At 66.4% G+C, this 57,671-nt stretch carries 48 protein-coding genes and 2 pseudogenes (2 of these 50 running past the window's edge); 23 read left to right on the top strand and 27 right to left on the bottom strand.

The annotated features are described in order from the left end of the window. The 4 genes from BLU54_RS12150 to BLU54_RS12135 all read left to right on the top strand — a co-directional run. On the top strand, window positions 1–419 hold the 3' portion of the coding sequence (locus BLU54_RS12150) for an ABC transporter ATP-binding protein (protein WP_091908450.1). 400 nt of this gene lie to the left of the window's left edge; the window shows 419 of its 819 coding nt (coding positions 401–819); its start codon lies beyond the left edge, outside the window; the stop codon is at window positions 417–419. 227 nt (window positions 420–646) lie between these two features. Continuing rightward, the gene (locus tag BLU54_RS12145) at window positions 647–1,672 is read left to right on the top strand and encodes a TRAP transporter substrate-binding protein (RefSeq protein WP_091908448.1); all 1,026 of its coding nucleotides are present in this window, start codon (window positions 647–649) and stop codon (window positions 1,670–1,672) included. A gap of 28 nt (window positions 1,673–1,700) precedes the next feature. Next, window positions 1,701–2,702 (top strand): thiamine pyrophosphate-dependent dehydrogenase E1 component subunit alpha, encoded by a 1,002-nt coding sequence (locus BLU54_RS12140; protein WP_235837922.1) that lies wholly within the window; start codon window positions 1,701–1,703, stop codon window positions 2,700–2,702. After that, window positions 2,699–3,757, top strand: a complete 1,059-nt coding sequence (locus BLU54_RS12135) for an alpha-ketoacid dehydrogenase subunit beta (protein WP_091908446.1) — start codon at window positions 2,699–2,701, stop codon at window positions 3,755–3,757. Before BLU54_RS12140 ends, BLU54_RS12135 begins: the two co-directional genes overlap by 4 nt. Before the next feature lie 64 nt (window positions 3,758–3,821). On the opposite strand, the gene BLU54_RS12130 is transcribed toward BLU54_RS12135, so the two are convergent. The 3 genes from BLU54_RS12130 to BLU54_RS12120 form a co-directional block, all read right to left on the bottom strand. Continuing rightward, window positions 3,822–5,033 (bottom strand): aminotransferase-like domain-containing protein, encoded by a 1,212-nt coding sequence (locus BLU54_RS12130; protein ID WP_091908444.1) that lies wholly within the window; start codon window positions 5,031–5,033, stop codon window positions 3,822–3,824. Between the two features lie 24 nt (window positions 5,034–5,057). Beyond that, entirely contained in the window at window positions 5,058–6,557 is a 1,500-nt protein-coding gene (gene amaB, locus BLU54_RS12125; RefSeq protein ID WP_091908442.1) for an L-piperidine-6-carboxylate dehydrogenase, read from the bottom strand. 382 nt (window positions 6,558–6,939) lie between these two features. Further along, window positions 6,940–7,968: a DUF1338 domain-containing protein gene (locus BLU54_RS12120; RefSeq protein WP_091908586.1), complete on the bottom strand. Its 1,029-nt coding sequence runs from the start codon at window positions 7,966–7,968 to the stop codon at window positions 6,940–6,942. 138 nt (window positions 7,969–8,106) lie between these two features. On the opposite strand from BLU54_RS12120, the gene BLU54_RS12115 reads away from it, so the two are divergent. The 5 genes from BLU54_RS12115 (at window position 8,107) to dapA (ending at window position 13,945) form a co-directional block, all read left to right on the top strand. Next, window positions 8,107–9,030 (top strand): LysR family transcriptional regulator, encoded by a 924-nt coding sequence (locus tag BLU54_RS12115; protein WP_091908440.1) that lies wholly within the window; start codon window positions 8,107–8,109, stop codon window positions 9,028–9,030. 175 nt (window positions 9,031–9,205) lie between these two features. Further along, window positions 9,206–10,294 carry an ABC transporter substrate-binding protein gene (locus BLU54_RS12110; RefSeq protein ID WP_091908583.1) on the top strand — a complete coding sequence of 363 codons (1,089 nt, stop codon included), beginning with the start codon at window positions 9,206–9,208 and terminating at the stop codon, window positions 10,292–10,294. Between the two features lie 52 nt (window positions 10,295–10,346). Continuing rightward, on the top strand, window positions 10,347–11,585 hold the full coding sequence (locus tag BLU54_RS12105; protein ID WP_091908438.1) for an alpha-hydroxy acid oxidase: 1,239 nt from the start codon (window positions 10,347–10,349) through the stop codon (window positions 11,583–11,585). Beyond that, on the top strand, window positions 11,582–12,994 hold the full coding sequence (locus BLU54_RS12100) for an FAD-binding oxidoreductase (protein WP_091908436.1): 1,413 nt from the start codon (window positions 11,582–11,584) through the stop codon (window positions 12,992–12,994). Before BLU54_RS12105 ends, BLU54_RS12100 begins: the two co-directional genes overlap by 4 nt. Before the next feature lie 33 nt (window positions 12,995–13,027). Then, window positions 13,028–13,945 carry a 4-hydroxy-tetrahydrodipicolinate synthase gene (gene dapA / locus BLU54_RS12095; RefSeq protein ID WP_091908434.1) on the top strand — a complete coding sequence of 306 codons (918 nt, stop codon included), beginning with the start codon at window positions 13,028–13,030 and terminating at the stop codon, window positions 13,943–13,945. Between the two features lie 206 nt (window positions 13,946–14,151). Here the strand turns inward: dapA and BLU54_RS12090 are convergent, their stop codons facing one another. The 9 genes from BLU54_RS12090 to BLU54_RS12045 form a co-directional block, all read right to left on the bottom strand. Beyond that, window positions 14,152–16,185, bottom strand: coding sequence for a hydantoinase B/oxoprolinase family protein (locus BLU54_RS12090; RefSeq protein WP_091908432.1), 2,034 nt, complete (start codon window positions 16,183–16,185; stop codon window positions 14,152–14,154). A 9-nt stretch (window positions 16,186–16,194) separates the two neighbouring features. Further along, window positions 16,195–18,246: a hydantoinase/oxoprolinase family protein gene (locus BLU54_RS12085; protein WP_091908430.1), complete on the bottom strand. Its 2,052-nt coding sequence runs from the start codon at window positions 18,244–18,246 to the stop codon at window positions 16,195–16,197. Window positions 18,247–18,267: 21 nt separating this feature from the next. Further along, window positions 18,268–19,299, bottom strand: coding sequence for an extracellular solute-binding protein (locus tag BLU54_RS12080; protein ID WP_170845132.1), 1,032 nt, complete (start codon window positions 19,297–19,299; stop codon window positions 18,268–18,270). 38 nt (window positions 19,300–19,337) lie between these two features. Then, entirely contained in the window at window positions 19,338–20,156 is an 819-nt protein-coding gene (locus BLU54_RS12075) for an ABC transporter permease (RefSeq protein WP_091908426.1), read from the bottom strand. After that, on the bottom strand, window positions 20,156–20,971 hold the full coding sequence (locus BLU54_RS12070) for an ABC transporter permease (RefSeq protein ID WP_235837921.1): 816 nt from the start codon (window positions 20,969–20,971) through the stop codon (window positions 20,156–20,158). Before BLU54_RS12070 ends, BLU54_RS12075 begins: the two co-directional genes overlap by 1 nt. A gap of 80 nt (window positions 20,972–21,051) precedes the next feature. Next, entirely contained in the window at window positions 21,052–22,284 is a 1,233-nt protein-coding gene (locus BLU54_RS12065; protein ID WP_211435343.1) for an ABC transporter ATP-binding protein, read from the bottom strand. Between the two features lie 46 nt (window positions 22,285–22,330). Further along, window positions 22,331–22,945 (bottom strand): TetR/AcrR family transcriptional regulator, encoded by a 615-nt coding sequence (locus BLU54_RS12060; RefSeq protein ID WP_091908420.1) that lies wholly within the window; start codon window positions 22,943–22,945, stop codon window positions 22,331–22,333. A gap of 531 nt (window positions 22,946–23,476) precedes the next feature. After that, the gene (locus BLU54_RS12050; RefSeq protein ID WP_091908417.1) at window positions 23,477–24,007 is read right to left on the bottom strand and encodes an ArsR/SmtB family transcription factor; all 531 of its coding nucleotides are present in this window, start codon (window positions 24,005–24,007) and stop codon (window positions 23,477–23,479) included. Next, window positions 24,004–24,801 carry a peroxiredoxin gene (locus BLU54_RS12045; protein WP_235837920.1) on the bottom strand — a complete coding sequence of 266 codons (798 nt, stop codon included), beginning with the start codon at window positions 24,799–24,801 and terminating at the stop codon, window positions 24,004–24,006. Before BLU54_RS12045 ends, BLU54_RS12050 begins: the two co-directional genes overlap by 4 nt. A 218-nt stretch (window positions 24,802–25,019) precedes the next feature. Here BLU54_RS12045 and BLU54_RS12040 point away from each other — a divergent pair, with 218 nt between their 5' ends. From BLU54_RS12040 to BLU54_RS12000, 9 genes are all read left to right on the top strand, one after another. Further along, complete coding sequence (locus tag BLU54_RS12040; protein WP_091908415.1) at window positions 25,020–25,979, top strand: dihydrodipicolinate synthase family protein; 960 nt, start codon at window positions 25,020–25,022, stop codon at window positions 25,977–25,979. 4 nt (window positions 25,980–25,983) lie between these two features. Next, complete coding sequence (locus BLU54_RS12035; protein WP_091908413.1) at window positions 25,984–26,418, top strand: GlcG/HbpS family heme-binding protein; 435 nt, start codon at window positions 25,984–25,986, stop codon at window positions 26,416–26,418. Window positions 26,419–26,560: 142 nt separating this feature from the next. Beyond that, window positions 26,561–27,373, top strand: a complete 813-nt coding sequence (locus BLU54_RS12030) for a class II aldolase/adducin family protein (protein ID WP_091908411.1) — start codon at window positions 26,561–26,563, stop codon at window positions 27,371–27,373. Next, entirely contained in the window at window positions 27,370–28,392 is a 1,023-nt protein-coding gene (locus tag BLU54_RS12025; RefSeq protein WP_091908409.1) for an ABC transporter substrate-binding protein, read from the top strand. The genes BLU54_RS12030 and BLU54_RS12025 overlap by 4 nt, the downstream gene beginning before the upstream one ends. Window positions 28,393–28,429: 37 nt before the next feature. Next, entirely contained in the window at window positions 28,430–29,350 is a 921-nt protein-coding gene (locus BLU54_RS12020) for an ABC transporter permease (protein ID WP_091908407.1), read from the top strand. Beyond that, window positions 29,347–30,216, top strand: a complete 870-nt coding sequence (locus tag BLU54_RS12015; RefSeq protein WP_091908405.1) for an ABC transporter ATP-binding protein — start codon at window positions 29,347–29,349, stop codon at window positions 30,214–30,216. Before BLU54_RS12020 ends, BLU54_RS12015 begins: the two co-directional genes overlap by 4 nt. Continuing rightward, window positions 30,213–31,346 carry an NAD(P)-dependent oxidoreductase gene (locus tag BLU54_RS12010; RefSeq protein ID WP_091908403.1) on the top strand — a complete coding sequence of 378 codons (1,134 nt, stop codon included), beginning with the start codon at window positions 30,213–30,215 and terminating at the stop codon, window positions 31,344–31,346. Before BLU54_RS12015 ends, BLU54_RS12010 begins: the two co-directional genes overlap by 4 nt. 38 nt (window positions 31,347–31,384) lie before the next feature. Continuing rightward, entirely contained in the window at window positions 31,385–32,917 is a 1,533-nt protein-coding gene (locus BLU54_RS12005; RefSeq protein ID WP_091908401.1) for an aldehyde dehydrogenase, read from the top strand. 83 nt (window positions 32,918–33,000) lie between these two features. Then, window positions 33,001–34,620, top strand: coding sequence for a GMC family oxidoreductase (locus tag BLU54_RS12000; RefSeq protein WP_139169663.1), 1,620 nt, complete (start codon window positions 33,001–33,003; stop codon window positions 34,618–34,620). A gap of 182 nt (window positions 34,621–34,802) precedes the next feature. On the opposite strand, the gene BLU54_RS11995 is transcribed toward BLU54_RS12000, so the two are convergent. The 3 genes from BLU54_RS11995 to BLU54_RS11985 form a co-directional block, all read right to left on the bottom strand. Continuing rightward, the gene (locus BLU54_RS11995; RefSeq protein WP_091908397.1) at window positions 34,803–35,978 is read right to left on the bottom strand and encodes a M20 aminoacylase family protein; all 1,176 of its coding nucleotides are present in this window, start codon (window positions 35,976–35,978) and stop codon (window positions 34,803–34,805) included. A 5-nt stretch (window positions 35,979–35,983) separates the two neighbouring features. Next, window positions 35,984–37,246 carry a diaminopropionate ammonia-lyase gene (locus tag BLU54_RS11990; RefSeq protein ID WP_091908395.1) on the bottom strand — a complete coding sequence of 421 codons (1,263 nt, stop codon included), beginning with the start codon at window positions 37,244–37,246 and terminating at the stop codon, window positions 35,984–35,986. Window positions 37,247–37,544: 298 nt separating this feature from the next. Further along, window positions 37,545–38,798 (bottom strand): Zn-dependent hydrolase, encoded by a 1,254-nt coding sequence (locus tag BLU54_RS11985; protein WP_091908394.1) that lies wholly within the window; start codon window positions 38,796–38,798, stop codon window positions 37,545–37,547. Window positions 38,799–38,924: 126 nt separating this feature from the next. On the opposite strand from BLU54_RS11985, the gene BLU54_RS11980 reads away from it, so the two are divergent. Further along, window positions 38,925–39,404: an Lrp/AsnC family transcriptional regulator gene (locus tag BLU54_RS11980; protein ID WP_091908392.1), complete on the top strand. Its 480-nt coding sequence runs from the start codon at window positions 38,925–38,927 to the stop codon at window positions 39,402–39,404. Between the two features lie 574 nt (window positions 39,405–39,978). Here the strand turns inward: BLU54_RS11980 and groL are convergent. The 12 genes from groL to BLU54_RS11920 form a co-directional block, all read right to left on the bottom strand. Then, window positions 39,979–41,619, bottom strand: coding sequence for a chaperonin GroEL (gene groL / locus BLU54_RS11975; protein WP_091908390.1), 1,641 nt, complete (start codon window positions 41,617–41,619; stop codon window positions 39,979–39,981). Between the two features lie 27 nt (window positions 41,620–41,646). Beyond that, the gene (locus BLU54_RS11970; protein ID WP_091908388.1) at window positions 41,647–41,940 is read right to left on the bottom strand and encodes a co-chaperone GroES; all 294 of its coding nucleotides are present in this window, start codon (window positions 41,938–41,940) and stop codon (window positions 41,647–41,649) included. A 410-nt stretch (window positions 41,941–42,350) separates the two neighbouring features. Beyond that, window positions 42,351–43,061, bottom strand: coding sequence for an SDR family oxidoreductase (locus tag BLU54_RS11965; protein ID WP_091908386.1), 711 nt, complete (start codon window positions 43,059–43,061; stop codon window positions 42,351–42,353). A gap of 697 nt (window positions 43,062–43,758) precedes the next feature. Continuing rightward, window positions 43,759–44,646, bottom strand: a complete 888-nt coding sequence (locus BLU54_RS11960) for an ABC transporter ATP-binding protein (protein ID WP_235837919.1) — start codon at window positions 44,644–44,646, stop codon at window positions 43,759–43,761. After that, entirely contained in the window at window positions 44,639–45,427 is a 789-nt protein-coding gene (locus BLU54_RS11955) for an ABC transporter ATP-binding protein (protein ID WP_170845130.1), read from the bottom strand. Before BLU54_RS11955 ends, BLU54_RS11960 begins: the two co-directional genes overlap by 8 nt. After that, window positions 45,417–46,439: a branched-chain amino acid ABC transporter permease gene (locus BLU54_RS11950; RefSeq protein WP_091908383.1), complete on the bottom strand. Its 1,023-nt coding sequence runs from the start codon at window positions 46,437–46,439 to the stop codon at window positions 45,417–45,419. Before BLU54_RS11950 ends, BLU54_RS11955 begins: the two co-directional genes overlap by 11 nt. Window position 46,440: 1 nt before the next feature. Continuing rightward, on the bottom strand, window positions 46,441–47,349 hold the full coding sequence (locus BLU54_RS11945; RefSeq protein WP_091908381.1) for a branched-chain amino acid ABC transporter permease: 909 nt from the start codon (window positions 47,347–47,349) through the stop codon (window positions 46,441–46,443). Between the two features lie 41 nt (window positions 47,350–47,390). After that, window positions 47,391–48,644, bottom strand: a complete 1,254-nt coding sequence (locus BLU54_RS11940) for an ABC transporter substrate-binding protein (RefSeq protein ID WP_235837918.1) — start codon at window positions 48,642–48,644, stop codon at window positions 47,391–47,393. Between the two features lie 60 nt (window positions 48,645–48,704). Continuing rightward, window positions 48,705–49,883, bottom strand: coding sequence for an ABC transporter substrate-binding protein (locus tag BLU54_RS11935; RefSeq protein ID WP_235837917.1), 1,179 nt, complete (start codon window positions 49,881–49,883; stop codon window positions 48,705–48,707). Between the two features lie 73 nt (window positions 49,884–49,956). Beyond that, window positions 49,957–50,658, bottom strand: coding sequence for an enoyl-CoA hydratase/isomerase family protein (locus tag BLU54_RS11930; RefSeq protein ID WP_091908379.1), 702 nt, complete (start codon window positions 50,656–50,658; stop codon window positions 49,957–49,959). Then, a complete protein-coding gene (locus BLU54_RS11925; RefSeq protein ID WP_091908378.1) occupies window positions 50,655–51,977 on the bottom strand; it encodes an LLM class flavin-dependent oxidoreductase in 1,323 nt (440 codons plus the stop codon). The genes BLU54_RS11930 and BLU54_RS11925 overlap by 4 nt, the downstream gene beginning before the upstream one ends. Then, entirely contained in the window at window positions 51,974–53,122 is a 1,149-nt protein-coding gene (locus BLU54_RS11920) for an LLM class flavin-dependent oxidoreductase (RefSeq protein WP_235837916.1), read from the bottom strand. Before BLU54_RS11920 ends, BLU54_RS11925 begins: the two co-directional genes overlap by 4 nt. A 782-nt stretch (window positions 53,123–53,904) precedes the next feature. On the opposite strand from BLU54_RS11920, the gene BLU54_RS11910 reads away from it, so the two are divergent. From BLU54_RS11910 to BLU54_RS11895, 4 genes and pseudogenes are all read left to right on the top strand, one after another. Beyond that, entirely contained in the window at window positions 53,905–54,546 is a 642-nt protein-coding gene (locus BLU54_RS11910; RefSeq protein WP_091908374.1) for a peroxiredoxin, read from the top strand. Window positions 54,547–54,644: 98 nt separating this feature from the next. Then, window positions 54,645–55,328: an NADPH-dependent FMN reductase gene (ssuE, locus tag BLU54_RS11905; RefSeq protein WP_091908372.1), complete on the top strand. Its 684-nt coding sequence runs from the start codon at window positions 54,645–54,647 to the stop codon at window positions 55,326–55,328. 302 nt (window positions 55,329–55,630) lie between these two features. Then, window positions 55,631–56,713, top strand: a pseudogene (locus tag BLU54_RS11900) (tyrosine-type recombinase/integrase); the annotation flags it as partial. A gap of 81 nt (window positions 56,714–56,794) precedes the next feature. After that, window positions 56,795–57,671 (top strand): annotated as a pseudogene (locus tag BLU54_RS11895) (IS3 family transposase); it runs 265 nt beyond the window's last position.

Genomic DNA, 57,671 nt, shown 5'->3' with positions numbered 1-57,671 from the left:
CTGGCGGCATGGCACAACGCGTGGCGATCGCGCGCGGCCTGTTCGCCAACCCGCCCTTCCTGCTGCTCGACGAACCGTTCAGTGCAGTCGATGCAATGACGCGCCTCAAACTGCAGGCGCTGCTCCTGCGGGTCGCGCGCGCGCATCGCTCGGCGGCGATCCTGGTGACTCATGACCTGGACGAAGCCCTCTACCTCTCCGACCGCATCCTGTTGATGGCAACCGCCGCGCCGGATGACCAGATTGGCAGTTCCGGCAGGGTCGCGGGCATCGAAGCGCGCACGCAAGCGTCGGCAGTGGGCGGGTGCATCGCCCAAGAGTGGCGCCTGCCGGCCCATCCGCGCGATCGTTACGACGCGTCGCTTGCGCCGATACGCGAGGCACTGCTCGCCGGTTTGGGACCTGCTTTCGTCGTTTGAAGCCGGCGGCGGCGCACCCGTCCACGTCGCGAGGCCGCGCGCCGCTGTGTACCAACGCATTAGCGCGATAGCGCAATCGACACTAAGCAATGCGGAATTGCTTGGTTGAGGACCCTCCGGCAGCGCTTTACGCTACGCCGTCGTCTGCCTTCCACGCCGCAGCAACCGGCCGGCAGGCTGGCGCATACGGGTCGGCCGGGGGCCGACATTCTCGCGCACGGTCCAACATGTCACTCACTCGCAGACGCTTTCTCACCACCGCCACGGCGGCCGCCAGCGCCGCCGCACTGCCCGCCACCCTGTTGTCGCGTCCGGCGCGCGCCGCCGCACCGTTCCGATACAAACTCTCGAACAATGTCGCCCCGGATCATCCGTTCAACCTGCGTGCCCGCGCCGCCGTCGAGCGTATCCGCGACGAAAGCCGCGGCCAGCTCGACATCCAGATCTTCCCCAACAACCAACTGGGCAGCGACGTCGATGTCCTGAGCCAGACGCGGGCAGGCGCGGTCGAGCTGCAGGCGCTGTCGGCGGTGACGCTCTCGACCCTGGTGCCGGTCTCGTCGATTACCGGCGTGGGCTTTGCGTTCAAGGACTACGACACTGTATGGGCGGCGACCGACGGCAAGCTCGGCGCCCATGTTCGGGAAGAAATCCGCAAGCGCGGCCTCTACGCGTTTTCGCGCGTCTGGGACATCGGCTACCGCCAGATCACGACCAGCGCGCGGCCGGTGCAGACGCCCGCCGACCTGAAGGGATTGAAGATCCGGGTGCCGCCGGGTGCCCTGTGGACCTCGCTGTTCCAGAGCTTTGGCGGCAGTCCGACAACGATCAATTTCAGCGAACTGTACTCGGCGCTGCAGACACGCATCGCCGATGGCGAGGAAAATCCGCTGTCGATCATCGCCACGGCGAAGCTCTTCGAGGTGCAGAAGTTCTGCTCGCTGACGAATCACATGTGGGATGGCCTCTGGCTGCTGGCCAATCCGCGTGCATGGGATCGCCTGCCCGCCGAATTGCGACAGATTGCGGAACGGGCATTCAACGACGCCGCGCTGCTTGAGCGGCAGGACGTCGCCGGGCTCAACCAGTCGCTGCGCGGCGAACTGGCCGGCAAGGGCCTGGTGTTCAACACGCCCGACCCGCAGCCGTTCCGGCAGGCGTTGCGCAGCGCCGGCTTTTACCCGAAGTGGCAGGAGAAGTTCGGCGCCGATGCGTGGGCGTTGCTCGAAGCGTACGCCGGCAAGCTCGTCTGAAGCCCGTCTGCCCCTAGCTCTCATCCTCATGACGACTCTGCTCGATCTCTACCGGACCATGGTCCGCATCCGCGCGTTCGAGGACGCCGCGGAAATCGCCAGCCAGGGCGGCGTTGCCGCCTGGGGACTGGACACGTCCGCTAAACCCGCGCTGATTCGCGGCCCCTTGCATCTGTCCACTGGACAGGAAGCCGTGCCGGCCGGCGTCTGCGCGCACCTGCGGGCGCAGGACCTGCTGACTTCCACGCATCGCGGGCATGGCCACACGCTCGCAAAAGGCGCGGATGTCGGCCGCATGATGGCCGAATTGTTTGGGCGCGCCACCGGCAGCAACAAGGGCAAGGGCGGCTCGATGCACATCGCGGACTTTTCGGTGGGCATGCTGGGCGCCAACGGCGTCGTCGCGGCGGGGCTGCCGATTGCGGTCGGTGCCGCGCACGCGCTGAAGCTCAAAGGCGACGGGCACATTTCCGTCGCCTTCTTCGGCGACGGCGCCATCAACCGCGGCCCGTTTCTCGAAGCGTTGAACTGGGCCGGCGTCTACCACCTGCCCGTCCTGTTCGTCTGCGAGGACAACCGCATCTCGGCCACCACCGCCACCGCACCAATGACCGCCGGCGAGGGCGTGGCCGCACGCGCGCAGTCGCTCGGGATCGTCGCCACGCGCGTCGATGGCAATGACGTCGAAGCCGTGCACCACGTTGCCGGCGAACTGATCGCGGCGATCAGGCAAGGCAGCGGACCACGCCTGCTGCATGCTGTGACCGACAGGCACAAGGGGCACGTCTCGGTGGATCCCGGCACCTATCGCGATCCCGCCGAGGTGGCGGCCGCACTGGAGCGGGACGCACTGAAGCAGACGCGGGCACGACTTGACGCCGCGGGCTTCGGCTCGGCAGCCGACGCCATCGAGCGCGACGCGCAAGCGGAGATCGCCGCCGCGCTTGCCAGCGCGGAAGCCGCACCGTTCCCGCCGAGCACCGACGCATACGAGGATATTGCCGATACTGGCCGAGGAGTTTGGGCATGAGCATCGCAACCGCAACCACAGCCGCAACGCCGCCGACCGCCCTGCAGGCGACGCCGCCCCGAACATTGAACTACGCGCAAGCGGCGGCGCTGGCGCTCGAAGAAGCGATGCGCGACGACCCGAGCGTCGTTGCGCTCGGCGAGGACCTTGGACGCGGCGGCGTGTTCGGACAATACCGGGACAGCGCGGGACTGCCGCTGGCCCGGCGCTTCGGCGGCGAGCGCATCATCGACACGCCGATCTCCGAAGCTGCCATCGTCGGTGCGGCGGTCGGCATGGCGCTGGCCGGATTGCGCCCGGTGGTGGAGCTTCGCGTGATCGACTTCGCATTGTGCGCAATCGACGAGTTGGTCAACCAAGCGGCGAAGAACCGCTTCATGTTCGGCGGCCAAGGGCGCGTGCCGCTGGTGGCGCGCATGCCAATCGGGCTGTGGGGCTGCTCAGCCGCTCAGCATTCGCAGTCCCTGGAGGCGTGGTTCACCCACATTCCAGGCCTCACCGTCGTCGCGCCCAGCACGCCACAGGACAACTACGCGCTGCTGCACGCGGCGCTGAACTCACGGGATCCGGTGGTGTATCTCGAACACAAGGAACTCTGGGGCCTTCGCGGCGAAGTCGCGCTTGCGGGCGCCCACACCGATGCAGCGGAGTTGGGCAAGGCGGCCGTGCGCAGGGAGGGTAGCGACCTGACCGTCGTGACCTGGTCGCGCACTGTGCACGAGGCATTGGCGGCCGCTGAAACCGCCAGCGACGCGGGCATCGACGTGGAAGTGATCGACCTGCGCACGCTATGGCCGTGGGACCGGGACGCGGTATTCGCTTCGGCACGCAAGACCGGGCGCGTACTCGTTGCGCATGAGGCAGTGCAGGTGTCCGGCTTCGGCGCGGAGATTGCCGCAAGTGTGGCCGAGCATACCGAGGCACGTGTCGCGCGGTTGGGCGCGCCTCGCATCCCAGTGGGCTACGGCGTGTTGGAAAGCGAGGCACGGGTGGAGCGCGACAGGATCGGGCAGGCCATCGCTCGACTGGCTGAACGTCCGCGCGGCGTCGACTGAGCCGCGGCCTTTGGACCGTACGCAACGCGCGGCGACCGTGCTGGCGATGCAAGCGGCGCGCCGTTCAGCGCGGCGAAGCCCCGTTCTGGATCGACTGGCGCGCGCGCGCCAGCCGGCTGACGGCTTCGCCGAACTCATCAACCCCAGGTGCCGCGAACGACAAACGGAAGGTGCTGGCATCGACGCGGTCGGCGTAGAAGGCCGTGCCGGGCACGAACAGCACACGCTCGTGTATCGCTTGCGCGAGCAACGCCGACGCATCGATACCATCCATGCGTGCCCACACGAACATGCCGCCCTCGGGGCGCTGGAACTGAACGACGGAGCCCAGTTGGGCATCGAGCGCATCACAGAGCGCCGCGCACTTGCGTTGATAGACGCCGGTGATGCGCGGCAGATGCCGTTGCAGTGCACCCTCGGCCAGATACGCGGCGCCAATCGCCTGCAGCCAGGGCGCGCTGCATAGATCAGCCGTCTGCTTCGCCACCACACACCGCCGCACGATGTCCGAGGGCGCCACCAGCCAGCCGATGCGCAGACCCGGTGCGACGATTTTCGAAAGGCTCCCCAGGTACACGAGCCGTTCGCGTGCCCCGTCCATCTGTTCCGCGAGCGACAGCAGCGAAGGCACGAATTCACCCGCGAAGCGCAAGTCCGCGTACGGTTCGTCCTCGACGATTAGAAAATCAAACCGGATTGCCAGATCGAGCAGCGCCGCGCGACGCTCGCGCGTCAGCGTGGCGCCCGTCGGATTGGCGAAGGTGGGCACCGTATAGAGCAGTTTCGGTCGCCCGGCCGCGCCGCTTTCGAGCATCGCGGTCAGCCGCGCGACGTCCAGCCCATCTTCGTCCACCGGAATCGTCACCACGCGCGCGCGCTGCATGCGCAACGCTTGCAGCGTGGCCGGATACGCCGGCTGTTCCGTGAGCACGACATCGCCGGGCTCGATCATCACGCGCAGGAGCAAGTCGAAGCCCTGCTGCGAGCCCGTCGTGACCATCGTTTCCGTCGACGTCACCGACACGCCGCGCTGCCGCATGATGCGGGCGATCTCGTCTTTGAGTTCGGGCAGACCGTCGGTGGGACCGTATTGCAGGCAGCGCGCCGGCTGCGACCAGGCGTTCGCGGCGGCATGCTGCAAGCCGTCGAGATCGAACAGATCGCTCGCCGGGTAGCCTCCGGCAACCGAGATCATGCCCGGTTCACCGAGATACTTGAACAACTCTCGAATCGGCGAGCCAGTGGGATCGCGAAACGGCTCGCTGAATTGATACATGATGGTGGCTCCGGGGCGCGCTGCTCAGTCGATCGAGAAATCGATACCCTGCGCCAGCGGCAGCGCCGACGAGTAGTTGACCGTATTGGTCGCGCGGCGCATATACGCCTTCCACGCATCGGAGCCGGATTCGCGGCCGCCACCGGTGTCCTTCTCGCCGCCGAACGCGCCGCCGATTTCCGCGCCACTCGGCCCGATATTCACGTTGGCGATGCCGCAATCGCTGCCTGCATCGGACAGGAAGCGCTCCGCCTCGCGCAGATCGGTCGTGAATACGCAGGACGAGAGGCCATGCGCGGCCGCGTTGTTCGCGTCGATCGCTTCGTCGAACGAGCGGTACTTCATCACGTACAGGATCGGCGCGAACGTCTCCGTCAGCATGACCGATGTTTGCGACGGCATCTCGACAATCGCCGGGCGCACGTAGTAGCCGTTCTCGCACCCTGCCACCGCGTGCCGCTCGCCCCCGGTGACGATGCCGCCTTCTGCCTTGGCCTGCGCGAGCGCCGCCTGCATGCGTTCGAACGACTGCGCATCGATCAGAGGCCCCATCAGCGTGCCAGCGGCGAGCGGGTCGCCGATGGCGATCTTGCCGTACAACGTCTTCAGCCGCTCGACGGTGCTGGCGTAAACGCTCTCATGGACGAACAGCCGGCGCAACGTCGTGCAACGCTGGCCGGCGGTGCCCACGGCCGAAAATACAATGCCGCGCAGCGCCAGTTCACCGTCCGCGGTGCCCGTCACGATGCCCGCGTTGTTGCCGCCCAATTCCAGGATCGAGCGGCCGAAGCGCCTGGCTACTTCGACACCGACCGTGCGGCCCATCTCCGTGCTGCCGGTGGCGCTGACGATCGAGGAACGAGGATCGGCGACCAGTTGCGCACCGACCGCTCGGCCCCCGTTGATCACGCAGGCCAGTCCCGGCGGCGCGTCGCCGAACTCCGCCATGGCGTCGGCAAGAATCCGATCGACGGCGAGCGCCGTCAGCGGCGTTTTCTCCGACGGTTTCCAGATCACCGAGTTGCCGCATACCAGCGCGAGCGCCGCGTTCCAGGACCACACCGCGGCCGGGAAATTGAATGCTGAGATCACCGTGCAAACGCCCAGCGGGTGCCAGCTTTCCGACATGCGATGGCCCGGCCGCTCCGACGCGATCGTCAGCCCGTACAGCTGTCGCGACAGCCCGACCGCGAAGTCGCATATGTCGATCATCTCCTGCACTTCCCCCATGCCCTCCTGCAGGATCTTGCCCGTTTCCAGCGTGATCATGTGCCCCAGCGCCGTCTTCTTCTCGCGCAGCTTGTTGCCGAGCAAACGCACGAGCTCGCCGCGCCGCGGCGCCGGCACGTCGCGCCAGCGTCGGTGCGCCGCGGTCGCGGCTGCCAGCGCCGCATCGACCTCGGCGGTCGAATGACTTCTGACCCGCGCGACGATGGCACCGTCGATCGGCGAACTGACGACGATGTCACCGTCGTCGGCCTGGGTCGATAAGCCCAACTCGGACAGGATGGCGGATGCTTTCATGTTCGGTTATCTCCAGTGGGACCGGCGAGCTTGTGCGAGCAGCAAGGTCCCGGTTCAAATAAATCAATCGCAGTACCTGATGCGGGGCCCGCAGCGTCGATGCGGCCACACGCGTCTGCCGGCCGCGGCGATCCGCCAAGCGGTAGGGCTGCACGACGATCGGCGCTCGGATGAAACGCGCGTGGGACGGACGCCATCCGCGCCGTCCGGCGCGGCGGCCGCAACCGCGCTCGCGCGCAGCGCGAGCCGGTCGTCGGAACGGCTCGCTGATGACGGCGCCGTCGCGACGCAGCATCGCACATCGACGCGCGGCATGATGGCAGGGCGGGTATTCAGTATTCCCGCCCGGGCCGTCAGCGCGGCAAACGACGTTGCCACCACGTCAATTCGGCGCGCCTGCCGTCATTTTGAAGATGCCTTGCGCGTTGCCGGCATCGAAACGCAAATCGGTGATCCAGCGTCGGCTCGCCGGGTCGAATTCTCGCTTGCGCGTGATGAATTCGTAGAACGACCCCGGCACCTCGCGTGCGGTCAGGTTGCCGTCCGGGTCGCGCAGCGTGCGCTGCACGATGTCGGCACGATATGCGGTCTGGAAGACGCGGCCCGAGCGCGAGCGCTCAACCTCGGGCTTCATCGGACGGCCCTTGGCCTTCTCGTCATCCGACAGTTGAAACACGTCGTCGACCCGGTCGGTCGCATGGTTGAACGCGTTGCCCTCGGTCGCGATCCACGCCATTTCGGCCGATTCAGCGAGCAGCGTCTCGTAATCGGCGACGCCCGGCGCATCGTGCTGGCGCTCGAAAGCGCCGACGATCACCGGCAACAGCGCGTGGGCAGCGTCGAGCGGCAGCCAGCCGTCGCGCTCCAGTTCGGACAGTTGCGAGACGGCGAGCGGCGTGAGCGGATCGCGCGAGGCCCCGATCACATTCGTGACTGCCTGCTGAAACGTGGTGGAAAAGCGCTCGGGGTGAAGCTCGCTGAGGAAGAACTGTGCTATTTCCTCGGGAGCATCGTCGTGCACGTAGGCCCGGCCGGTCATGCCCAGCTTGTCGAGCGGGTAGCGTCCGTTCAACCTGAAGCCCAACGGCCGCAGGATGCGCGTAAAGGCGGCCTCGCCCGGCGGCAACGCACCGCTATGCGGCCAGCGGACGGTGCGCAGCGCGCCATGATCGAAGTACACCGTCCGGCCGTTCGCGACCGCCTCGTCGGTGTAGGTACGCCCGTTTGGCGAGCGCGCCAGCAAGCCCTCGAAGAGCGCCATGTTCATCGCCTGGGCGAGCTCCGCGCGAGTGACGGTGCCAGTCTCCCAATCGCCTAGAATCGCCGGCGCGTTCAGCGTGTCGAACAGGAAATCGCTTTTCCGCGCTCCGAGCATGCGCACCAGCAGGGCTTCGATATTGGGATTTCGCATCAAGATCTCCAATGTCCGGGCGACCCGGACGCGGCGCTTCTACCGCGCAAATGACTCGTCAGCCCACTATTATTTTCGCCGGTGGCGCCGCCGGTAAAGCGAGATAAAATCGCAACTTGATGAGTGTTTGGAATCAAGATGCGCAAATTCAAGATACCGAACATGGGCGCGCTGCTCGCGTTCGAGGCCGCCGCTCGCCACGAGAGCTTCACGCACGCGGCCAAGGAACTGTTCCTGACCGAGAGCGCGATCTCGCGTCAGATCGCCACGCTCGAATCGAACCTGGGGGTGCGCTTGTTCGTTCGAGCGAAGCAACGGGTGGTGCTGACTCGCGCGGGTCGCATCTACGGCACCCAGGTAAGACGCTCGTTGGAACATCTCGATCGCGATACCCTGTCGATCATCGCGCACGGGAGCGGCGGCGGCTATCTGGAGCTGGCAGTGCTGCCGACCTTTGCGTCGCAATGGCTGATACCGCGCATCGGTCGTTTCTATGCCGAGACGCCTGACGTACGCGTCAACATGGGCGTGCGTACCGACGCGTTTTCGTTCGCCGATTCGCATTTCGAGGCAGCGATTCATTACGGCAAGCCGACATGGCCCGGTACCTCGGCCGATTACCTGTTCGGCGAGGACGTGGTCCCCGTGTGCAAAGCGTCGCTGCTGGCGCGGCCGATCGAGCGAGCACACGAACTGCTGGCGTATCCGCTGCTGCACTCGACCACGCGGCCGGACGGCTGGAGACAATGGTTCGCCAGCCTCGGCGTCGAGGATGCAAGCACCATGCACGGCGTGCGCTACGAACTGCACACGATGGCGATCAGCGCCGCTGCCGCCGGTCTTGGCGTGGCGCTGGTGCCAAAATTCTTCGTCGACGGGCAGCTTCGGCATTTCGGCCTCGTTGTGCCGTTCGAGGCCAAGTTCAGCGCGGATTCGGCCTACTACCTCGTTTACCCCACCGAACTGAGCCACGGCCGGCCATTCGAACGGTTTCGCGACTGGCTCCTGGCGGAGGCGGGCGCTTACCGGGCTGCCGAGGCGGCCGCGCAGACCGAGGTTTGATGACTAACGCGCATCACATCGTGCTTTTATCTCTCTTGGCGTCAAGCCACGACTGACCGACCATCGACGTCGACTCCGCGAGGCGCGCCCCAGGACGCGCTGAACCGGCACCTGGTCATTCCGCGCTCGCGTGCCAGTGCACGACGCGACGCTCTGCTCGCAGACGGGAACATCGATGCCACACGACACGAACCAACGCAACGCCTCGCGCCGCGACTTCCTTCGACTCGGCGTGGCCGGCGCCGCCGGCATCGCGATGCCGGCCATCTGGACGTCCGCCAAAGCCGCGACCAAACGCCTGGTGGTGCGTGATTCGGGCGGTGTCTATACCGACGTCTACACCCGCACACTCTACAAGCCTTTCCAGCAAGCGACCGGTATCGAGGTGGTCGGGGTGGCGTCGGCAGCCGAGCCGACCGCCCAGATCAAAAGTATCGTCGAGACCGGCGCCAAGACGTGGGACATGGCCGAGCTCAGCTTCCCGGCCGTCTATCTTCTGTCGCGCAACGGCAAGGCGTATCTCGAACCGATCAAGCTGGACGGCAATGGCGCCGTTGCCAAGATCGCGCCGCACTTCGTCGACCCGTATGCGGTCGGCCACAACGTCTACACCACGGTATTGACCTATCGTCGCGATGCCTTCAAGGGCACGACGCCGCCGACATCCTGGGCCGATTTGTGGGACGCCAAGAAATTTCCAGGCCGCCGCGCGCTGCGGAAATACCCGTTCGACACGATCGAGGAGGCGCTGATGGCGGCCGGCACGCCGACGAGCAGCGTCTATCCTTGCAATCTCGACAAGGCCTTCGCGAGCCTCGATCGGGTCAAGCCGAACATCGACATCTGGTGGACCACTGGCGCGCAGTGCGAACAGATGCTGAAATCCGGCGAGGTGGCGATGGCATCGAGCTGGCTGGCCCGCGTGTTACCGGCAATCGACGCCGGTGAACCACTCGCTGTGTCGTGGAACGGGCATATCTACGGACCGCAGGGCTTCGGCATCTTGAAAGGCGGCAACAACGTCGAGGCATGCCGGCAGTTCGTTGCGTTCTGCGCGGACCCCAAGCGCCAGGCCGAGGTGGCCAGTGCGCTGGCGGTGGGCCCGACCCACCCTGACGCGTTCCAGTTCATCGACGAGAAACGGGCGAGGAATCTGCCCACCTTCCCCGACAATCTGCGCCGCGGCGTCCGGATCGACCCTGGCTACTGGCCGGCACACCAGGAAGCCGCGCTCGAACGCTTCAACGAATGGGTGCTTCGCTGAGCAGCGCAACGCATTCCATGGCACCGTTCCGGCAGCCCGGCTTCCGCTCACCATGAGCCTGTTCTTTTCATCGACGCGCGGTTTCGCGAATGTTGCGGACTACCGCGAGGCGGCGCGGCGGCGATTGGCGAAAATCGCGTTCGACTATCTCGACGGGGGCGCCGAGGACGGCAACACCCTGGCGCGCAATCGCGCCGCATTCGCCAACCTCCGCTTCGCGCCCCGCACGATGCTCGACGTGTCATCGGTTTCGCCCGCCACCCGCCTGTTCGACTATCCCGCCAGCGCGCCATTCGTGGTGGGTCCAACCGGTCTGAACAGCCTTTTCTGGCCGAAAGCCGACGAGACGCTCGCGGCCGCCGCCGCTGCGCGCGGCGTGCCGTTCGCGCTATCGAGCGCCTCCACCTCGCTGTTGGAAGACGTCCGCGCGGCCGCGCCCGGCGGCGAACTGTGGATGCAGATCTACGTGCAGAAAGACCGACGCATCGCGGAAAGCATCATGCGCCGCGCGTCGGCAGCCGGCTTCAGCACACTGCTCGTGACCGTCGACACGCCGGTGCATGGCCGGCGCGACCACGACGTCCACAATGACTACCGACTGCCGCTGCGGGTCACGCCGAAACTGCTCGCCGACCTGTTGCGCCATCCGCACTGGGCATGGCAGATCGCCCGCCACGGCACACCGCAGCTCGTCAATCTGGCCCGCAGCCTGGGCGAGACGCCAAACCTGCAACGTCACGCCGCTGCGCTTGCGAGGCAGATGGATCTGTCGCTCGGATGGTCGGACATCGCCTGGCTGCGCAAACATTGGCAAGGTCCGCTCTTGATCAAGGGCGTGATGACCGTCGAGGACGCGCGCCTTGCGCACCGGCACGGCGCCGATGGCATCGTGCTCTCGAATCACGGCGGCCGCCAGCTCGAAGGCGCGCATGCACCGATCGAAGTCCTTCCCGCCGTGGCGGACGCGCTCGGCGGCGCGCTGCACCTTTACCTCGACTCCGGCGTGAGGCGCGGCGCGGATGTGGTCAAGGCAGTCGCGCTCGGTGCGCGCGGCGTGCTGCTCGGCCGGGCGCCGCTGTACGGCCTCGCGGCGCGTGGCGCACCCGGGGTCGCGCACGTTCTTTCGCTCCTGTACGAGGAAATCGTCACGACCATGACGCTGCTCGGCAGTGCCGACATCGAGACGCTGCCGGCGCGCCTTGCCGGCGACAGCCCGGGCACGTCACGATCGGCATCGCCATTGAGCGGCCGGCCGCCGCTCGCCCCGATCCCTCATGCCATACAATCATGAACCTGCTTGAATCGCTGTTGGAGGTTGTTGGTCCGAAGGGCCTCGTTGGGGCTGACGACGCCGAGCCCTTGCTGACGGACTGGCGCGGCCGCTACCATGGCGCCGCCCGGGCGATCGTTCGTCCGGCCGACACCGCGCAACTGGCCGGCGTGATGAAGCTGTGCGCGGCGCACGGCATCAGCGTCGTGCCGCAGGGCGGCAACACCGGTTTGGTCGGCGGTGCGACCCCGTCCGAGGCGGGCGATGCCATCCTTCTCAGCCTCGCGCGCATGGTCCGCGTGCGCGAAGTCGATACCCGCAACGACACCATCACCGTCGAGGCCGGCTGCACGCTGCAGCAGATCCAAACCCTGGCGGCATCGGTCGATCGCCTTTTCCCGTTATCCCTGGCCAGCGAGGGCTCGTGCCAAATTGGTGGCAACATCTCGACCAATGCCGGCGGCACCGCAGTGCTGCGCTACGGCAATATGCGCGCACTGGTGCTAGGGCTTGAAGTGGTGCTGCCGGACGGACGTATCTGGGACGGTCTGCGAGGTCTGCGCAAGGACAATACCGGCTATGACATGAAGCAACTCTTCATCGGCGCCGAAGGTACGCTCGGCGTCGTGACGGCAGCGGTATTGAAGCTGTTTCCCGCGCTGCGTTCACGCGCGACGGCCTGGGTGGCGCTGGCGTCGGCCGACGCCGCGATCGATCTGCTGGCGCGCTGTCGCGCGGCGTGCGGCGACGCGCTCACCTCGTTCGAATTGATGTCGCGCAGCCAGCTGGACATCGTGTATCAGCAGGTTGCCGACACGCGCGACCCGCTCGACGGCACCTCGCCCTGGGCGCTGCTGATCGAACTTGCCGACTCGTCACACGATGCACCGCTGCAGGCAATGCTTGAAGACGTGATCGGCGCGGCGCTCGAGGACGGCACCGCGCTCGATGCCGCCTTGCCCGCCAATGAAACGCAGGCCGCAGCGTTGTGGCACATCCGGCACATCGTCTCGGAAGCCAATGTCCGTTTCGGAACCAGCGTCACGCACGACATTTCGCTGCCGATCTCGCAAATCCCGGGCTGCTTGGCGCAGACGGAGCGCCGGCTGAGCGAAGCGGGCCTGATCGAGGGCGCGCAATGCCTGTATGTGGGGCACGTTGGCGACGGCAACATACACTCGATCGTGATCTTCCCGCACCATGTGTGGGCACGCGTCGAGGACCGCGACGCGCGGGCCGCGAAGATCGGCACGATCGTCAACGACACGGCAGTGCAGTTCGGCGGCAGCATCAGCGCCGAGCACGGCATCGGCCAGGCGCATCGCGGAGAACTCGAACACTACAAGAGCGACGTAGAGCTGGACATCATGCGCGCGGTCAAGCATGCGCTCGATCCAGACCGCCGGATGAACCCTGGCAAGCTGCTCTGAGCGCGCAGCGAAGCACATTGGAGAGAGGCATCGATGCAGATTGACCAGTCCGCGCTTGCAGGCATCTTTCCCGCGTTCCCGACGCCCTTCGACGCGCGTGGCGAGATCGACTTGAAGCGGCTCGATACCCTCGTCGACGCGCTGATTGCCGGCGACGCCGCCGGCGTCGTCCCGGTCGGCGGCACCGGCGAGTACACCGCACTCTCGCCGGCGGAACGAACGCGGGTGGTGAGCGCCACCGTCGATGCCGCACGTGGCCGCGTACCAGTCATCGCGGGCGTCGTCTCACCCGGCTATGCCGAAGCCCTTGAGACCGGCAAGCGCTTCGCCGATGCGGGCGCCGACGCGCTGCTGCTGGTCACGCCGTTCTATGTCACGCCGACCGACGCCGGCGTCCGCGCCTACTTCGAGCGCTACCGCGCCGCGCTAGATATTCCGCTGCTGCTGTACGACATCCCGGCGCGTACCCGCTATGCGACCGCGCCGGCGACCATTGCCGCGATGGCCAAGGACGACGGTTCGATCGTCGGCATGAAGGCCTGCAATACCGACCTCAACGCGTTCGCGCGGACGGTGGCGCTGGCCGGCGCGCACATGGCGATCCTGAGCGGCGACGACCAACTCTATGTGCATCATGTGCTGCTTGGCGCCACCGGCGGGATCCTGACAGCGGCCAGCCTGCTGCCGCGGGTCTGGTCGCGCATTCACACCATTGCCGCCAATGGCGACGCCGCCATCGCGCTGCGCGAGCACGCGTGGCTCGCCCCGCTGCTCGACGCGCTCTTCAGTGAAAGCAATCCCGGCCCGGCCAAGAAGGCGTTCGAGCTGCTCGGCGATGGACTCGGCCCGGTGCGGTTGCCGCTCGTCGCGCCGGCCCCGCTGACGGTCGAACGCATCCGGGCAGCCTTGCATCTACTTCCGCCCGACTGGCTGCCCGGCGCAGCGCGCTGATTGCCGGCATCACCGCACGATTCACCCCGGCCGTACCGGTGAACCCGTGCCCTGTCCAGCAATGACCGCCGCAAGCGCGGCGTAGATCCGCCCCGCGGCGACACACGTCGCCGCCTGCCACACGGCAGCCCGCCGACGACCGCGCGACCCGTCCGTTCGCAGCGGATAGCCCGCTATCCCGCTATCCCGCGAGTCGCCGGTCCCGCTCAAGCCGCTTGCCGCGCCGCGCCGTGCCGCTGCGCAACGAGGGCGGGATACTCGATCAGCAGTTCATCGAACATAGACTGCACGAGCGCCGCATCGTCGCAAGCCGCCCCGCTCACCAGCCGAGCCGCCATGCGTTCGAACATTTGATGCTTGAGGAAAAAGCGCCAATCGATGGACACGGCATCCAAACACGCACACAGCACGGCATACCGTTCTCGCGTCCACACCGCCTCGTGCGCACGACGATTCGGGCCGTAGTCGAAAAAGCCGTCATCGCGTGCCGCTGCAACGCCCCTGTTGGCATCGATCTCACTACGCAGCGCTGCGGTAGCGGCCATCTCCGGCGCGCCCTCGGAGAACACAACGCCGTACAGGTCCCGCGCCTGCTGTTCGGAGACGTAACCACGCCGCACGTCGCGCGACACCGCATCGACCGGCCGCAGTGTCGGCGCACCGTAGCCGCCGCCACCATTGCCCTCCAGCCGGATCACATCGCCTGGCTCGCAGGCAACGAGGTCGGTGTTGCCAAGGACCTGCTCTCGCGGCGTGCGGGGATTGCGCTTGAACACCGAGGTGCGCCCCGCCATGCCGCCACGGATGCCCCACGAACCGAACAGGGTACGGTCGCGATTGCGCGCGGTGATCAGCGTATTGGGCGCGAAAACCTTGAATTCCATTGCGATGGCAAGGCCGCCACGATATTGGCCGGCACCGCCGCTATCACGCACCAGCCCGTATGCCAGAATGCGGATGGGCACTTCCGCTTCATTGATCTCGACCGGCGTATTGCGCAGAAACGCCATATTGGCCCCCGACGCGTCCGAGCCGTCGCCTGCCGACGCACCGCCCGCGCCACCCATCACCGGCCCGAGCGATGCCATGATCGTGCGGCCGGATCGGTCGGTGGTCTTGACGTTGAGCAGACACACGCTTGAGGCCGGGCAAGCCGGCATCCGTTCCGGCAGCGCCTGAGCGAAAGCACCGAAGACAGCCGCCTGCACGATCACGCAGGTGAGCGTACGCATGCCGACCGCAGCCGGCGCCACCGGATTCAACACGCTGCCAACCGGCATCTCGCATGTGGCAATCCGCAGCATGCCCGCGTTGAGCAGGATGTCGGGATTGAGCGAGTACAGCACATAGTTCAGCGCCACGAGCAGCAGCGCATGGCGCGGATGACCGCCGGTCGGCACGTTCATCGACGACGTCAACTGCGGATCGCTGCCGGAAAAGTCGAAGCGCAGCAAGCCATCGTCAACGCTCAAGGTCAATGCGATCCGCATCGGCTTGCCACCGACCGCGTCCTCGTCGACATAATCGGCGAAGAAGTACCGGCCATCCGGGATCGTGCGCGCCACAGCCCGCGCCTGCGTTTCCGAATAGTCGAGCAACTGCCCGATGCCAGCCTTGAACGCCGCCACGCCGAAGCGTTCGACGATTTCGAGTACACGACGCTCACCGGTAAGCAGGCAGGCAATCTGGGCCTTCAAATCGCCGATATTCTGCTCGGGTGCGCGAACGTTCACCATCATCCACGCCAACAACGTCTCGTTCAGCACGCCGCCCTCGACCACCTTGGTCGGCGGGAATCGCATCCCTTCCTGATGAATTTCGGTGAGCGTGCGCGAGAGCGACGCCGGCACCGCGCCGCCCATGTCGGTGTTGTGAATGTGGCCCGAGACGAAGCAAACGATTTCGCCTTCATGGAACACCGGCTTCCACATCACGACGTCGGGCGTGTGCGTTGCCACGAAGCCGCTGTAGGGATCATTGGTCATGCACACATCGCCCGGCGCGTAATCGTCGATCGAGCGGATCACCGGACCATAATCGAGACCGACATACCACGTCGCTCCGAACGTGCGGGGCGACGCAAACGTCAGTCCGTCGACACTTGCGAGGGCGCAGGAAAAGTCTTCCGTCTCCTTCACAAAGGTCGAATGCGCGGTACGCACGAGCGTATAGGCCATGCTCTCGGCAGCCGCCACGCAGTAGTTCGCAAAGATCTGCAACTCGGACTTGTCAAATTCCATGATCGGTCTTCAATGTTGGGTGGCGCGGTTGGTCATCAACAGATTCCCAAACGGATCGACGCGGACCGAGAAGCCCGGCAGCACGCAGGTCGTCGCGTCGTCTTGCGAGACCACGGCGGGCCCTTCGAACTCCTGGCCGGCACGCAGGTCCGCACGTCGATAAAGCGGCGTGCGGTGAAACGCGTCGTCCATCCAGACGTCGATTTCGCGCACCGGCACCGGTGCTGCGCTACCCGGTGCCAGGCGTTCCAGTTCGGGCTTCGGCGTTGGCGCGGCGACGACCAGCCGAAGCGCCACCAGCTGGATTCCAGCTTGGTCATCGCTGTGCCCATACAACCGGCGATGTTCCCGATGAAAAGCGTCGCGAACCGAGGCGAGTTCACCGGATCGAATCGCCTGCGCACTGAGCGGCGTCTCGATTTCGAACGATTGCCCGCGATATCGCATGTCGGCGGTCAGGGTCAGCGACACGTCGTCGGCATGGCCGATCTGCTCGACCATCCAGGCCAGGGCGTCGGCTTCCAGCTGCGCGGCATCCTTCGCAAGCAGCGCAAGCGTCGCTTCATTCAACTCGTAGTAGGTGGTCTTCACGAAGTCGTTCTTGATGTCGGCGATCAGGCCGCCAAGTGCGCTCAGCACCCCGGGCGTCACCGGCACCATCACGTGCGGCATCTTCAGTGCGCGTGCCAGGTAACACGCGAGCATCGGCCCCGCGCCACCGAACGGCAGCAAAGTGAAGGTGCGCGGATCGATGCCGAAACGCGACACCAGGCGACTGGTTCCGGCGTACATGCTCGAAGTAGACACACGGATGATCGCCTCGGCAGTCTGCTCGACGTTCTTGCCCAGCCGCTCGGCGAGGCTGCCGATCGCGCGACGCGCAGCCTCGCGATCGAGCGATACCGAGCTGTAGCCGAGATCGGACTGGCCGAGTACGCCCATCACCGCAAAAGCGTCGGTGATGGTCGGCCGGTCTCCGCCGCGGCTGTAACACACCGGTCCCGGGTTCGACCCCGCGCTGTGCGGGCCGACTTTCAGGACACCGAAATCGTCTACCCATGCGATCGAGCCGCCGCCGTCGCCGATCGACGAAACCGACACCGACGGAATGTGGATCTGGAAGTCGCCAATATATTCACCGGTCGCATACTGCGGCTGCCCGTCGACGATCAGCGCGACGTCGGCCGTCGTGCCCCCGATATCCAGACTCATGCAGTTCTTGATGCCGCATTGCTCTGCGATGTAGGCGGCGCCGATCACCCCTGAAGCGGTACCCGACAGGATCATCTGCACGCAGTTGCTCTTGCCGTTCTCCGCGCTCATCACGCCGCCGTTCGATTTGGTCACCTTCAGCTCCGCCGGCACGCCCGCTTCGCCGAGTGCCGCCTGCAAGCGGGTCAGGTAATCGGCGACCTTCGGTTGCACGTAGCCGCCGATGATTGCAGTGGAGGTACGTTCGTACTCGCGGATGATCGGCCACACTTCGTGCGAGCACGATACGAACAGACCTGGGCAATGCGTCGCGATGAGTGCCTTGACGGCTGCCTCGTGCACCGGATTGCGGTAGGCGTGCAGCAGCGACACCACTACGCCCTCACATTCCGCGCGGCGAATGCCCTCGAGCGCGGCAAGCACACTGGCCTCGTCGATCGGCGTCTCCACTTGGCCGTCCGCGGTAAGGCGACCGCCCACACCGAACACGCGATCGCGAGGAATAAGCGGCTCGGGACGGCGCGACAGGAGGTGGTACATGTCCGGAATCTTCAGGCGCGCAATCTCCAGCACATCCTCGAACTTCTCGGTGGTGATGAGCGCGAGGCGCAGGCCCTTGCGCTGCACCACCGCGTTCACGCCGACAGTCGTGCCGTGGGTGAAATAGGCGACCTCGCGCGCATCGATGCCGTACCGTTCGACCAGTCCCGCCATGCCGACCAGCACTTCGCTGCCCGGGCTGTCGGGACGCGAGAAGACCTTCAAGGTGCGGATGCTGCGGGTCTCGTCGTCCAGCACGGCGAAGTCGGTGAACGAGCCACCGATGTCCACTCCGATTCTCAGACTCATGGGTGCCATTCTCCGTTGCGGTCAGCGACCGATCTGCTTGTTCCACATCTCGACCCATTGCGGCGTCTTCTTCGAGATGACGTCGAACGGCAGCCACATCGATTCGCCGTCCTGCGGCACGCGTGCCGCCACGCGGTCCGAATACTTCACATGCGCGTTCGACGCCGAGTACTGGATCAGATTGGCGAAACAGCTCTGCCCTTCGGCCGATGCGATCACGTTCATGAACTGCAGGCCGAGCGGCGAACCATTCTTCACCTTTTGAACCATGGTCGGGAAGGCCACCGCACCCGGCTTCGGATTGAGATAGCCGATGTCCGGGTTGTTCGCATCATGTTCGGCCCACGCCCGGCCGTCGAAATACATCGCGATATCGACGTCGTTCGACTTGAGTGCGACCAACGGTGAATTCGGCTCGCTATAGAAGGTCACGTTGCCGCTCTTCTGCATCCTCTTGATTTGATCCAGACCAGGCTGCACATTGTCCAGACTGCCGCCGTAGACCATCGCAAACAGGCCGATCAGGCCCTGCGCGGTTCCGACGTAGGCAATGCCCGGTAGTGCGGCATGCCACTTGCCGGCATTGGTGCCGTCGACGAACTCCTTCCAGGTCTTCGGCGGATTCGGTACCGATTTCTTGCTGTACATCAGACCGAAATCGCCGAATGCGATCGGGAAGCCATAGCCCTTGCCGTAGGCGCGCATCTGCGGTTTGATGTCTTTCAGATTCGGAATCTTGCTTTCGTCGATAGGCTCGACCAGACCACGCTGACGTGCGATCTCGCCACTGTCGACCAGACCGATCATCACGTCGATCGGAGGATGGGTGGGGTTGGCCGCGATCTGGTTGATCCATTGCATCGGGCTGCCGAGAATCACGTCGACCGACTTCCCGGTGCTCTTCTCGAACGGCTGTACGAAGCATTTTCGATACGCCTGCTCCCAGGCACCCCCGTAGGCGGTGACGGTCAGATCGGCCGCCAGCACCGCCGGCGCTGCCGCAGTCAGCGAGAGCGCGACGCAGGCGGCGCGCACAGCATACGAGACTTTCATCGAGGCTCCGTACAATGATGGATGAGATGGTAACGACTTCATTGCGTCGTCAGCGCGCGCAAGCCGTAGGTTTTCTCGACGATCAGCAGTAGCAGGATGGTGATGCCCATCTGCACCGTGCTGATCGCGGCGATCGCGGGGTCGAACTGGTTCTGCAGATACGACAGCATGACCACGGGCAATGTCGTCACGTTGGCCGTGCCGAAGAAATAGGAGACGCCAAGGTTATCGAGCGAGATCAGTATCGAGAACAGCGCACCGGCGAAAATGCCCGGCGCAATCAATGGCAATGTGACGTGCCGGAAGGTTTGCCATCGGTCGGCGCCAAGCACCGATGCCGCCTCGAGGTAGGAGGCGCGTGTGTTCTTGTAGGTGGCCAAGGTGGTACGCATGACGTACGGCACCGAGACCACGGTATGCGCGATGAGCAGCGCGGCGAACGAGACGCCGATGCCGAGGTTGGAAAGGAAGTACAGCAGAGACAGGCCGATGACCAGTGCCGGAATCGCGATCGGTGCGAGCAGGAAGGTGGTCAGCGCATTGGCGATCCGGCCGGAACTGCGGCCCACTCCGACGGCTGCCGGCACCGCGATCAGAATCGCGATGAGCGACGAACTCAGCGCCAGATACAGACTGGTCAGCAGCGAGTCGGCGAACGGGCGATATTCCCACAATCGCCGGTACCATCGCAGCGACATCGCGCCGACCGGCACTGCCAGCGACTGATCCGGTGAGAACGAGACCAGTACGACCACCACGATCGGCGCGGTCAGTGCGATGAAGAACAGTATCGTGAATAACGAGAAGGTTATCGCGCCGACGTGGGCGGCTATTCTGTCGAGCGTCCCGGCGCGCATCACGCGTCTCCCCCGCGACGACCTGTGACGCGTAGCTGCACGTAAAGGCACATCAGCACGATCAGCAGCAGCAGATTACCCATCGCGCTCGCGAAGCCCAGGTCCTGCGTCAACGAGAACTGCTGGAAGATCAGCAGCGGCAGCGTGACCACGCTGCCGTCTCCCAGCAGTAGTTGGGTCACGAAGCTCCCGCTGCTCAGCATGAAGACGAGTACGCAGCCGGTGAGAATGCCTTCGGCCGCGAGCGGGACGGTGACGCGCACGAAGGTGCGCACGGCGCCAGCACCCAGAATGCGTGCCGACTCCTCGAGCCGACGGTCGACGCCGCGCAGCACCGGGACGATCGACAGCACCATGAAGGGCACCATCACATGCACCATGCCGATATACACGCCAAGCGGTCCGCCGAGCACGCGCACCGGACGATCGATCACATGCAGCCAGCCCAGCAACTCATTGAAAGGCCCATGCCTTGCGAAGATGACGCGCCAACCGAAAGTGCGCATGATGATCGAGGTGAGCAGCGGTGCGATCAATAGAAACAGCATGGGCATCGCCATGCGGCCCGCGCGCCGCACCATGAAGTGCGCAATCGGATAGCCGAGCACCAGACACAGCAACGTCGAGACGAAGCTCACCTTGATGGTTTCGGCGATGACCGCGCGGTAGTACGGATCGAAGAACAGCTTCTGGTAATTTGCCAGGGGGCCGGCAGATGACGACGGTGCGTCCGACACGAGACTGCGCAGCGCGTTGCCGATCAGCGGGAACGCGAAGAAGACCAGCAGCAGGACGAGCGCCGGAGCACACAGCATGGCGATGCGCCATGACGCTGCGCGCGCGTGACGTCGCGCCACGAGCGCGCCGGTGGATGGGGTTGCGACGGGACTTTGCATCACCGGGCCCCCTCGCCTGCCAGCGGCGCCCGCTGCGTCGCGAACGCCTCACTGGCGTGCGGCGCGGCGGGGGGGGCGTCATCGGCTTCGAGGACGACCACGTCGTTGGGTGAGAACGAGACCGTCACCGCCTCGCCGCGCGAATGACCGACGTGTTCACTGGATGACGCCTGTTGGTACGCGTACACGCGCGGCCCGAGGCCGGGCACGTCGATCTCGTACGAGTGCTGAGCGCCCCGGAACACGTGCTGCACGATGCGGCCGCGCAATTGCACATGGCCGGGCCTGGGTGCATCGATCGCAACCTTTTCCGGGCGCAGCGCGACTTGCAATACGCCCGGCAGTTCGCCGTCGAAGTCAGACCCGATGCCAAGCGTCATTGCGGTAGGCGCGTCCGCGGTGGACAACGCGGCGACACTGACCGACCGCTCATCGCGGGCGGTGACGCGACAGTCGATGACGTTGGCCGTGCCGAGGAATTCCGCGACGAAGCGATTGCGCGGCCGGTCGTAAACCTCGCGCGGCGCGCCACTTTGCAGGATGCGACCGTGACTGATCACCACGACGCGGTCGCTCATCGTCATTGCCTCTTCCTGATCGTGGGTGACCATGACGCTGGTGATCCCCAGGTCCTGCTGCATGCGACGAATCTCGAACTGCATGCCTTCGCGAAGGTTTTTGTCGAGTGCGCCAAGCGGCTCGTCGAGCAGCAGCACCGACGGATCGTTGACGATGGCGCGGGCCAGCGCCACGCGTTGCTGCTGCCCGCCAGACAATTGTTCGATGCGGCGGTCGCAATACCCGGGCAAGCGGATCAGATCCAGCATGCGCTTGACCTGAACCGCGATATCGCCGCGCTTCACGCCCGCCATGCGCAGGCCGAAGCCGATGTTCTCACCGACCGTCAGGTGCGGAAACAGACTGTAGTTCTGGAACACCATGCCGAGTCCGCGCTTGTTCGGGGGCAGTGCCGAAACGTCGTTGCCGCCGATGCGCACGCTGCCGGCATCGGGAAACTCGAAGCCCGCAATCAGTCTTAGTGTCGTGGTCTTGCCGCAACCGGACGGCCCCAGTAGCGACACGAGTTCGCCAGGCTCGACAGCCAGCGTCAGCGCATCGAGCGCAAGCACATTGCCGTAGCGCTTGCTGACGCCATCGAGCAGCAGGCGCTTGGCATCTGCGCGCGCGCCGCCGACTGTCGAACCGGCACTGGTCTGCATAGGGTGATTCATCCGAACTCCCGAGTGACTGTCCGGCCTGCAAAAGTCAGATCGCCGGCTAGATCGACCGCATTTCCCGATCGAGCGCGTGGATCAGCCGTTCCAACTGCCGGTCGAGCCACTCGGCTTCGTGACCGGCGAAAAAGGTGTCGAGAAAGATGCCGCGCATGGATGACAACAGGAACGGCAGCAGCTCCGCGAGCGCGCGCTTCGTATCGTCCTTCAACGACTCGTTCGCGGCGATCACGCGCCGCATCTGCTCCCGGGTGCGCATGCGGTGCTCGATCAGCGCGTCGTGAAGCGTGCGATCGGGGCGCAAGCCGATGTTGATCTCCCACACTGCCCAATAGCGGTTGCTGCCGTACAGCGCCCACAGCGACGTCACGATGCCGCGAGCGGCACCGTCACCCGAACTGTCGAGGTCGTGCAGCTGACGGAACAGCATCAGCGCTTCCTCGGTCAGTTCGTCGAGCACCGCGAACAGCAAGCTTTCCTTGGTGGGAAAGTGATGGTGCAATGCGCCCGTCGTGACGCCCGCATGCTCTGCGATCGCCGATGTCGTCGCGCGGGCGAAACCAAGGTCGCTGAGGATCGCGATCGCCGCGCTGACCAGTGCCGCACGCGAGTGCGCGGTTCGATCGGCTTGCGTACGCTTCCTCACGGCAGTGCTCACGGCGTTTCCCGGGTTTCAGATCAGATACCACCTGATCGGTATGTAAAACACGGCGGTTTGCCGTCAGAACCTTCTGTTTGCCCGCTCGATGGGCTGCGTTAGACACCCAGCGACCTCTCGTTTGTCAGATTCTGTCGATGAAACCGCACGCCGGGCAGTGAGAAATAATCAAGACGTCGTGCACCGTGCACATCAACTCGGCCGGCCGCAGGGTCCAGCGTTCTCACCGCCCGCCGAAGCGAAGATGACGTGATCGAGCATGGCCGGCCCCCGCCGGCATGACATACGGCGCGGGCAGAAGCCGGCGGCGCAGACGAGCGGCAAGGCTTGGCGCCGCACATCGCAGGCTATGGAAGCGCTTTGGACCCGAAGCGGCCGACGCTGCGCGCACGGCTCGGATGGCGCCGTCGAGGCGGTCGGACGCGGTGCTGGCCTGACGGCGGCACGACCGCCTCGCGCGCAGTCCGACGATGCCGTAGCGTGCCGTGCCGTGCGGATCGGTCCAGCCGTGGTCCAGCCGTGGTCCAGCCGTTAAACGGCCCGACCTGGCACGATGTGCGCGAACACCGAAGCGTCATCGGCTTCCTGCGACGCGCTCCGCGTGTTCGCGCCCGGCGCAATGGCTGGCGCAGCAATGGGTGTCGGCGCGGCAGCAGCCAAGCCATAGATGTGCGCGAGCGCGGTGACGAGTTCGCGCTGCGGGCCGTCCGCGAGCGTATAGACCACGGACTTCGCGTGCCGCGCGGCGGTCAGCAGGCGCGCGTCGCGCAGCAAGCCGAGATGCTGGGAGAGATTCGGTTGTCGCAAGCCGAGCCGCGACTCGATCGTCGACACGGCGGTAGGTCCTTCCAGCAACAGCACGGCGATTGCCATGCGGCTCGGGTGACCGAGGATGCGAAGCGCCTGCGCCGCCTCCCCGAGCGACCCGCCGCGCCCTTCGGCCGAGACCAGCGTGTCGGGCGGCAGCCGATACGGGGCAACGCGCGGCGCACTTTGTGAGGCATTGTACTCGACCGCCTCCGTCTGCTGCGGCGGCTCTTGCCGCCGACGTGCATCGCTCATTTGCCCTCCCGATGGCGGCCGCGAGCGCCTGTCCGGGCGGCCGCGGCGTGTCCGCCGACAGCGGTGGCGTCCGCCGGCGCGATCCGCGTTGGCCGGGTCTGGTAATACCAGTCCGCGGCGCCGTCCTCGTCCTTGCGCTGGGTCGCGTCCGCGATCGTTTTCGGTGGCGCAACCACACCCGGCGCGCCCGGCTGCCAATCCGCCGGCGCGTAAAGCGCCTCCTGGTAGGTCATCGACACCGCCTGAACCAGCCGCAACGCCTCCTCCACCGATCGCCCGGTGGAAATCGGATACCAGGTAATGGCCTTGACGATACCCTCCGGATCGATCAGGAACATGCCCCGCACCGTGCTGGACGACACGGCCCGCGGCGGCAGCATGCCGTAGGCGCGGGCGATGGCCATCGACGGGTCTTCGACGACCGGGAACGGAATGTCGATATCGAAGTTCGCCTTGATGCTATGCAGCCATGCCAAGTGTGAATAGAGACCGTCGATCGACAGCGCGAGCAGTGCGCAATTCAACGCTTCGAAGCGTGGCGCGGCCTTCGCAAACGCGATCAGCTCACTGGTGCAGACCGGTGTGAAATCCGCCGGATGCGAAAAGAACAGGAGCCACCGGCCACGATAGTCGCGCGAAGCGACCGGACCCATGGTCGAACGCGCCTCGAAATCGGGCGCGGGTTCATAAAGAAATGGCGCCGCCCGCGTTACTTGTTCGTCGCTCTCACGATGATCGGAACCGGCGCCTGTGACGCCGTGCTGCAGTGTTGCCCGTGTCGGTCGCTCGCTCAAGCGCAACTCCTCGTCTGACCGGCCGGGCCCTTGTTCATGCCCATCCGCTCGATAAGTTTAGGAAATTTACTTCGTTTGATTTCGAAAGTCCGAAACCAATAATGCGGGTTTTGACGATTTCGCCGCCTCTGACCCACGTTTGCCGCGGTGGACGCGTCTACCGCACAGCGAATCTAGCAACACTTTCAATTTTTTGCAACTGAGGAGACGCGTTTCCCATGAGTCACCCGATTCTGGTCGTGCCGCCGCTGACGCCGTTCGAGGCGGACGGGACGCTGCATGTCGGCGCCATCGCGGGGCACGTCGACTACGTGCTCGAATCGTGCCGCCCCGACTTCGTGGTCGCCGCCGGCGTCGAGGCACAGGAGTACGCGTATCTGTCTTTCGAAGCACGCCAGACCTTGTTGCGCACCACGATTGAAGCGGTCGACGGTCGCGCCCCGGTCATCGCCGGCATCTCGCATCCGTCTTTTCACACCGCCATCTCGCTGGCCAATTTCGCCGCTGAACACGGCGCGAAAGTCCTGCAGGTGCTCGCGCCGCTGCGTCCCTTCGGCGGCGCGCCGACGCCCGACGAAGTGCTCGCCTACATCGAACTGATCCTGCGCGAGACGGACCTGCCGCTGATGCTGTACCTGAACGCGGGACCGGGCGCGGACTTGTCGGTCGACGCGACACTCGCGATCGCGCGGCTGCCGCGTGTGCAATACATCAAGGAGAGTTCGCGCGACCTGACGCGCGTCGGACGCCTGATCGAAGAAATCGACCACGCGGGCCACGCGCACTATTTGACCACGACCCAGATGCTGCTGCCGTCCCTGCTGCTGGGCGGCTCGGGCGCAACCATGCCGCCGCCGCTGGCAGCGCTCGGTGCGCGGGTGCTCGCGGCGTACCGGAAAGGCGACATCGCCGAGGCGGCGCGGGTGCAGCGTCAGTTCTCCCTGTTCCCGGCCAAGTGGATGCACCGCGGTCTCGCGCCGACCATGAAGGCGGCGCTGCGCTATCTCGGCCAGAACATCGGCGACCCGCACCTGCCGTTCGGCGTGCTCCGCGAAGACGAACGCGCCGCGCTCCATGCATTCCTTGACGGTACCGATCTCAAGTCCGGCGCGCCGCTGTCCGCCGCCGACACGCCGACCGCCGTCCAGTCCGCTCCCGTCAACGCTCGCAACCGCTAACACCATGCTGCAAATCCAACGTCTCTCCAACGAAGAAGCCGCGATCCTGCTCGAAGGCGCCCGCCGCAAGTCGCTCGAAATCGGCGTGCCGATGTGCACCGCCGTCACCGACGAGTCCGGCCACCTGATTCAGTTCGACCGCATGGACGGTGGCAAGGTCAGCAGCATCAGCATCGCGATCGACAAGGCGTTCACCGGCGCGGTCGCTCGCAAGGGAACACACGTGTACAACCAGTTGTGCGTGCCCGGCAAGGGAACGTTCGGCATCCACATCACCAACGGCGGGCATTTCAGCATCATCGGTGGCGGCTTGCCGGTGACAGTCGGCGGCGTGGTCGTCGGCGGCATCGGCGTCAGCTCGGGTACGTCCGACGAAGACCTCGTCGTCGCCGAGGCGGCGGTCGCGTACTTCCGGGAACGCACCGGGCTGGCCGAGTAGTCCGGCAGCCGCTGCCTCGCGTGTTGAGACGCAGCACCGTCCCCATTATTCTCGACACCGCTGGCTTGGTCCGGCGGTCCTCCCCGGCAGCAGACCGACCACCGAGCAGGACTGCCGCCGCTGCGCCCGCTTCCAGTCCAACATGAGCGCCGACACACTCGCCCCCGTTCTCTCGCCCGTCGTCTCACGCGACCACGATCACCGTCCCGCGCACATCAGTACCGCCGAATGGCAGGCACGGGTGGCGCTGGCGGCCAGCTACCGCTTGATGGCGGCGGCCGGCGTCAACGACCTGACCTACAACCATCTGTCGGCACGCGTGCCTGGCGAACCCGATCGCTATCTGATCAAGGGCGAACGGCAGCTGTTCGAGCAGGTCACTGCATCGTCGCTGCTCAAGTACGATCTGGACGGCAACAAGCTGAGCGATTCGTCAGACGGCGTGAGCCGGGGCGGACAGGTGATCCACGCCGGCGTGTTCGCCGCGCGGCCTGACATCCATGCCGTGTTCCACACGCATACGACCGCGAATCTCGCCGTGTCGATGCAAAAGATCGGGCTGCTGCCGCTCAACCAGCACGCATTGCGTGTCTACAGCCGGGTCGGCTACCACCCGTTCAGCGGTTTCGAATTCGACCTGGCGAGCCGCAAGGCATTGGCCGACAGCCTGGCGGACAAGTACTTCCTGGTGATGCGCAACCACGGCGCGCTGATCTGCGGCCGGACCATTCCGGAGGCGTACGTCGAGCATCACAACTTCGAGTTCGCCTGCCGTGCGCAGGTCGCCGCGTTGACGGCGGGCGGCATCGAGCAATTGATCGTGCCGACGGACGAGGTGATCGCGCACGCGACCGCGCAGGTCGAACGCTTTCTGAGCGTGATCGACGAGAACGGCCGCGACTGGGGCGCACTGCTGGCGCAAGCCTATGCGCTTGACGCGGATTTCGCACGATGAGTGCCGCCCTTGCCCTGCCGGCCGCGTTGCTGCGGCTGCGCGCCAGCTTGGCGCGCCGTCGCGGGCGTGCGCTGCGCACGCTGGCGTTGGCGTTGCCGCTGGCCATGTCCGGCGTCGCGCACGCGGTCGAGACGGTCAATTATGGCTATATCGCGCCGGTCGCTTATTACTGGGACGTGTTCGCCGCCAAGGCGCTGGGCTTCGATCGCGAAGCCGGCGTCGACATTCGGCCAATGCGCATCGACAGCGCCAGCCAATCCGTGCAGACATTGCTGGCCGGCGCGGTCGACATTCTGTCCACGCCCGCCGAGCTGGCAATCTCCGCCCGCGAGAAGGGCGCCGACGTGACGATGATCGGCGCGGAAACCGCGCGCCCGTCCTTCACCCTGGTAGCGCGTCCGGAGATCAAGAACTATGCCGATCTCCGCGGCAAGATCATCGGCGTCACGCAGATCAACGAGGCGGTCTCGACGATGATCGGTCTGCTGCTCGAGCGGCACGGTCTGCGCCGCGGTGACTACCAGTTGCTGGCGCTGGGCGGCGGTCCGACGCGCTACGCCGCGCTGCTGCGTGGCGCGGTCGCGGCCACCGCACTGAGCCAGCCGCAGGACTTCAAGGCCGTCGGTGCAGGCATGCATGCGCTGGGCTCGACCGCCGACGTGTTCGAGAGTCCGTACATCGTCTTCGCAACCCGCGGCGCCTGGGCGAATCAGCACCGGCCGGCAACAGTCGGCTTCCTGCGCGCCGTTGCCCGCGCGTCGCGCTGGCTGCGCGATCCGAACAACCGCGAGCGCGCGCTGAGCATCCTGCAGCAGGCAATCCAGGCAAGCCCCGAGGACGCCAGCAAGACCTACGCGCTTTACCTGGGCAAGACACCGTTGCTCGCGCCGGACCTGCGCCTGGGGACGCGGGACGTGACCCGCTATCTGACGTTGCGTGGCAGCCAGGCCGCGCCCGAGCCATTCGTCTCGCCGGCCTTCCTGGACGAGGCGCTGGCAGGCCTGCCAGCGGCGCCGTAACGCGCGGCCGCCCTTCACCGGCCCTGTTCCGACAGCGATGAAAACCGTGCCCCGACATGCAACACAGCACGCTTCACAGCATGCATCACAGCGCGTGCCACCAGCGGAGTCCGTAGCGGCGCTGGCACCCGGCCGGCCCCGCGCAGCCGACACCCACCGCGTCAGTCGCGGCGGCGCGCGCGCGCGGCCGCCGGCCTGGCGCGCTCCGATCGCCACGGCGCTGTCGGTCTTGATCGGCCTGCTTGCCTGGGAGGTCGCAGGTCGCTGGCTGGTGAGCAATCCGATTCTGTTCGCGCCGTTCTCGCGCGTGCTGGCCGCTGGCTTCAGCCAGTGGCAGCAAGGGCGTCTCGCGCACGATGTCGCCATCAGCCTGCTTGAGTTCGCGCTGGGCTTCACGCTGGCATCCGTGCTGGGCGTAGCAGGCGGTCTGGCGCTCGGCCTGAGTCGCGGCACGCGATTGATCTTCGAACCGTGGGCCAAGATCTTGTATGCCAGCCCGCTGGTCGCGCTGATGCCGTTCTTCATCCTGGTCTTCGGCATCGGCATCGCCTCGAAGGTGGCCATCGTCGCCACGGTCGCGGTGATGCCGATCCTTTTCAACACGGCGAGCGGCGTGCGTTCGGTGGACAGCGCATGGCACGACGTGGCGCACGCTTTCGAGTGCTCGCGCCTGCAGACGCTGGTGCACGTGGTGCTGCCGGCGGCACTGCCGACCATCCTGGTCGGCATGCGTCTCGCCGTCGGTCGCGGCCTCACCGGCGTGGCGGTCGGCGAGTTGTTCGCGGCGCAAGCCGGCCTCGGCTACCTGATCACGACAGCCGGGCAGAGTTTCGACACCCCCACGCTGCTGTTCGGGGTCGCGTGCTTCTCGGTGCTGGGTGTGTTGCTGATGGCGGCGCTCGACGCGCTGGAGCGCGTCGCGCGGCGCGGTCGCGAGCCCGCTGGAGAAATGCGATGAGCCGCGCCTTCGCGGCGCTCGGCAGTGCCGCTCAAACTGCCGAAATTGCCAGCGGCGACGATGACGCCGTGGCGCGCGCGGCGACGGCCGTTGGCGGCGTCAGCGTCCGTGGCCTGACGAAATACTTCGTGGCGCCGGATGGCGCGCGGCACGCGGTCATCGACCGGCTGTCGTTCGACGTGCCGCCCGGCCAGTTCGTGTGCGTGCTCGGCGCGAGCGGCAGCGGCAAGACCACGCTGCTGCGCCTGCTGGGCGGACTGGCCAGCCCGGATGCCGGACGGGTCGACTTCGCGGCGCCGAGCAGTCGCGGTTTCGTGTTCCAGCAGGACGCATTGCTGCCATGGCGCAGCGTCCTCGACAACGTGGCTTTCGGCCTCGCGATGCGCGGCGTCGCACGCGCCGAGCGCCGGCGCCGGGCCCTCGCGCTGCTCGACACGGTCGGCCTTGGCGGGCTTCACGACCAGCTTCCGAATCGCCTCTCCGGCGGCATGCGCCAGCGCGTCAACCTGGCACGTGCGCTCGCCGTCGAGCCGACTGTACTGCTGATGGACGAGCCGTTCTCCGCGCTCGACGTTCGCACGCGGTCTCGTCTCCAGGGCGAACTGCGCGACATCTGGCGCGCGCGCCGCAGCACCGTGATCTTCGTGACGCACCAGATCGACGAAGCATTGCAGCTGGGCCAGCGTGTAATGGTTCTTGGCGCGGGCGGTGCCGGCATCCTCGCGGACCTGGCGGTGCCCGCGTCGGAGGCGGCACGCGCCGCGCTCGCAACGCGGATCCACGCGCTGATCGACGGCGCCTCGCAGCCGGTAGCCGCCGCCTCGGCCGTGGACGGGCACGTCCAATCGCCGGAGCATCAACGGTGACGCAAAATCCGAAGGTGGCGGGCATGAAGGTCGCGCTGTGCGACGATCCGGTGCTGACCGGCTTGTTCGACGCACTCGCCGACGCGCTGAGCGCACGCGGCGTGATCGTGCAGCGCGGTGGCCTGCCGACTCGCGCGCGCGCCGGCTCCGCTGACGCCGGGCGCGACAGCGACGCGAGTGCCGAGGTCGGCCCCGAAACGGTCGATGTCGCCGTCGTTTCTTCGCGGGCACGGTGTCCGGCTGAATGGATGGCCCGCGCAAGCCGGCTGCGCGCGATCGTCGCGCCGACCATCGGCACCGAAACCATCGACATCGCGGCGGCCACCGCGCACGGCGTGCTCGTCGCCAATGGCGCGACCGAAGCCAATGTCGTATCGATGGCCGAGGCGACGGTAATGCTGATCCTGATGAGCCTGTACCACCCCGAACGCGCCGAAGCCGTGATGCGTGGCGAACGGCCACGCCCGGGCGGCCTGGGCGGCGGCAGTCTCCCTTCGCAGTCGCAGCCGCAGTTGCACCCACACCCGCACCCGTACTGGGCGCGCACGTTGGCGGGCCGCAGCGTCGGCCTGATCGGCTTCGGTCGCATCGGCCAGGCGGTCGCGGCACGCCTTGCACCGTTTGGCATCCGTCTGCTGGTCGCGGCGCATCGGCGGGTCCGCGCCGATCACCTGCCGACCGGCGCCGAAATCGTGCCAGTCGACAGCTTGCTGGCGGAGAGCGACGTGATCTCGCTGCACGCCCGGGCGGAAGCGGGCCAGGCGCCGTTGCTGGACGCGGCAGCGTTTGCACGCATCAAGCCTGGCGCGGTGTTGATCAACACCGCGCGCGGCACGCTCGTCGACGAGACCGCCTTGCATGCGGCGCTTCTCGAAGGGCGTCTGGCGCACGCCGCGCTCGACACATTCGTGAACGAGCCGTTGCCGGCCGACAGCCCGCTGCGTGGGCTCGACAACGTCCTGCTCACGCCGCATCTGGTTGGTCATACCCAGCAGATGTTCGCGTCGTTCCTGCCTACCGCCCTCGACAACATCCTGGCTGCGCTGGCCGGCGTGGCGCCACCGCACTGCTGCAACCCTGCGGTATTGCCCGACTGGCGCCAGCGCTTCGGCAGCGATGCCGACACCTGACAGCGTCCCGATCTCCCGTTCGACCGTCCCACCCCACCATGTCCGAACACACTCCCGACACGCCGCCGCACCGTCCCGCAGACCTCACCGCCGCCGACCGCAACGCGCCCGCCGTTCACCGGTTGTATATCGATGGGCAGTTCGTGTCGGCCAGCGACGGCGCCACCTTCGACAGTCTCAACCCGTACACCGGTGAAGTATGGGCGCGCGCCGCCGCGGCCACCGATGCCGACGTGGATGCGGCGGTGGCCGCGGCGCGGCGCGCGTTTGACGACGGTCCATGGGGCCGAAGCACGCCGCAGCAGCGCGCCGCGGTGCTGCGCAAGCTGGCGGATCTGGTGGCGCGCGAGGCCGAGCACTTCGCGCGCCTCGAAAGCACCGACAACGGCAAGCTTTATCGCGAAATGGTCGGGCAGTGGCGCTACCTGCCGGAATGGTTCCACTACTACGCCGGGCTGGCCACCTCCGCGGTTGGTGCGGTCCTGCCCAGCGACAAGCCCAATTTCGTCGCGCACACGCGGCGCGACCCGGTCGGCGTGGTGGCGGCGATCACACCCTGGAACTCGCCTGGCCTGCTGATGATCTGGAAGCTGGCGCCTGCGCTGGCCGCCGGTTGCACCTTCGTGGTCAAGCCGTCGGAACACACACCTGTCTCGACCGCCGCGTTCGCACAGTTGGCGCACGAGGCCGGACTGCCCGCCGGGGTCTTTAATGTAGTGACCGGCGACGGCCGCGTCGGCGAACGGCTGGTCGCGCACCCCGACGTCGACAAGGTCGCCTTCACCGGGTCCGACGCGGTCGGCCGCCGCATTGCACAGGCCGCGAGCGGCCACTTTGCACGCGTGTCGCTCGAACTGGGCGGCAAATCCGCGCAAGTCGTGTTCGACGACGCAGAGCCGGAGCACGCGGCAAACGGCGTCATCTCGGGCATCTTCGCGGCAACCGGGCAAACCTGCATGGCCGGCTCGCGCCTGCTGGTGCAACGCGGCATCGCCGATGCCGTGGTCGGCGCGATCGTCGCGCGAGCGCGACGCATCAAACTGGGCGATCCGTCCGACCCGGCCACCGAAATGGGCCCCGCCGCGACCCGCGCGCAATACGACAAGATTCTCGCGATGATCGCCGATGCCCGCGCCGAGGGCGCGACAGTCGCCTTCGGCGGCGGTCCAGGCGAACCCGGCGGCCTGTTCGTGGCGCCGACGGTTCTCACTGGCGTGCGCAGCGACATGCGCATCGTCCGCGACGAAGTGTTCGGCCCTGTGCTGTGCGTGCAGACCTTCGACGACGAGGCCGAGGCCGTGCGGCTTGCCAATGACACCCGCTACGGGCTCGCGGCTGGTATCTGGACCACCGACGTGCGCCGCGCGAACCGGGTCGCCCTGCGACTGCGCGCCGGCAGCATCTGGATCAACGCCTACCGGACGGTCGGACCGTTCGCGCCGTTCGGCGGTTTCGGCCACAGCGGCATCGGTCGGGAGAACGGACCGGAAGGGCTGGCCGAGTTCCAGGAGACGAAGACCATCTGGACCGAACTCGAAGGCGTTCGCCGAGATCCCTTCCTGCTGGGTTGAGCATCGATACCTTCGGCCGCCAAGGCCATTCGGCGGTTCGGCCGCGCGGCCGAGCGAATCCGTTCCGCAGTCCTCTTTTTCCGATGCGTACCGAATACGACTATGTCATCGTCGGCGCCGGCAGTGCCGGCTGTGTGCTCGCCGACCGCCTGAGTGCCGACGGTCGACACACCGTGCTGTTGCTGGAAGCCGGTCCGCCCGATCGCCTGCCACTGCTGCACGTGCCGGCCGGCTTCAACTCGGTCGCCTTCGACCCGCGCGTGATCTATGACTACAAGACCACGCCCGAGGTCACATTGAATGGCCGCGTGATCGACTACGTGCGTGGCCGCGTGCTGGGCGGCTCGGGTAGCGTCAACGCAATGGTCTATGTGCGCGGGCATGCCGCCGACTACGAAGGGTGGGCCGCCGCCGGCTGCACCGGTTGGGATTGGCGGGGCGTGCTGCCCTATTTCCGTCGCGCCGAGACGCATCCGGACGGGGCCTCAGCGCACCACGGCGGCGATGGCCCGCTGAAACTCTCCCGCACGCAGCGCCACCCGCTGTCCGACGCCTTCATCGGCGCGATGGCCGAGGCCGGCGTGCCGCGCAACGACGACTTCGACGGCGAACGGCAGGAAGGCGCGGGCTATTTCTTCCAGTCGGTGCACCGCGGCCGTCGGCAGAGTACCGCCCGAGCCTATCTCTCGCGTGCGCGGCGACGCGCCAACCTGACGATCCGCGCGAATGCCCGCGTCGCCCGCCTGACGTTCGAGGGTCTGCGCGCGAGCGGCGTGGTGCTGCACGGCACGTCGCAGACGCCGGAGGGCGCGGTCGTGCTGGCGCGCCGCGAGGTCTTGGTCTGCGCCGGCACGGTCGGCAGCGCGCTGCTTCTCGAGCGCGCCGGCATCGGCGATGCGGACCGTCTGAGAAACCTTGGCATCGAGGTCCGCATACACCGTCCGAGTGTCGGCGAACACGTGCAGGACCACTATCAGGCGCCGGTCGTGATGCGCGTTGGGCACGGCAGCACGCTCAACCGCTACCGAGGCAGGCTGGCGCTGGTCGCGCAGGTGCTGCGCTACGCGCTGCGTCGGGACGGCCTGCTGGCCTACAACGCCATGCAGGCCGGCGGCTTCCTGCGCTCGACACCCGACCTCGCGCGCCCTGACCTGCAAGTGCTGTTCGCCCCGGGCGCGCTCGACCCGGCCAGCCACCCTCGACGTTTCACGCGGGAGCCGGGCGTGACCGCGATCGTCTACCCGCTGCAGCCCCGTTCGCTCGGCAGCGTCCACTTGCGCGCACCCGACATCGCCGCGCCGCCCGAGATCGTGGGCAATTATCTGTCGGACCGCTACGATCAGGACGTGTTGATCGCCGGACTCGGCCATTTGCGCCGGATATTCGCCGCTTCCGCGCTGGCGCCGTACGCCATCGCCGAATACGCACCCGGCCCGGGCGTCGTCGAACGCGACGCGCTACTCGATTACTGTCGGCGCAAGGGCGACTCGGTGCATCATCCGGTCGGATCGTGTCGGATGGGCAGCGATGACGGCGCAGTCGTCGACCCGACCCTGCGGGTACGCGGCGTGGACGGACTACGCGTGGTCGATGCGTCGGTCATGCCGCGCATACCATCGGCGAACACGCAGGCGGCCACCATCATGATCGCGGAGAAAGGCGCGGACTTGATCCTGAACCGGACGCCGGCGGAAGCGGCCTAGCCGGCGCCGAGCCAGTGCGTCCAACAGCGCATCGACGGCTTGCGTCGACCGGCAGACGTCCGCGTGTTTCATCAACTGGCCAGGCCGCGCCAGACCTCGCGCCAGACCTGCCCCATGCATGGCACTGGCGGCACTGGTAGCACTGGTAGCAATGGCAGCGCCTCGCGTCGACCGCGCCGCGCCTATCGCGTTGCGCTCGGCAGCCGTTGCCGCACCAGTTCGGCGAAGTAGTGCGCGCCGGTGGCCAGGATGGCGTCATTGAAGTCGTAAGCGCTGTTGTGCAAGGGCACGCCACCGGGACGGTCGGCGGCCCCATTGCCGATGAAGACGAAAGCGCCGGGCATCACGTTCAGGAAGGCGCCGAAGTCCTCGGAGATCATCATCGGCCTGACATTGGCATCCACCTTATCGACGCCGACCACTGCCTGCGCCGCGCGCACCGCGGCGTCCGCACACGCCGCCGTGTTGACCGTGGGTACGAACTCATGCGTGTAGTCGACTTCGCAGCGTACGCCGTGCGCGGCAGCGATGCCGTTGCAGATCTCGCGTATGCGCCGCTCCAGCAGGGCCTGAACGGCCGGCGCGTAGCTGCGTGTGTCGCCCCGGATCTCGACATTGGACGGAATCGCATTGCGAATGCCGTCGGTATGGATTTCCGTGCACGAGAGGACCGCGGGGTCCGACGGATCGACGTTGCGCGCAACGACAGTCTGCAACGCCAGGATGATCTCGGCCGCGCTGACCAGGGGATCGGCCGCCATCTGCGGCCGCGCGGCGTGGCCGCCCCTGCCGTGCACGCGAATCACGAAGTTGTCCTCGCTCGCCATGATGCCGCCGGCGCGCGTCGCGATATGTCCGGCCGGCATGCCGGGAATATTGTGCGCGCCGTAGATTTCATCGATCGGAAACCGTTCCAGCAGACCATCTCGCAGCATTGCGGCGGCGCCGCGGCCATGCTCCTCTGCCGGCTGAAAGATGAAGCGTACGGTACCGTCGAAGTCGGGCGTTGTCGCGAGCAGGCGCGCGGCACCGAGAACCATCGCCATGTGGCCGTCGTGACCGCAGGCGTGCATGCAGCCCGCGTGTCGCGACGCATGCGGGCGCGCGGTGTCGACTTCGGTGATCGCCAGCGCATCCATGTCGGCGCGCACCCCGATGACGCCCGGCCCGCGCCCGGCGCGCAAGGTGGCAACGATGCCGGTGCCACCGATCCCGCGCTGCACGTCAAGTCCGAGCATACGCAAGGCTTCGGACACGTAGTCCGAGGTGCGATGCTCGTTGAAGCCGGTTTCGGGGAAGCGATGCAGATGGTGACGCCACCGCACCAGTTGCCCGTTGAAATCGTCGATCGGATCCATCTCGGTCAGTCTCCCGCGCGGGACGTTTGCAGAGCCGCCAACGGCGGCACCTGGCGCCATCCGCCACTGCGCACCAGCCATTGTGCTTGTCGTTGCAACACTGCGTCGGCGGGAATGCCGACCAGCTTCTGATAGACGGCCGGCGCGGTGGCGCCCTCCGAGTTGACCAGAAGCACGCGAGATTGCCCGTTCAGCCCCGCCGCCGCCCAGCCGGCGCTGTCGTCACGCAGCGCGTACAGTCCGGCGAGGCCCGCGGCCCCGGATTCGCCGGCGACGATGGGCACGTCGCCGCCTTGTCCGCCGGCCAGCGCGCACATCGCCTCGACTGCCTGCGCGTCGTCGACCGTGACGAAGCAGTCCACGCTGGTTTCGAGAAATCGCCAGGCGAGCGGCGAGGTCTCGCCGCATGCCAGGCCCGCCATGATCGAATCGACACTGCCAGTCGCCTTCGCAGCGCAGCCATGGATCGCGCTCTGCAGCAGACAGTCGGCCTGCCGAGGCTCGACGACGATGAAGCACGGCCGCCGCTCGCCATGACGCTCCCACAGGTAGCTGATCACGCCAGCCGCCAGACCGCCAACGCCGCCTTGCAGAATCACGTGCGTGTAGCGTTCGCTCGGCCGCGCCGCTTCGATTTCGGCTGCAATTACCCCATAGCCTTGCATCACGTCGCGCGGGATCGACTCGTAACCTTCGTACGAGGTGTCGGAAACGACCTGCCAGCCGTTGCTGGCCGCCAGCCGCGCGGCCTCTTCGACCGACGCATCGTAGTTGCCCGCCACGCGTACGATCTGCGCGCCTTGCGCCGCGATCGCTGACTCGCGTTCGCCGCTCACCTGCGCATGCAGCACGATCACGCAACGGCAGCCGGCCGATCGCGCGGCCGCAGCCAAGGCGCGCCCGTGATTGCCGTCGGTCGCGCTGATCACGGTGAAATCGCGCAGCGTGTCAGCGTAGCCTCCGCGCAGCACATCGGTCGGCTCCAACGCCGGGTGGCGGCGCAGCACTTCGCGCACCAGCGCGATCGGCGCGCCCAGCGCCTTGAAGCTGCCGAGGGACGAGCGTACGGACTCGTCCTTGACGTCGAGCCGGGCGATGCCCAGCGCAGCGGCAAGGGCGGTCAATGTGTGCAGCGGGGTCGCGTGCGGCGCGATGCCATCCCATCGGGCGAGCCACCGCGCGTCTTCGTCTGCCGTCGCGACGTTCAGCAGCGATTTCAATTGGTCGGGGTAGGCGGTGCGCAGCGCACGCGGATTGGCGAAGAACATCGGATGTCATCCAAGTGTGAGAGCGAAACCGGAGTGGCTGCGCGATTGCGGTTTGAACAAGCCGAACTAGCTGACCAATCTGGACAGGCTGAACAGGCTGAAAAGGCGACGGGGCGCCCGACGCGCCGGCCTGAGCGCCGTCGGCCTGGCCCAAAGACAAGCACGGGCCGCCGCCGCGAACGGCGCGCGTGTTGCGCTGCGAGGGTCCGCGAGTCGTGGGAGCCGCGACGGGCTGGCGCCTGCCTTGCCGCTCGCACCGCAGTCGCACACGTCAAAGCCGGGGCCTTGCTGGAAGCGCTCAGCAGCCGCCCAAGCGACGCCGGACCACGTCGAGCAGGACCCGAGCGCCCTCGATCAGTTGGTCGTCGTCGGTATGCTCACGAGGGTTATGACTGATCCCGTCCCGGCTGGGCACGAAGATCATCGCCGCCGGCGCGATGCGCGCGATCATCTGCGCGTCGTGACCTGCGCCCGACGTCATGCGCAGGTGCGACAGGCCGAGCCGCTGCGCCGACGCTTCGATTTCGCCGACCAGGGCTCCATCGAACCGCACCGGCTCGAAACGCGCGAGGCGTTCGGTCTCGATCACCACCCCTTCGCGCTCGGCGAGCTCCGCCAGGAAAGCCTGTAGCCGGGCTTCCGCCGCGCGCAAGCGCGGTTCGTCCGGGTCGCGCAAGTCGACCGTGAAGACCGCCTTGCGCGGAATCACGTTGATCACGTCCGGCTCGAAACGCAGCGAGCCCGTGGTGGCCAACGTCGAGGCGGGCGCGGCCGCCACCACCTGCTCGCGTAGAAAGGCAACGACCGCCGCGGCCGCATAGCCGGCATCGTGGCGCAGTCGGGTCGGTGTGGTGCCCGCATGATTGGCTGTACCGGTAATCGTGATGCGCTGCCAGGAAATCCCCTGCAGGCTTTCCACCACGCCGATCCGCAGTCCCTCCGCTTCGAGCACGGGCCCTTGTTCGATATGCAGTTCGAGATAGTCGGCCGGCACGAGCGCGCCCGGCGCCAGCTTGCCCGCATAGCCGATGCGCGCCAGCTCATCGCCCAGTCGGCTGCCATCCGTTCCGACCGCGTCGAGCGCCGTCTGCAGCGACAGTCCACCGGCATACACCAAGGAACCCATCATGTCGGGTTGATGGCGAGCGCCCTCTTCGTTCGTGAACGCGGCGACCACCAGTGCACGCGTCGGCACGACGCCCGCGTCTCGAAAAGCGCGTGCGACCGCCAGACCGGCCAGCACACCGTAGCAGCCGTCGAGGGCGCCGGCATGTCGCACTGTGTCGATGTGCGAGCCGATCATCAATCCGCCTTGACCGCTGGCGGTGGCGGCGCCAGGGAGGATGCCGAGGATGTTGCCGATGCGGTCGATCCTGACTGACAGCCCCGCTTCCCGCATCCACGCGACCAGCAGGTCGCGGCCCGCCTTGTCGGCGTCGGTCAACGCGATGCGCGTCCGCCCCCCGCCCACGGCGTCCTGACCGACCGCGCCGAGCTGGCGCAGTTGTTCTAGCAGGCGGGCGGTATCGAGATGCAGATCGGGCAGGGACACGGCGACTCCAGCGGACGGGCGGTTGGCTGAAATAATATCCGCTGCCGTGCGGTAAAATTCGCGAAATTGCCCCGCTCCGATGCAACGTTTTATCGGATCCGCCCACCCTGTCTTCCGGTCACCGCCATGCCCGCCAAGCTCGACCGCTACGACCGCTTGCTGTTGGCCGCCGTGCAGGAGGACGCGCGCGTCTCCCAGAGTAAGCTTGGGCAGCGCGTGAATCTGTCGACGGCCGCGGTCAACCGACGGCTCAAGTCACTGGCCGACGCGGGCGCCATCGAGCGATATGCAGCATGTGTGAATCCGAACGCGGTCGGATATGGATTGACCATCGTGGTCGAGGTGATGGTCGAGAGCGAACGCGCCGATCTGCTCGACGCAATGCGGCAGAGCTTCAACGCATGCGAGCAGGTGCAACAGTGCTACTACGTTGCTGGCGAATGCGACTTCGTGCTGATCTTCGTGGTGCGCGACATGGCGCAATACGTGGAACTGACGCGCCGCCTGTTCCAGGACAACAATAATGTGAAGGCGTTCAAGACCTTGGTCGCAATGGACCGCATCAAGACCGGTATGCATGTGCCGATCGACGACGAAACGTCTTGAAGGGCAGCGAACGGCGTCGTGTGCCAGTCCTGCCATTCGCCTTGGCATGGCGGATGCGGTAGCGAAGCCCGCCGCGTCGATGCTTCCAGGAAAGTGGCGAGACCACAGCGGTGCAGTCGCCCATGATGCTCGCCGTCGGAGCCAGCTTCCATAGACGATGAGCGCGTGGCGCGTCGGCACGGATGCCGATATCGCCGTGTCGCGTGAAACGACGTGAGCCGCGCGGATCCGTCGAGAACACCCCGCCCGAGCATTCGGGACGGCCACGCGAGTCGAAGCCGGGCGACCTCGGCAATCTCGCGAACGGACACGGCGTGGCGCTGGCCCGCGTGTCGGGCGCGCAGCAAGGAGCGAGGGACGCGAGAAGCGCGAGAAGCCCCGAGAAGCGCTTGACTGGCGCTGGCCAAGTCCAGCGGCTCCGACATAGACGGGGGGCCAGCGGAAACTCGCCGCAGTCGCCCACCGCAGTCGCCCGCAGTCAGTCGCCGGCAGTCTCGCGACAACGGTCCGGTGGGCACGGATTGCACCGGCCCTGCGGTGCAGGGCCCCTCGCAGCAGTGTCGGCGCGCCCTGATCAGAAGTCGAAACCGCCGCCCGCCGCGCCCGGCCCGCCCGGCGCCGAGGGCGTGGCGGAGTCCTTCGATGCCTCGTGGACGGTCGCATCGGTGGTGAGCAACAGGCCGGCGACCGACGCGGCGTTCTGCAATGCCGTGCGCGTCACCTTGGTCGGATCGAGCACGCCGGATTCGACCAGGTCGCCATACTCGCCGGTCGCCGCGTTGTAACCGAAGTTGCCGCTGCCTTCGGCAACTCTGCCGACCACGACACTGGCTTCCTCGCCGGCGTTCGCCACGATCTGACGCAGCGGCTCCTCCAATGCGCGCAACACGATCTTGATACCGGCATCCTGGTCCGGCGTAGCGCCCTTGAGATCGGCAATCGCCTGCTTCACGCGAATCAGCGCGACACCGCCGCCGGGCACAATGCCCTCCTCTACCGCCGCGCGCGTCGCGTGCAGCGCGTCGTCGACCCGGTCCTTCTTTTCCTTGACTTCGATCTCGGTCGCGCCTCCCACCTTGATGACTGCGACGCCGCCGGCGAGCTTGGCCACGCGTTCCTGAAGCTTCTCCCGATCGTAGTCGGATGACGCCTCCTCGATCTGCGCGCGAATCTGCCTGACCCGCGCTTCGATATTGGCGCTGTCGCCCGCGCCGTCGATGACGGTCGTGTTCTCCTTGCCCACCTCCACGCGCTTGGCCTGTCCCAATTCCGCCAGTGTGGCCTTTTCCAGGCTGAGACCGGTTTCTTCCGAGATCACCTGCCCGCCGGTCAGGATCGCGATGTCTTCGAGCAGGGCCTTGCGACGATCGCCAAAACCGGGGGCCTTGACGGCCACCGTTTTAAGAATGCCGCGGATGTTGTTTACCACCAGGGTGGCGAGCGCTTCGCCCTCAACGTCCTCGGCGATGATCAGCAAGGGCCGGCCGGCTTTTGCGACCTGCTCCAAGACCGGCAGCAGGTCGCGGATGTTCGAGACCTTCTTGTCGTGGAGCAGGATATACGGATCGTCTACCGCGGCCACCTGCCGTTCCTGATTGTTGATGAAGTAAGGCGACAGATAGCCGCGATCGAACTGCAGTCCCTCCACCACGTCCAGTTCGTCGGCGAGCGACTTGCCATCTTCCACCGTGATGACGCCTTCCTTGCCGACGCGGTCGATCGCTTCCGCGATGCGTTGGCCGATCGACTCCTCGCCGTTCGCGGAAATCGTCGCGACCTGCGCGATTTCCTTGCTGGTCGTGGTCGGCCTGCTGATCTGCTGCAACGCCTCGACCGCGGCGACCACCGCCTTGTCGATGCCGCGCTTCAGGTCCAACGGATTCAGGCCCGCGGCAACGTACTTGTTGCCCTCCCGCACGATGGCCTGTGCCAATACGGTTGCAGTCGTCGTACCGTCACCGGCAAGGTCGCTGGTCTTCGACGCCACTTCCTTGACCAACTGCGCACCGATGTTCTGAAGCTTGTCGGCAAGCTCCACCTCCTTCGCAACGGACACGCCGTCCTTGGTGACGGCAGGCGCGCCGAAGCTACGTTCGAGCACGACATTTCGTCCTTTCGGCCCGAGCGTGACCTTCACTGCGTTGGCGAGAATGTTCACGCCTTCGATCAGTTTCGCGCGAGCGCTATCCGAGAAAATGATTTCCTTTGCTGCCATCTGTCCAACTCCTATTTTCCAGACGCCTTATCGCGCATCCAACACTGCGACGATGTCTTCTTCGCGCAGCACGAGCAGTTCATCGCCATTGACCTTGACGGCCTGGCCCGAGTATTTGCCGAACAAGACGCGATCGCCGACCGCGACATCGGGCGCGACGCGTTTTCCTTCGCTGTCGCGACGACCCGGCCCGACAGCGACGATCTCGCCCTGATCGGGTTTCTCCGCGGCACTGTCGGGGATCACGAGACCGGACGCGGTGCGCGTCTCCTGATCGAGTCGTTTCACGATCACGCGGTCGTGCAAGGGACGCAAACTCATTGAATACTTTCTCCCGGAGGCTTGACTGGATTGGCACTCTCGACCGGAGAGCGCTGATTCAACGGCGAGTATAGGAGCCGTTCCGAGCGGGCCAAATCTGCATTTTTCGAATCGTTAGCAGACGCCTCTCGCAAATCAAATTCGCGCCAGCGCAAATGCAAGTCGGGAGGAGAGGCGGGGCACATGCCCGCGGCAGCCTCGGCATTGGCATCGGCAGCGCAGCGACCCGCCCCCCTCGTGCGCCATGCGCCCCGCGACTTCGACCCCGCGCTCATCGACGCCGCCTGCTCACGCCTCCCGCGACTGCGCGCTTGGCCGGTGACCGGATGGGGGCGAAGTAATGGTCGACGCACTGCGGAAGGACACGCCGTGCCGCTGGCGCGGGGCGCGTCCTGCGAGGTGCCTCGCGCTCAGGCGATCGCACCGCCGCCGTCGACATAGACCGTGGTGCCGGTCATGTACGGATTGGTCATGAAGGCGACCGCCTGCGTGGCCACATGCTCGGGCGTGCCGATCTGTCCGACCGGCAGCTTCTGAGCCGCGCCGTCGAACATCGCCCGGCGTCGGTCGCCGTCAAGCGTTTGGTACATCTCGGTCATGATCAGGCCTGGCGAAACGCAGTTGACCCGGACTGGCGCGAACTCCAGCGCGAGGCCGCGCGTCAACCCTTCCAGCCCCGCATTGATCGCTCCCTGGATGGCAGCGCCTGCTCGCGGTCTGATCGAGAGAAAGCCGGAAGTCAGCGTCAGCGAGCCCCTATCGGCAATCTTCGCGGCGCGCGCCAGGCGATAGGCGCCCCAGAACTTCGAGTCGAAGGACGCGTAGGCGTCCTGTAACGGCAACTCGCGCACCGCGGCAACCTTGGTGCGGGCAGCCGAGCAGAACACATGATCAAACGGCGCCTGTTCGGCAAAGAAGCGCTCCAGCGCGGTCGCATCGCCCGTGTCGAGCGTCGTCCCTTTCGCCGTGCCGCCAAGCCGGGCACGCGCAGCGTCGACATGCTCGGCCGAACGCGACGCAATCGTGACCGACGCACCCAAGGCCTGGACGGCATGGGCCACGCCAAAGCCAATGCCAGACGAACCGCCGAGCACCAGTACGGTCTTGCCTTGCAGATCCATTTCATTGCTCCTCAGTCGTATCGATGGGCGCCGATCGCCCGCGCGTCGCAGTCGCGCCGTCGTCGTAATGCATCGGCGCAGGCGAATGTTCAAAGGCGCTCGGCGAGACGACGAGACGGGGCACGGGCGGATGGCGCATTGAACGTCCAGAACAAGCAATCTCCTGGCCCGCCTGCCCTGGGTCGATCCGCGGTCAGCACGCTGCGTGGCAGCCGGCGTACGCTCCGGGAGCGCATCGATGAGCTCGACGCGGTTCGGGCATGAGCTGGCGCTCGCCCGCCCGACCACGTCGTTTGCTTGCACAGTTGTCGGTTTTTGCGGGGCGAAGCGTGCGTTGTCTCAAGGGTAGCGTCACAGGCTAGCCTATTCCTCGACGCGCCTGTCGGGTGCCGCCGCGGGCTACGCTTCTACAACCGGTAGCGGCAGCATCTACGGCGAAATCCGGTCGTTGCTTTGTCATATCCAAAAGGATCTGGCAGCAACCGGTGATCGGCTGGTCGGCGGCGCCCCGCAGTTCCGGCGACGCTCACGTGTCGCTTTCGACGTCCGTCGCAACGAAGCGCAACACATGCGCTGACGCCGGTTAGCGACGGCATGCGACGTTCGATGCGCGGTCGGCTGGGGACGGAGAGCAGCGCACGAACCGTACGCCGACACATTCGCGGCGCCGGCCCAGCACGGCGGAATCATTGGAAGATCACGCAGCCAGCTGACGACCGTGCTTGTAGCCGGTGATGATGCGCGCGCGCTCCGTCGCAACGCGCGGGTCGCCGCTTTCGACCAACTCGCCGTGATGCAGGACCACGGCGCGCGATGCCTCGTTCAAAACCAGTTCGAGATCGTGTTCGATCCACAGCACCGACAGGCCCGCCTGCGCCCGCGCCAGGCGTACCATCTCGCCGATCAACGGCCGTTCGTCGTGGCTCAGGCCGGACGCCGGCTCGTCGAGCAGCAGCAGCCGCGGTTGCCCGATCAGGGCGCGCGCCAGATCGACGCGCCGAAGTACGCCCAACGGCAGGTCGCCGACGGGCCGCGCCAGGACGTCGTCGAGACGACACTGCGCGGCAATCGTTTCGACTGCCTCCCGCGCCGCGCGCTCGCGGCGCCACTGCGACAACGGCCTGAGCAGTGCCCGTGCGGCACCCACGCCATCGCGCGCGGCCAGACCAAGCAGGATGTTGTCCCGCACCGAGAGGCCCGCTGCAAGGTGCAGTCCCTGGAACGTGCGCGCCACGCCAGCGGCCGCGACGCGGTGCGCGCCGAGGGTGTCGATGCGCTGCCCGTCGAGCAGGATCCGGCTCTCCCGCTGCGGTCGGTAGACCCCGCTCACACAGTTGAGCAAGGCCGACTTGCCGGCACCGTTCGGCCCGATCAGCGCCACGACTTCGGAACGCCCGACCTGGAGGTTGACGTCGTGCAACACCCGCAAACCGCCGAAGCGCAGCGACAAGGCCTGCAACTCGAGCAAGGGCCGCGTGGCGGCATGCTCGCCGCTCGCACCGCTTGCGCCTCCCGCGCCACCCGTTGCACCCGCCGCGCGATGCGGTGCGGAGATCGGCATCGCCAACGGCTCGATTTCAGACATGGCCCACCTCATCCGATAGCGGCGACGCGGTCGCGCCGATGCCCAGCAATATGTCGTGAATCGCATCGAGCTGGGCTGCGTCGAGCCGTCCGACGCGATGCACCAGCGCACCCCGATCGATGATCAACGCGCGCTGCGCAAGCCGCGGCAGCCACTGCGAATCGGATTCCGCCACCAGCAGTGTCAAGCCGAGCGCATCGCGCAGCGCGGCCAGGCGCTCGCAAACCTCCTCGATCACTGGCACGGCCAGTCCCAGGGTCGGCTCGTCGAGCAGCAGCACCCGCGGTGCGCGCATCAACCCCATGCCGATGCCGAGCATCTGTTGCTCGCCGCCAGACAGATTTCCTGCAAGCGTGCGACGCCGTTCCCGCAGACGCGGAAACCACCCGTACACATCGTCGCTCGTAAGCCGCGCGCCGGCCAGGCCGGCGCCACGCGCCACGCGCAGATTCTCCTCGACCGTCAGCAGGCCGAACACCTTGCCACGCTCGGGCACGAGTGCAATCGCCGGGTCCGGCGCCCTTCTGCGGCCGGCCAGGTCATGAGCTCGGCCGTCGAGCGTCACGCGTCCGCTCAGTGCCGCACCGGGCGGTACGACGCCGGCCAGCGCGGTCAGCAAGGAAGTCTTGCCGGCGCCATTGGCACCCGCGAGCGCGACGCTCTCGCCGCGCGCCAGTTGCAAGTCGACCGCGCGCACGGCGATCTGCCGACCGTATCGCACGTTCAGTTGCTCGGCGTGCAGCAGCGCCGGGGCGTCGACCGTTTCGCGTTCAATTTGCACCACGACCACCTCGCAGCGTTTGCAGGCGCGCCAGCAGCGCGGTCCGGGCACGCAGCAGCGACGCCACCAGCAACAGACCGAGCACGATGTTCTCAAGACCGGCGGCACGCGAACTGGCATCGACGCCAGCGACGCGCAGCAATGCGGAAAGCGCGACAGGCAGCAGCACGATCGCGTACGAGGCCGCGATCGCGCCGCCCAGCCGGCCGGGACCGCCGAGGGCGGCGATGGTCAGGTAGGCAACGGCGAGATGGATCGTATAGGTGCCGGCCTGCACGTTGCCGAGGTAATAGGCGCCGACCGCGCCGGCCGCGCCGATCAATGCGGACGACAGCGCAAAAACGCCAAGCCGACTGCGGGCGGCCGGAATGCCGAGCGCCACTGCCGCGCCCGGATGATCGCGCAGCAGCTGCCACGCACGCCCCGGCGCGCCGCGCACCAGATAGGCCAGCAACGCGTGGACGGCGATCAGCAGTACGACCGTCAACGCCCACCAGCGCAGCGGCGTGTCGATCGCGATGCCGGCCACCACCGGCGCGTCCAGCAGGAATCCCGCGGCCCCGGTCATCTTGATGTCGATGTCGGTCGCGACAAGTCCGATCACATGCTGCAGCGCCAGCGTGCCGACCGCGAGATACAGGCCCGACACGCGCAGTGTCAGCAGCGCGATCAAGGCCCCGACCAGTGCGCCCGCGGCGGCCCCGACGCCGATCGCCGGCACCAGCCCCCACTGCCCGTGCGTGGCCAGGATGCCCGCGCCGAATCCGCCGATGCCGAGGAACGCGGCCGTGCCCAGCGACGGCAGGCCGGCGGTGCCGGACAGCACGGTCAGGGCCATCGCGGAAAGCGCCATCAGTCCGCCACTCACGGCCAGGTGCAGCGCATAGTCGCCGAGCGTCACGGGAACCGCGACGGCGACCAGCAACGCCAGCCAGACCAAGGCCCGACGCGTGGCGCCGGCCGGCGCCTGCGCGGCCGGCAAGCCCGGACGAGAAACGAGAGGAAGCTTCATGTCAGGTTCGCACGATATGTTCGACGCGTGCGCTCAGCCCGGAGGGCCGCAAGGCCAGCATCGCGAGCAACGCAAGTACCGGGACCGCGACGCTGTAACGGGCGTCGAAGTAAAGGCTGGTCAGGTTTTCGCCAACGGCGAGCAGCAGCGCACCGACCAGTGCGCCGCCCGGGCTCGTCAGACCGCCGAGGATCGCCGCCACGATGCCGGAGAATCCGACCGCAGCGCCGTCGATCGACACGGCGGACAGTGTCGCCGACGCCGTGCCGGCGAGGCCGCTCAGCGCCGCGCTGCCCAGCCACACGGTCAGCAGGCGGCGCTGCACCGGTACGCCGCGCAGCAACGCCAGCCGACGGTCGCTGGCCAGCGCCTGCATCTCGATCCCCACGCGACTGCCGCGCAGCAGTGCCAGGCAAGCCGCCACCAGAATGCCGCCAAGCACTGCAACGGCCACCGCCAGCGTCGAAGCGGATTGGCCGCCGACGCGGAAGCTGCGATCCGGCAGCGGCAGTCGTGCGATCTCGCCCTGCCAGAGCGTGGTCATCAGGCCGAGCAAGGCAATGCTGAAGGCGATCGTCACGGCGGTGCCGACGAAAGGACTCGCGATCCGGTCGAGACGTCCAAGACAGAGATAGAGGACGAAGCCGACCGCCGCGCTCGCCAGCAGTGCAGCGAGCAGGCCCAGCGCGAAACCCTGCCACAGCGGTGTGCTGGCGGTGGGCAGGCCGCCGGCCTCGCCGGCCAGCCATGCCCAGGTATGCAGCAGCGTATAGGCCGCGATCATGCCGATCTCGCCGATGCAGAACAGCAGCACGCGGCTGCTGCGGTACACCAGCACGACCGCCAGCGCAAACAGCGCGTAGACCGCGCCGCTGGCGAGCGTGTTGCAGACAAAGGAGAGTACGTTCATCGTCGGCGAGCCCTTTCCTAGAACGGTGACATCCGGCGCGCTCAGCCGCCGATGCGGCCGGCGCTCGAAATGCGCAGCCAGTCGCCGACCGGCGCAAACGCGCGGGTGCGATTGTCGAAGCGATACAGGCGGTATGCGCTCGGCCCGTAATGATCCTGCTGGGTGAGTTGGATGCGCGTACCGGTCAGCCCGCCGGCGTCGATGTCGACGTGTTCGAGTGCCTTCTGGAAGTCGGCCGGTCCGCATTCGCCCGTGCAGCGGCCGAGCGCGTCGGCCACCACGCGCCCGAGCGTCCAGCCGCCTGCCCAGCTCGACGTGAGCTCGGGTACCTTCGCCGCCTTCAGCGCGTCGCGCAGCGCGGCCACTTGCGCGCCGCTGCCGTCGTCGCCGCTGATGAAGCGCCCATAGCTGTACACCGTCAGCTTCGATTGCGCGGGCGTGGCATCGCGCAGCGTCGCATTGTCCACGCCGGTGTCCATCGACAGGAAGATGCCGCCGTAGGCCGACGTCGCGAGTACCGGCAACAGCGCGGCCACGTGGCCCTGGCCCAGGCAGTCGGTCACCACGTCGGGGCGCTCCGCGACGATCTTGTCGACGATGGCGCGGAAGTCACGCTGCGTGATCGGCACCGTCAGGATCGTGGCTTTCTCGAAACCAAGCGCCTTGGCCTGCTGGTTGATCCGCTCGCATGACAGGATCGAGCCCGGCACCTCGAACGCGACGCACACGGTCGACTTGCCCTTTGGACTGACCTGACGCGCGAAGTGGCCGCCGATCGTACCGGCCAGGCTCAACTCCTGGCCGACGCCGAATGCCCCGGGACGCGCCGGTGGCAACACCAGCGGAATGTTCACCGGATAGCCGGCCAGCACCGGCAGATTGGCCCGCCGCGCAGCCGTGTACACACTCGCGTGCGTGTTGGTGGCGGCCAGGCCCAGCAGACCGATGACCTTTTCACGCGACAGTTCCTGCACCGCATCGAGCGAGCGCTGCGTATCGCTGCGCACGTCCCGCGACAGGATCTCGACCTGTCTGCCGTTGACGCCGCCGCGCTTGTTCAGCGCGTCGATGTAGACCCGGAATGCATCGTAGGCCGGCTTGATGGTGGTTTGCTGCGGGCCGGAACCGTCGACGAGATAACCAAGCCGGTAAGGCGCAGCAGCCTCCGCGGCCGACGCGACCGTGCTGAAGCCGCCAAGCGCGCAGGCGGCGGCAAGGGCTGAACCGACAAGCGCGGCCCGGCGCGCCACGGCAGCCAGGGGTGTGGTACGAAGACGGGAAAGCATGCGTTGCATAGTGAGTCGCGTGGAAAGTTCGTTGAAGGGGCGCGCCGCCGGCCGCGCGCCCGGTGGCAGTCACGGCAGCAGATGCCCGTCGCTGCCGATGCGGATCCAGTCACCGACCGCGGCAAACGTGCGCGTGTCGGCGTCGAATCGGTACAGCCGGTAGGCGGTCGGGCCGTAATGGTCGCCATGCGTGAAACGGACCCGTTGCGCGGTCAGACCGCCGGTATCGACATCGACGCTTTCGAGCGCGGCATTGAGTTGCGGACCGTCGCAATCGCCTGGGCAGCGCTGCAGCGCGTCTCGCAGCACCAGACCCATCACCCAGCCTGCGGCATGGCTGGCGTCCGGCGCAGCGATGCCTGCCGCAGCGGCCGCCTCGCGCAGCGCCCGGACCTGTTCGCCATCGCCGTCGTTGCCGCTGACGTAGCGACCGTAGCTGTAGACCGTGACCTTGCTGCCGCGCGGCGTGCCGTCGCGCAACACCTGCTCGCCGATCGCCGAGTCCATCGACAGGAACACACCCTGATACGGCGAGGCGGTCAGCGCCGGCAGCAACGCCATCACCTGCGCGCGGCCAAGGCAGTCGGTCACGACGTCTGGCTTGAGCGCGTTGATGCGATCGACGATCACGCGGAAATCGGCATGGCCGACCGGCACGGTGAGCGTGTCGACCTGCGTGAAACCTGCCGCGCGCGCGGAGCGTCCGACAGTGTCGCAAGCCTGCACCGAGCCGCTGGACTCGAAGGCCACGCAGACCAGTCGCTTGCCGTCGGGGCTGACGGTGCGGGCCAACCGCCCGCCAACCACGCCGGTGACGTTGAAGGCCAGGCCGACGCCGAAGGCATTCGGCCGCGCCGGCGGCAACACGAACGGCGTATTCGCCGGGAATGCCGCGATGACCGGCAGGGCGACCTTCTGCGCCGCTGCGTAGACCGCGCCGTGCGTGCTTGAAATGCCGAGCCCGGCGATGCCCGACACGCCCGAGCGCGACAGCTCCCCGACCGCATCGAGCGACCGCTGCAGATTGCTGCGTGTATCGCGCACCACGATCTCGACCGGACGGCCGTTCACGCCGCCGCTGCGGTTCAGCCGGGCGATGTACAGATTCAGCCCGTCGAGCGGCGGACGGATGGTGGCCTGCTCGGTGCCGGACGCATCGACCAGGTAACCGATGCGGTAAGGCTTGGGCTTGGTCAGGCCCGCAGACGGCGACGACGGTGCCGACGCTTGCGCGTGCGCAGGGCTCACGGTTGCCGCGGCCGTCAGCGCTATCGCCAGCTGCCACGCACGTCGCATCGCGGAAAGACGGCGCGCGCCCATCTCAGGGCTTGCCCGCGGCCAGCCACGCGGCCAGTTGGCGCACCGCGTCGTTGAGCGTCTCGTCGCTCGGATAGGCGGCCTGCGCCTCGTGATAGCGTCGGATGAAACGGACCGCCGCAGGCAGCCGGCCAGTCAACTGCTCGACCAGCGCTTCGCCGGTCGCGGCCAATTCCTGCTCGGGCACGACGCGGCTGACGATGCCGATCTCGCGCGCCTCGCGTGCGTCGACATGACGACCGGTGATCGCCAGCTCCTGCGCGACGCGGGGTGCAATGTAATAAGGCGCATAGGCCAGCACCACGAGCGGTGCCAATCCATGATCGATCTCGTCGAAACCGAACGTCGCGCTGTCGGCCGCAACGGAGATCGTGCTGTGCAACGCGATGCCGGAACCGAACCCCAGCGCGCGCCCCTGGATCAGCGCGATGCTGACGCCCTCGAAGGCCCTGAGCGCAGCATTGGCTTGAAGGATCAGCGTCAGGCTCTGTTCACGCGTGACACCCTCGACCTTTTCCTTTTGGTCGCGCCCGAGCGTGAAATCGCTGCCGTTCGCGGTGATCAGCAGGAAGCGCGCGCCATCCGTCTGCGCTTGCCGCAGACCATCGATGTACTGCTGCATCATCGCGTAAGTGATGGCGTTGGCCGTCGCCGGGCTGTCGAAAGTCAGGCGCGCGACGCCCTCGGAAAACGCGTATCGGATCATGGTTGTGAGTGCAAACCTAGGTTGGCGCGCAGCGTGCGGCCGGCATATTCGTCACGGAACAGGCCGCGTCGCTGCAGCAAGGGGACGACTTGCTCGACAAGGTCTTCAAGACCATCGGGTAGCACGTCGATCATCAGATTGAAACCGTCGACCGCGCCTTCCCGATGCCAGTGCGCGATGTGGTCGGCCACTTGCTCCGGCGTACCCACCACCTGCACGTGACCGCCGCCGTTGCGGTACAGGATCTCGCGCACCGTCAGGCCCTCGCGAACGCCCAGTTCGAGGGCGGCCTGGCGAAAACCCTCCGCGCCCTTGAAGGCCGGATTGGCGAGTACCGCATCGACCGGCAGCGGCGCGTCGAGCTGCAGCAGCTCGACCGGTACGCCGAGCCGCAACGCGAGCTTGCGTCGCTCCGCGTCACCGGCCAGCTCGTCCAGCCGCGCCTTGCGCGCGCGCGCTTCCGCCTCGGTCCCGCCCAGCACCGCGAGCAGCCCGGGCAGGACCTTGAAGCGATCGGGATCGCGACCGGCTGCCGCGACCCGCGAGCGCATGTCGCGTCGGAAGGCCTGCGCGGCGACCAGCGTGTTCTGCGCGGTAAAGACCGCGTCGGCGGTCCGCGCGGCGAGCCCGCGGCCGGCTTCGGAAGAGCCTGCCTGGAACAGGACCGGTTCACCCTGGGGCGACGGCGGCAATGTCAGTGGTCCGGCGACATCAAAGAATTCGCCATGGTGGTTCAAGCGCTTGACGCGCGTTGCCTCGGCGTAGTGGCCGCTCTCCTGGTCGCCGATCAACGCGTCGGCCTGCCAGCTGCGCCACAGCGCCTGCACCACATCGACAAATTCCTCCGCACGCCGATAGCGGTCGGCCGGCGCCGGCAACGGCGCGCTGCCGAAGTTGGCGGCCACCGCAGGCACGAAGGTGGTGACGACGTTCCACGCGGCGCGGCCGCCGCTCAGATGGTCCAGCGAAGCAAAACGACGCGCCAGCCCGAACGGTTCGCTGAAGGTGGTCGACGCGGTGGCCACCAGGCCGACGTGCTCGGTCGCCCCGGCAATCAGCGTCAGGGCCAGCAACGGATCCACCGCGCCCAGATTCGGACGCTCGTAGTTCTCCTCGTCGACCGAAAGCGTGTCGGCCAGGAAGACGGCATGCAGGCATGCCGCCTCGGCCAATTCACCGATGCGACGGAAATAGGCCGGCGTGAACGCCGTGGCCGGCGGCTCGCGTCGCAACCGCCAGGCGCCCGGGTGCATCCCCACGCCCAGCACTGCGGCGTTGAGGATCAGGTCTGGCGAAGCACGTCCGCGCAACGTACTCATGTCACCCGTTGACGCAGGCCGCGCGCTTCGAGCAACGGCAGCACCCGCTCGGTGAAGAACGCCAGCTCCGGTGCGTAATCGTAGAAGCCGAGCTGCACGCCGTTGAAGCCGGCCTCGTGCAGCTGAGCGAGTTGGTCAGCCACATCCTCCGGGCTGCCGACGATCTGCAGGTGTCCGCCGAGGATCCGATCGGCTGGCACATGCTCTTTCCAGCCTTGCGCATCACCGCCGCTGTGCCGCGCGGTGTAACCGCGGATCGACACCAGGTCGGCCTGCGCGACGATTGCGTCGCGGTAGGCGAACGCCTCCTCGCGCGTTTCGCGGCAGATGATCAGCGGGAAGATGATGACCTTGGGGTCGCGGCCAGTGCCGGCATAGGGCGCACGGATGCGCGCGACATGGGCGGGCAGCACGCCGATCGCCCGTTCGAACACGGCGCCTGCCGGGCTCGACGTGAAGACCACGTCCGAATGACGCGCCGCGTACGCATAGCCTGCCTCGGACGCGCTGGCCGAGACCATGATCGGGCGCCCGTAGCGCGGGCGCGGTGAAACATACGCCTGCTGCAGCTTGTAGAAGCGGCCGGCATGGTCGACGTTGTCGGCACCTTCCCATAGCGCTTCCAACACCGAAGCGAACTCGTCGGCCTGCTCGTAGCGCGCATCGTGCTCGATGCGTTCCATGCCGAACATGCGGGGCTCGTTGGCGTCGTAGCCGGTCACGATGTTGAGCCCGAAACGGCCGTTCGTGATGTGGTCCGCGGTTGCCGCGAAGCGCGCGAGGTGAAGCGGATGCCAGTTCCCGTACAGGATGTGCACCGTCGAGATAGTGACGATGCGGCGCGTCAGCGCGCCGATTGCTACGGTCGAGATGAACGGATCGAGAAAGTTCTCGCGGTAATGCGACTCGCCGCCGAAGCCTCCCTTGGGCAGCCATTGCTGCAAACCGAAGACGAAGTCGAAACCGGCTTCTTCCGCCTGCAGGGTCAGTTGACGGTTGTAGTCGAAAGACCAGTCCGTGCCGCGCGGATGGGTGGATTGCGAGAAGCCCCCGGTCTGGGTCGGCAGGAACAGGCCGAGCATGAGGGGTTGACGCGCCGCCTTGGACAGCGGGCTGTCGGCGTAGTCGAGAGGTCCGCGGGTCACGGCGTAGCAGGCTCCGATGAGAGAACGGGGAATCACAGCCGCACGCTGGCTGAGGCGCGCAACGCGTCGCCCTACGATCGCGACGCAGGTCGGCGGCACGCGCCAGACCGCACGACGCCGACTCGACCTCGCAGTCCCTGTGCGAGGCATCGCGCGGGGCCGCCACGATGGACGCAGATCGGAATCAGATGCGAATGAAACGGCCGATGCGGCGTGCAGCGAAATCATTATTGTTTTGTGGATTTCGCAAGTCAATAAATGAAAACTGATAACGTTATTCGCTTTCCGCGTAATCGCGGCGGTCTGTTCCGCCGGCGGCGGACGCGGCGACGTCACTTGAAACCGAGGCGGTCAGGGCGAGAGGCGCGCGCCATCGACGACGCTCGAATGCCCACGCGACGCACCCCACTGGCGGGCAGCGTCACGCGCGTGGTGCACCACGAGGGCGGCGCGGCGCAGGACTTTGCTATCCGGTGGATAACGAGCAGACATCAGCGTTGGCGGGGCCTTCGCAGTATCGTGCACCGCGTCGATCCACCGGCGGCCGGCGATGTCGCCGACCTCGCATAGCCGCGATGCGGATAAGAAAATCGGAAATAATTATTTGGCCGAGGCAAGCCACGCCGTTAGGCTGGAGCGTCGGACCCGTTGCAATGTCCGAAGCGTTCACGCAACGCAAACGGAATGACTCAACCCGCTTCCTCACTTGCGATTTTATTAAAGTGAGAAGTCTGGCCGACACGGGCGTCCCATTTCATTCACCGCACCGAGAACTTGTACAGATGAGCACTCTTCACCTGGGCGACGAAGCGCCTGACTTCGAACAGGAAACGTCGATCGGTCCGATCCGCTTTCACGAATGGGCGGGCGACTCGTGGGTCGTGCTGTTCTCGCATCCCGCCGACTTCACGCCCGTATGCACCACCGAACTGGGCCTGACGGGCAAGCTCGCGCCCGAGTTTGCCAAGCGCAACGTGAAAGCGATCGCCCTGTCGGTGGACGACGCGGCCTCGCACGTGAAGTGGCGCGACGACATCGAACAGACGCAAGGCACGCAAGTGCAGTTTCCGATCATCGCCGACGTCGATCGCAAGGTCGCAACGCTGTACGACATGATCCATCCGAATCAGTCCGGCACCGCGACCGTGCGCTCGGTGTTCATCATCGATCCGAAAAAGAAATTGCGCCTGACCCTCACCTATCCGATGAGCGTGGGCCGCAATTTCGACGAAATCCTCCGTGTGATCGACGCGCTGCAATTGAGCGACGCGCACTCGGTTGCGATCCCGGGCAACTGGCGCGACGGCGACGACGTGATCATTCCGCTGACCATCCAGGACGAAGACGAAATCCGCCAGAAGTTCCCGAAGGGATATCGCGCGGAGCGGCCGTATCTTCGCTTCACGCCGCAGCCCAACAAGTAAGCGCAGTCAACGTCGGACAGGCGCCCGCTGGCGGGCCGCCCACCCGACGCGCCGTAGACCCGACAGCAATTCCATCGGCCGTTGCCGGCCGAACGCTCATGTCTCACATCGCACTCATCTCTGGCAGTCCCACCGCCCCGTCACGAAGCGCGCACCTGCTGGACCGCGTCGAAGCATCGCTCGCACGGCAGCGTATCGAAACGCGCCGCGTCGACGTCCGCGCCCTGCCGGCATCCGCACTGCTGCTCGCCCAGCACCGCGACCCCACGATTGCGGCTGCCGTCGCCGACGTGGAAAGCGCCGACGCGATCGTGATCGCGACACCCGTCTACAAGGCTTCATTCTCCGGCTTGCTGAAGGTGTTCCTCGACCTGCTGTCGCAGGACGCCCTGCATGGCAAGATCGTCCTGCCGATCGCAACGGGCGGCAGCTTGGCTCATCTGCTGTCGCTCGACTATGCGTTGCGTCCAGTGCTCTCCGCGCTCGGCGCCCGCCATGCGACCAGCAATGTATTTGCCGTCGATGGCCAATTGCCGAAGGGCGCCGACGGCCGGTATTCGATCGATGACGTGCTGGCCGAACGGCTCGATGACGCCGTCCGCGAACTGACGCGCACACTGTCGGACCGCGCGGAACTGCTCGCGCATCGCGCCTCGGCGCAGGCACGGCAGGCGCGCGCACTGGAAACGGCCCGGCCGACACAGCGCCCGGCGAACGCCACTGCCCGCGCATCCCACGTCGGCGAGAGCGACCACTGCGGCACCGGCGCACTGTCGCACTGACAGACCGTGCCTACAGCGTCGCCGGCTGTCCGCTCGCACGTGCGATGGCGGGCGCCGGCTCCACTCGACTTTCCAGGGTCTTCCACCGAACGCCAGGGAACTTCGTAAGTCATTGTCAGGATTGAGAGTTTTTAACCAACCCTCATTCACTGACATCCAGCAAAATCCACTCCCAGCCGCTTCAGACCGGTACGTTGAGTGGTACATCGGCAATGCGGTGGTTCCCAACTCCGCATTGTTGCTGGAGGAGATGCTACCGCCTGAGGAACATGCATCCAACTTGCTTCGCAGGAGTTGGACTCATGCTGATAGACCTCAAAGCTCGACAAGCCAAGATGACTGGCAGGTCGTATGCAATCGCCGATTTCGACGGCCTCTACCTCAACATTTCAGCCACCGGCTTCAAGGCGTGGCACTTCCGCTTCTCGTGGGGCGGCAAGCGCGAACGCATTTCCTTCGGCGGCTATCCGGCCCTTTCCCTGAAAGAGGCCCGCGAACTGCGTGACGAGGCCCGGGCACCGCTGGCCAAGGGTGTCAATCCGCACTCCGACCGCAAGCGCAAGCGCCACGCGATCATGCTGGCTGGCGACCATACCTTCAAGGCTGTCTATGACAAGTGGCTGGCGCACCGCAGCCTGTCACTGGAAAATGAGGGGCGGCAAAGCACGCCGAAGCAGATCGAACGCGTCTTCAAGAAGGACGTCTTTCCCCTGCTGCGCCACATGGCCATCTACAACGTGACCCGCGCCCACTTGTTGGACATCATCGGTCGGGTGGAAGAGCGCGGCTCTTTTTCGGTGGCCGAGAAGCTGCGCACTTGGTTCACGCAGCTCTTCACGTATGCATCGGTGGTGGTGCCCGACATGGGTGACAACCCGTCCAAGGATCTGGATGTGGTGGCCATGCCACTGCCGCCGGCCGAAAACAACCCATTTCTGCGCAGGCCCGAACTGCCGACAATGTTGCAGACGCTGCGCACGTACCGTAGTCGCCCCAATACACGACTGGGATTGCGGTTGCTGATGCTGACGGGGGTGCGCACCGGCGAGCTGCGCTATGCCACGCCAGATCAGTTCGATATGGAGCGAGGTCTGTGGATCATCCCCGTGGTCAGGCTCAAGCAACGCAAGCAGCTCAAGAAGAAGAAGCGCCAGCGTTTCTCTGACATTCCACCGTACATCGTGCCGTTGTCGTTGCGGGCGCAGGAAATCGTTCGGCATCTGCTGGAGAAGTTCGAGCCGGCGCAGGTCTATCTCATCCCCGGTGATTGGAACCTCAAGAGCCGCATCAGCGAAAACACGTTCAACGGCGCACTCAAGCGCATGGGGTACGAGGACCAACTCACCGGGCATGGCATTCGCGCCACGATTTCGACCGCGTTGAATTGACCCTACCCCAGAAAATCGTCCCGCTGAAAACTAGAGAATTCGGCATTATTTGACTGGTCCGAACCGGGAAGAGATGCCATGAAGACGAGCAAGTTGACAGAGGCGCAAATCGCGTTTGCGCTGAAGCAGGCAGAGCTGGGCACGAAGGTGGATGAGGTGTGTCGCAAGCTGGGTATCAGCGAGGCGACGTTTTATAACTGGAAGAAGAAGTACGGCGGTCTCGGGCCGTCCGAGTTGCGCCGGCTGCGGCAGTTGGAGGAAGAGAACACCAAGCTCAAACGCTTGGTGGCCGACCTGAGCCTGGACAAGACGATGTTGCAGGACGTCCTAGCAAAAAAGCTCTGAAGCCTTCGCGCAAGCGGCTGCTTATCGACGAGTTGCGAGACCGATATGGCGCGAGTTTGACGAAGGCTTGCGCACTGCTTCGGATGTCAGGCTCACTGTACCGCTACAAGTCTGTGGCGCGTGACTCGTCGGCACTGTTGCTGCGGATAAAGGACATTGCAAAGACCCGGGTGCATTACGGATATCGACGGGTGCATGTTCTTTTACGGCGCGGAGGCTGGCCGGACAATCACAAGCGGGTATGTCGACTGTATCAGGAAGAAGGCTTGTCGCTTAGGCTCAAACGGCCAAAGCGCAACAAGTCGGCACAGCTACGCCAACCTAAGCATCTGGTCACGGCGATGAATCAGATATGAAGCATGGACTTCGTTGCCGATGCGTTGTTCGATGGACGCAAGCTTCGAGCATTGACCGTCGTCGATAACTTCACGCGTGAAAGCTTGGCTATCGATGTCGGTCACAGCTTGAAAGGGGACGACGTTGTTCGCGTACTGAACGACATCGTTGCATGGCGTGGCTTGCCGTGCACTATCAAAATGGACAACGGTAGCGAGCTTATTTCGAAGGTGATGGACAAATGGGCTTACGAGAATAACGTCGAACTCGACTT

This window comes from Chitinasiproducens palmae (genome assembly GCF_900095735.1).
Lineage (GTDB): Bacteria > Pseudomonadota > Gammaproteobacteria > Burkholderiales > Burkholderiaceae > Chitinasiproducens > Chitinasiproducens palmae.
This window is presented reverse-complemented; position numbering and strand designations above follow the sequence as displayed.

What these genes read in the sequence shown, in the direction of transcription:
- groL (WP_091908390.1), bottom strand. Translation starts at nt 41,619, where the DNA reads ATGGCAGCAAAGGAAATCATTTTCTCGGATAGCGCTCGCGCGAAACTG.
- BLU54_RS12050 (WP_091908417.1), bottom strand. Translation starts at nt 24,007, where the DNA reads ATGAGCGATGCACGTCGGCGGCAAGAGCCGCCGCAGCAGACGGAGGCG.
- BLU54_RS12090 (WP_091908432.1), bottom strand. Translation starts at nt 16,185, where the DNA reads ATGGAATTTGACAAGTCCGAGTTGCAGATCTTTGCGAACTACTGCGTG.
- BLU54_RS12120 (WP_091908586.1), bottom strand. Translation starts at nt 7,968, where the DNA reads ATGCGAAATCCCAATATCGAAGCCCTGCTGGTGCGCATGCTCGGAGCG.
- BLU54_RS12015 (WP_091908405.1), top strand. Translation starts at nt 29,347, where the DNA reads ATGAGCCGCGCCTTCGCGGCGCTCGGCAGTGCCGCTCAAACTGCCGAA.
- BLU54_RS11925 (WP_091908378.1), bottom strand. Translation starts at nt 51,977, where the DNA reads ATGAGTACGTTGCGCGGACGTGCTTCGCCAGACCTGATCCTCAACGCC.
- BLU54_RS12065 (WP_211435343.1), bottom strand. Translation starts at nt 22,284, where the DNA reads ATGAATCACCCTATGCAGACCAGTGCCGGTTCGACAGTCGGCGGCGCG.
- ssuE (WP_091908372.1), top strand. Translation starts at nt 54,645, where the DNA reads ATGTCTCACATCGCACTCATCTCTGGCAGTCCCACCGCCCCGTCACGA.
- BLU54_RS12110 (WP_091908583.1), top strand. Translation starts at nt 9,206, where the DNA reads ATGCCACACGACACGAACCAACGCAACGCCTCGCGCCGCGACTTCCTT.
- BLU54_RS11930 (WP_091908379.1), bottom strand. Translation starts at nt 50,658, where the DNA reads ATGATCCGATACGCGTTTTCCGAGGGCGTCGCGCGCCTGACTTTCGAC.
- BLU54_RS11995 (WP_091908397.1), bottom strand. Translation starts at nt 35,978, where the DNA reads ATGGATCCGATCGACGATTTCAACGGGCAACTGGTGCGGTGGCGTCAC.
- BLU54_RS11990 (WP_091908395.1), bottom strand. Translation starts at nt 37,246, where the DNA reads ATGTTCTTCGCCAATCCGCGTGCGCTGCGCACCGCCTACCCCGACCAA.
- dapA (WP_091908434.1), top strand. Translation starts at nt 13,028, where the DNA reads ATGCAGATTGACCAGTCCGCGCTTGCAGGCATCTTTCCCGCGTTCCCG.
- BLU54_RS12100 (WP_091908436.1), top strand. Translation starts at nt 11,582, where the DNA reads ATGAACCTGCTTGAATCGCTGTTGGAGGTTGTTGGTCCGAAGGGCCTC.
- BLU54_RS12025 (WP_091908409.1), top strand. Translation starts at nt 27,370, where the DNA reads ATGAGTGCCGCCCTTGCCCTGCCGGCCGCGTTGCTGCGGCTGCGCGCC.
- BLU54_RS11980 (WP_091908392.1), top strand. Translation starts at nt 38,925, where the DNA reads ATGCCCGCCAAGCTCGACCGCTACGACCGCTTGCTGTTGGCCGCCGTG.
- BLU54_RS12030 (WP_091908411.1), top strand. Translation starts at nt 26,561, where the DNA reads ATGAGCGCCGACACACTCGCCCCCGTTCTCTCGCCCGTCGTCTCACGC.
- BLU54_RS12070 (WP_235837921.1), bottom strand. Translation starts at nt 20,971, where the DNA reads ATGCTGTGTGCTCCGGCGCTCGTCCTGCTGCTGGTCTTCTTCGCGTTC.
- BLU54_RS12135 (WP_091908446.1), top strand. Translation starts at nt 2,699, where the DNA reads ATGAGCATCGCAACCGCAACCACAGCCGCAACGCCGCCGACCGCCCTG.
- BLU54_RS12000 (WP_139169663.1), top strand. Translation starts at nt 33,001, where the DNA reads ATGCGTACCGAATACGACTATGTCATCGTCGGCGCCGGCAGTGCCGGC.
- BLU54_RS12145 (WP_091908448.1), top strand. Translation starts at nt 647, where the DNA reads ATGTCACTCACTCGCAGACGCTTTCTCACCACCGCCACGGCGGCCGCC.
- BLU54_RS12085 (WP_091908430.1), bottom strand. Translation starts at nt 18,246, where the DNA reads ATGAGTCTGAGAATCGGAGTGGACATCGGTGGCTCGTTCACCGACTTC.
- BLU54_RS11960 (WP_235837919.1), bottom strand. Translation starts at nt 44,646, where the DNA reads ATGTCTGAAATCGAGCCGTTGGCGATGCCGATCTCCGCACCGCATCGC.
- BLU54_RS12040 (WP_091908415.1), top strand. Translation starts at nt 25,020, where the DNA reads ATGAGTCACCCGATTCTGGTCGTGCCGCCGCTGACGCCGTTCGAGGCG.
- BLU54_RS11945 (WP_091908381.1), bottom strand. Translation starts at nt 47,349, where the DNA reads ATGAACGTACTCTCCTTTGTCTGCAACACGCTCGCCAGCGGCGCGGTC.
- BLU54_RS12020 (WP_091908407.1), top strand. Translation starts at nt 28,430, where the DNA reads ATGAAAACCGTGCCCCGACATGCAACACAGCACGCTTCACAGCATGCA.
- BLU54_RS11965 (WP_091908386.1), bottom strand. Translation starts at nt 43,061, where the DNA reads ATGGATCTGCAAGGCAAGACCGTACTGGTGCTCGGCGGTTCGTCTGGC.
- BLU54_RS12140 (WP_235837922.1), top strand. Translation starts at nt 1,701, where the DNA reads ATGACGACTCTGCTCGATCTCTACCGGACCATGGTCCGCATCCGCGCG.
- BLU54_RS11950 (WP_091908383.1), bottom strand. Translation starts at nt 46,439, where the DNA reads ATGAAGCTTCCTCTCGTTTCTCGTCCGGGCTTGCCGGCCGCGCAGGCG.
- BLU54_RS12080 (WP_170845132.1), bottom strand. Translation starts at nt 19,299, where the DNA reads ATGAAAGTCTCGTATGCTGTGCGCGCCGCCTGCGTCGCGCTCTCGCTG.
- BLU54_RS11910 (WP_091908374.1), top strand. Translation starts at nt 53,905, where the DNA reads ATGAGCACTCTTCACCTGGGCGACGAAGCGCCTGACTTCGAACAGGAA.
- BLU54_RS12005 (WP_091908401.1), top strand. Translation starts at nt 31,385, where the DNA reads ATGTCCGAACACACTCCCGACACGCCGCCGCACCGTCCCGCAGACCTC.
- BLU54_RS11940 (WP_235837918.1), bottom strand. Translation starts at nt 48,644, where the DNA reads ATGCAACGCATGCTTTCCCGTCTTCGTACCACACCCCTGGCTGCCGTG.
- BLU54_RS12035 (WP_091908413.1), top strand. Translation starts at nt 25,984, where the DNA reads ATGCTGCAAATCCAACGTCTCTCCAACGAAGAAGCCGCGATCCTGCTC.
- BLU54_RS12130 (WP_091908444.1), bottom strand. Translation starts at nt 5,033, where the DNA reads ATGTATCAATTCAGCGAGCCGTTTCGCGATCCCACTGGCTCGCCGATT.
- BLU54_RS12115 (WP_091908440.1), top strand. Translation starts at nt 8,107, where the DNA reads ATGCGCAAATTCAAGATACCGAACATGGGCGCGCTGCTCGCGTTCGAG.
- BLU54_RS12075 (WP_091908426.1), bottom strand. Translation starts at nt 20,156, where the DNA reads ATGCGCGCCGGGACGCTCGACAGAATAGCCGCCCACGTCGGCGCGATA.
- BLU54_RS11970 (WP_091908388.1), bottom strand. Translation starts at nt 41,940, where the DNA reads ATGAGTTTGCGTCCCTTGCACGACCGCGTGATCGTGAAACGACTCGAT.
- BLU54_RS12105 (WP_091908438.1), top strand. Translation starts at nt 10,347, where the DNA reads ATGAGCCTGTTCTTTTCATCGACGCGCGGTTTCGCGAATGTTGCGGAC.
- amaB (WP_091908442.1), bottom strand. Translation starts at nt 6,557, where the DNA reads ATGAAAGCATCCGCCATCCTGTCCGAGTTGGGCTTATCGACCCAGGCC.